Here is a 57,671-nt window from a genome sequence, read left to right on the forward strand (position 1 = left end):
GCAGTCGCGATGGGTTCGTCCGTAGTAAGCGAGAGAACATCCGGGCCGTTTACCACTGAGGTAGACGGCCGGCTAATCAAATGCGAGTCGTTGGCCGAAGCGCTAGCGCTCAAGGTCGCAGAGCTAACCGCCACGGCGGGAAATCTTGGGCCCTGCGAAAACCTGCAACCTCAAGAATTGATCGCGGTTGCGCGGAAGTACGGCTACGACGCCATCGCGGACGAAATCGAAAAGCTGTAGCGCCGCCGGTCCCAGCGGCGCGGCGGCGCAGCGTCGCCAAGCGGTAGCGCAGGCGCTCAGCATCTAAAAGCCGAAAAAGTTGCTCTGATCGCCAACGTCCGCCAGCCGCTAGTAGTCGACGCGGCAAACAAAGTCGCCGGCAATGGCGAAGCCGCTGCCTAATCGCGAGCAGCGAATCGGACGCAAGATCACCGGAGGGATATTGAGAAACCCATCCGCAAACTCAACCGCGTAGAGCGCCGCCTCAGTCGCTTTCGGATAGAGCAGCGACATGCCGCCGGTGCTGATGTCGATCGAGTAGGCGAGCGACGGCGCGCCAGTCACGCAAAATTTCTCGTTGAGCGTCACGACGTTGAGCGGAACCGCCACGGCGTATCGCTGCGACTGGCGCAACTCGTGCGACGGCAGTTCGACGCTTTTCGTGCAGTTGCGCAACTGCTCAATGTCTTCGTCGCTGAGGTGCGACGGCGAGACGTCGGCGCGTGGCGTAACGGACTTGTAAATCGTGTTGAAGTCGGATCGGCGCACCCCGCCGTGAAATTCAGATCCGTCGCGCCGCTGCGGGCTAGCCAGCAGCACCGAACCGCAACGCAGGCATTGCCAAGGCGCTGCCGCCAGGTGACGCGACGGCTTGACCAGCGAAACAGGGGCTCCGCACGAACAGCGCTCAATTGTCAGATTGCGCGAATGTACTGGATGGTCTGACAAGTGCGAATACGGCATCCGAAATCCCTACGTGAACACGTAACGGTAACACAATACGTGCGAAACCATAGTTCATAGACTTGGTGGCTGAATCGTCTGTTTTGCAGTTGTCCGCAAGCGAATAAGGACAATTATGCGTTCCAGCCCGCACATCCGGTCCCTGCCCGGGTGTGCGGCTAGCCTCGGCGACGTACTCGCATGCCGGCAGGTCGGACTCGAACATCGCACCGCAAACCGGCGCCGTGAGAGTCACCAGGCATCAGTTTCGCGGCCTCGCGCACAAGCATAAAAAAACGACGCCCCCAGCGCGTTTGCACTGGGGACGTCGTTCTCATACGTCCGCTTGAAAGAAGCTACGAAACCTATCGACGCCGGGCCTACCGACGCCGGCGGCGTTGCGCCAGCCCGACCAGCAGGGCGGAACCAGCCAACGTCGCACACGCTGGCTCCGGCACCGATGCGACCGCTCCGCCGACGCGCTCGATATACCCGTAAGCCCCCGTGAGGTCGAAGCCGTGGCCGTTGCCGCCGTCACCGACGGCGAGATCGATCGTGCCGCCCGCGTTCAGGTGAATCGGAGCGGCGGGAACGAACGTGGGGCCAGCGCCGAGGACTTCGCCCACGCGAATCGCGTTCACCGCTCCACTGTAACTGTCGGCGCCGTTGATCATCACGTGAACGTCGGTCGAAGGGGCGACAATCGAGTTGTTGCCCGTAAAACTGATGTTGAACGTGTAGTCGCCGGCAGTGGGCGCCGTAAATCGCAACGCTCCGTAGACGCCGCCCGCGCCAGGATGGATGGTCAACGAATTAGCCGGCCGACCGCCGCCGTAGGCGTCTTCGGCAAAATTGTCACGGAGATTGAATTCGAGGTTGGCGCCCGGGCCCTCGTCGATCCACTGGACGAAGACTAGGTCGTCGAGCCGTCTGGTGAAAACTGATTTACGCATGGGGACGAACGCCGCGCTGAGCGACGCCTTCGACCCATAGGTCCAGGGCCCGGCGGTGCTAGGGTTTTTGATGCGGTCGACGCCGTCGACCCAGTTGTAAATGACAGCGTACGCCGACTGCGAACCGAGAGCCGCACAGGCGACGAGCGCGAGTAGGAAGCAGCGAATCATGATAATCCCTCGAAATCAGGAATTTGATTGAATGGATGAGGGGCAAATAAAAGGCTTAACTCAGCCAACCAGACCGCGACGGCGCGTCCGCACGGCGACGAGCGACGCGCACGCCATAACGGCGAGCACGGCGCAGCCCGGCTCGGGCACGGCCGCTGCGGCTCCGAAGGACGCCGCTGGACCGAACGTACGCTGCCAGAGGAGGAAGTCTTTGCCGTCGACGACGCCGTCGCTGTTGCCGTCGGCGTTTGGCGCCGGAGGAATGGACGCGGCATGGAACTGCGACTTCCAGACCGTCAGGTCGTCCTTGTCAACGTCTCCATCGCCGTCGTAGTCGCCCTTCGGTTGCGAGGCGCTGGCAATGAAGCCAGCGATGCCGGTGAGATCGGACGCATAGCCGTTGTTGCCCGCACCGACCGCGATATCGATGGTGCCGCCGGCAGCGAGCTGAATCGGCGCCGGCGTGACAAAGTGCTGCCCGACGCCCAACGTCTCGCCGACGCGTGTGCTGTAAACCAAGCCGCTGAACTGCGTGACGCCATTGACGAGGATCACGGCATCGCTGGTCGTCCCGGCGCTGCTGTTCCCCGTGAAGTTAACGTCGAAGGTGTAAAAGTCGGCGGTGGGCGCCGTGAACCGGAGGACGGCATACTCGGCGCTGCTGCCGGGATGCAGCGTCGCCGAGCGCGGGGCCCGCGCCCCGCCGTACGGATCGTAGACCCAGTTGTTCGTCATGTTGAATTCAAGATTGGCGGCCGACAGGTCGTTAATCCACTGAACCTGAACGTATTGGCCGTCGTAAGTCGTCACGGTCGATGTTTCGGCCGCCTCGAACGGCTGCCCGAGCGCAAAGAACGTGCCGTAGCTCCACGGTCCGTTTTGGCTGGGGTTGCTATCGCCGACTCCGGCAACCCAGTCGTAGACGATCGCTTGAGCATTGCGACTGGCCAGCGCGACGGCCAACGCAACCACGAAACAGGTGATGCGAGACATCTAGGGCTCCTCGATAAGGATCTGTGAGGAATACGCCTGGACGCCGCGCCGCGTAAACCGCGGCGCGGCGTTCATCGCCAGACGCATGGACGAAAAGGCCTAACGAACTAATACGAACCAACGCAGGCGTCGGTGACGCCGCTTTGGCGAAACGCCTGAAGTACGGGATTAACCCCCTTGTTCCTTCGTCAGGAAATAAAGTCCCGCGCTCCGTTTTTCTCCGAGTTTCGCGTTCAGCCCTTGATCCATGAGCTTCGCGCCCGACTCGGTCCAGGCGTCGCCGCCGCTGAGCGGCTCAATCCGGTACTGTGCGGCTGGGTCGAGGCCTTGCAACTTCAGCGACTTTTCCGGCTCCTCGTTGTCTTGACGGCGGAAGGCCTGAACGACCGCTTCACCCTTTTCCGGGTTGTTGAATTGCCAAGCAATCCATTCGTTCGTGGCGAGGCTGTGCGGCGTCAGAGGGTAAAAGTCGCTGGAGTAGAGCGGGGAGATCTTCTTGAATTCGCCGACCAAACGACGCAACGAGTCGTAGTCGAGCGCCTTGTCGCGGAGGTCCCAGCAAGCGGTGAAACTCGGCGCGATGTGGCTGCGGAAGTCGTAGCCGCTAACGCCTTCGCCGGTGTTCAGGCCGATGGCGCTCTTACCGACTAGCGTTCCCGTGCCGTGATAGGGAATCCACAGCGAAATACCGTAGGTGTGCGCTTGTTGGCCGGTCGGTTCGAACAGGAAGTCGCTACGTAGCAACGGCACGCTGCGCCGCATCGACTCGAGATCCATCCGCCGACCGCCACTCGCGCAGTTGTCGATGCGGACGTTCGGATGGGCGGCAAGAATCCCGTCCCAGTAGGCGAGGTAGCCTTCAATGTAGTGATTTTCGGCAATGCCTTGCCGATCTTCGGCCTCGCCATTCCGCCAGAACATCAGCGGATCGACGTTAAAATCTTGCCGATACAGATCGATGCCTTGGCTCTCGATCAGATCGTTGACGTGCTTTGTGAGCCACTCGCGAGCTTCTTTGTTGCCTAAGTCCAGGAGGCGCCACCGCTCGTCGTAGGCTTGATTGCCTGGATTCGGCGGCGGAGTGAGCAGCCACTGCGGGCGTTCGTTGTAAAGCCACGAGTTCGGCGCGACGCGTTCCGGCTCGAACCAGACGATAGACTTCACGCCCTTCTCATGGCCGTGATCGGTGATGGCGCGCAGACCGTTCGGGAAGCGATTCTTGTCCACTTCCCAGGTGCCGGTCGTGACCCACGTGCCGTCATTCGGGTACCAGCCCGCATCCATCCACCAGTAGTCGAGCGGAAACTTCTCTTCGAGGTAACGGTCGATGAATTGCTTTTGGTTTTCTTCATTGGCGTTGAGCATCTCGTTGAACTGATGCGAACTGCACGCCACCATTTGCGCGGGCGGAAGCTTGCCTTCCGGACGCGGCAGATTGTGGGCGACCACCCAACGGCGCCAAATGTTCTGGCCGCGAATCCAATCGCCGTCGTAGGCTTGGACGACGATCAGCGGAGTGCGGGCCGATTCGTTCGGGTGCAACTTGAAATGGGCCGCCTCTTGGCCGCCGCGGACGATGAGCTCTCCGGCTTCGTTCCGCTGCATACTGAGATTCCATTGGCCGGGCCAGCCCATGACCACGATGAGCCCTTGCTTGCCCCAGTTGACGTTGAAGTAGGGCCAATCGCCGTTAGTACCGCGTCCGCCGGCGGACGCGAACTTCTTGTCTGTGCCCACGTCGAGCGCGGTTTGATACGGCTCGAAGTCGTTGGGAACGGCCGTCGAACCCTTTTGATGATGCAGCGTCGCCTTCGCATCAAGCGGAATCGCCTGAGTCAGATCGATCGCCTGAATCTCCGAGAGGATCGGGCTATCTTCCTTGCCGACGTTCGTGAAGCGGACGGTCCATTCAACGCTCGGATAGTCTTTGTAATCAACGGCGACGACTTGCGTCTCGAGCCCCGTTTTTGCATCGTTCCATTTCAGCGTCCGGCGAACGGCATAGTCGCCAAGCTTCTCGCTGCTCACGGTCGGCTTCGAGCGGCCGAGCACCGTGGCCGAACTTTCATCGCCCAACTTGAAGCTGAACGGCAGCTTCGCGACGTCGCCGCCGAAGTGCTCGTCGGCCCAACGCGTCGAGGACGCAAGTTCGCCCTCGGCCAAAAAAGAAGAGGCTGTGTCCGCGTGCGCAACGCTCGACATCCAGCCAACGGCCAACAACATCACTAGAGCAGACGATTTCATGATTGCAGTTCTCTGGGCGAACAGGGAGCTAACGGCAAATGAGTTAGCGGCACAAGATACGGCGTTCTCAAACTGGCGACGTCCGGGCTTCCGCGACCGCGACGGCTTCGCCTCTCTGGAAGCAACGGCCGGTGCACCGCCAAGGAAGTCTCGACTCTCGACGGGACGAGAGCTTGCAGCGACGAACGATTCGTGTGGGAAAAGAGAAAGAAACTAGCAGCCGCGAAACCAAAGCCGCGGCAGCGACAAGTCAGCCTACAGCACAAATTATATTACAATTAAATACGCAGCGGAAGGGGGCGTTTTCGAGAAAACTAACGGATCGCTTGGCCTCAATAAAGCGAACGTCGATTGACGCCGGGCGGCACGATAATTATCTTACAATTCAGTTAATTGTAATACAATTACTGGCTCGGCACGCTGTCCGGGGAAAACCCGCAGCTCGGCCTCTACTCGCACGGATTACCGATGAGCCTAATCACCGCCGCTCGCGACGCTTCGCCCGTCACCCGAAACGTTACTTCTCCGCTCCCGCATTCTTCCCGCATTCATCTCGACCTTCTGCAGTTCGATTTCCTGCGGGCGACCGAACTCGCGGCGTTGTGTTGCGCGAAGTGGATCGGGCGTGGAGAGAAAAACGCCGCCGACGCGGCCGCCGTCGACGCCATCCGATCCGTGTTCGACGGCATGGAGATGCGCGGCGAGATCATCATCGGCGAAGGAATTAAGGACGACGCCCCCGGATTGTTCCAGGGCGAGAAAGTCGGCAAGTGGGGACACGAGACGCCGCGCGTGGACATTGCGATCGATCCGCTCGACGGGACGACGAACCTCAGCAAAGGACTCCCTAACGCCATTAGTTGCATCGCCGCCGCTATTCGACATGACGAAAACACCCCGGCTCTGCAGCTAGTCCCATCATTCTACATGCGGAAACTGGCCTATCCGGCCGCGATGGAAGCCGCCTGCCGAAACGACCCATCGCTGCGGCCGGACATCGACGCACCCTTCTGCGACGTGATCGCACAGACTGCGCGAGCGCTCAAGAAAAAGCCGCATGAAGTCGTTGTGATGTGCTTAGATCGTCCCCGCAATCAAGCAATTATTGAAGGAGCGCGCGAAGCAGGCGCGACGCTGCGTCTTATCGTCGACGGCGACATCTTGGCGGCCCTGGCCCCCGCCATCGCCTCTTCGGGCATCGACCTGTACGCCGGCATCGGCGGCGGCCCCGAAGCGGTGCTCGCTGCCGTCGGGCTACGCTGCCTAGGAGGCGAAATGTTGGGCCGGATGTGGACTCGCGATCCCGCTGAGCTTGCCGAATTGCAAGCAGACGGTTGGGGAGAGCGTCTCAACCGCATCTATCGCTCTGCGGATTTGGCGCGGGGACACGACATGCTGTTCGTAGCCAGTGGAATCAGCGACTCCAGCCTGCTGCGAGGCATTTGCCGCGATGGCGCCAATGCGACGACGCACTCAATCCTCATGCGTTCGCAAGCGCCTGCCATCCGTCACATCCAATCGGCCCATCGCGAAACGCCGCCAACGGCGCCGCTAGAACTTTCCCCTGCCGATCAGCGACGCTACGATCGCCCCGCAGTCGCGGCCGTTAACGGCCGAAAGTTGTCAATAAAAGAATCGCCCGCGACTCGCGCTGCCTTCTCTGGAGTCGTGCTTGTCGGCGCCCCAGGCTCCGGCAAAGGAACAATCGGCAAGATTCTCAATCGAATCGACGGGTTTGCCCATATTTCGAGCGGCGACGTCATTCGCCAGTCGATGACGGAAAAGTTGCTCGACGTCGATGGGCAGGCCACGTTGGCGCAGGGAGGGTTTATTTGCGATGCCCAACTCTGGCGATTGTTCGATTCGCACCTGGCGAGCTTGCTGCACAATGACAAAACCTTCGGCTACTCGAAGCAGCTCGTGCTAGACGGCGTGCCGCGCACGCGCAGCCAGGTCGACGAACTAGCCAAACGCGTCGACGTGCGAGCCGTCCTCTACTTTGAATGCAACAACTTGGACGTGCTTCGCGAACGCCTATCGCACCGTTCGCTGGTGGAAGGACGCATCGACGACGGCGTTCAAGAAGTGATGCAAAACCGCTTCCGGCTCTTCGAAGAGGAAACAGCTCCGCTGCTCGAAGCCTACCCGGCGAGCATGGTACATCGCATTGACGCAACGCTGAGACCGGCGCATGTGCTGGCCGACGTGCTCGCTCAGATCAACCGGCTGGGGTAGGGCAGGGCAGGTCGCGATAGCGCCTTCGTCTTCTAGCCCCGGGCTCCGCCCGGGGGTCGGGTAGCACTACGCGCGACAATATCTACCGATTTGGAAACCCACCCCCGGGCGGAGCCCGGGGCTACAGCGAGGCTTACTTCGCGCCTGCCGTCTGGAGCTTGACCGCGAAGAGCGAGCTCGAAGCGCCGATGAACAAAGTCTGCTTATCGGACATGCCGAAGGACAGATTACCGACAGCTTCAGGCGTCAAAATCTTGCCCAGCATTTTGCCCGCCGGATTGAAGATCTGGACGCCATCGCCCGCCCCGACGTAGACGTTGCCGTCGACATCGCAACGGAAACCATCCGGCACCCACGGATTGATATCGGCGAACAGCCGCGGATTCGAGAGCGTGCGGCCGTCAGCCTGCACGTCGAACGCCATCAACCGGTGCGGGCGAAACGCACCGTGCGTCATGCCGGTATCGCCGATGTATAGGATTCGCTCGTCTGGCGAGAAACAGATGCCGTTCGGCTTGTCGAAGTCTTCGCTGGCGATCGTGACTTCCAGCGTATCGGGCGCCACCCGGTAGACGCGGTTGCGGTGTTGTTCCGGCGGTTGGCAGTGGCCGAATTCAGCGACCAACCAGCCGTAGTCGGGATCAGTGAACCAAATGGACCCATCGCTCTTCACCACCACGTCATTGGGCGACGTTAGCTTCTTCCCGTCGTAGGAATCGGCGAGTACCGTCTGCGACCCGTCATGCTCAAACCGCACGACCGAGCGTGCGCGGGTAAGGCAGGAGATGACTCGCCCCTCTGCATCAACCGCATTGCCGTTGGCCGTCTGTGCCGGTTGGCGATAGACGGTCAGGCCTTCGCGCTCCGTCCACTTCATCACGCGATCATTCAGGAAATCGCTGACGACCAAAAATTGTCCTTGCTCGACCCAGCAGACGCCTTCAGAGAACTTGAAATCGTTCGACAGCAACTCCAGCTGCGGGTTGGAACCGAGAATGCGACGGAACTCGTCGCTATAGATTTCGAACGGCGCTGAAGTCGCGGAGGCGGCGAGAGTCGATGCAGACATAATCGGTGCTTCTTGCTGATTAGACTTGTGAAGGACTGCGACGGTGAAAGACGGCGACAAGCAGCGGAGTCGCTGCCCTGGCCAAGCTAGAGCCACGACTACGCTCGTCGAAAACACGCTGCCGGTTAGCAGCAACCTCAGAAATCCCTAAAGAATCCGCCGGCCGTCCAGCCGCCGTCGACAGCCATAATTTGGCCAGTGATGTAGCCGCTTTCCGGAGCGCAGAAGAAGAGAACGCCGTGCGCCATCTCTTCGCACGTTCCGGGCCGGCCGAGGGGGACGTGGCTAAGCAGCCGCTCGGCACGCTCGCGTTCGCTGGCGTTCTCGCCGTAGTACAGCCCCTTCGTCCCCTCGGTCAACGTCGAACCGGGCGCCACGCAATTCACAAGAATATTGTGCGGGCCCAACTCGATCGCGGTCCCTTTGGTCATGTGCACTAGCCCGCCCTTCGCGGCGATAAACGCGCACTGCAGGCGAACCGGCACGATGCCCAGGGACGATGCGATGTTGACGATGCGCCCGCCAGTTCCCTGGCCGATCATCACGTTGCTCACCGCCTGCGTCACCAAGTAGGTGCCGGTGAGGTCGACGTCGACGATTCGCTGCCATTCCTCGAGCGGGAACTTGTCGATGTTGACCCGATGCTTGGCCGTATTGACGCCGGCGTTGTTGATCAGGATGTCGATGCCGCCAAGCTGTTTGACGACGTCGGCGACGCCGTGATCGATGGATTCCTTCTTCGTGATATCCATCGTCACGGCGATCGCGCCGTCAACTTTAGCGGCCGTTTGCTTGGCAAGTTCGCCGTTGACGTCAGTGAAAGCGACTCGCGCGCCGTTGGCCGCAAGGGTCTTCGCAATCGCTTCTCCAATACCTTGCGCGGCGCCCGTCACGAGGGCGCGTTTGCCTTCCAATGCCACTTTCATGTCGTCATGCTTTCCCGGATGAGATAAATTGGCCTCCGCACATCGTGCGGAGGCCTGCGAACCTGACAAGTAATGCTCTTCTTAACCGCGATCATCGGCCGCAAGCGCGGCGAGAATCTTGCGGGGCGGCGAATACGGCTGCCGACCGTGCGAAACAAGCTTATTGTCGCAGATGAGCAAGTCGCCGGCCTTCCAATCGAACATGGTCATCGTCTTGTCGATCGTTTGGCGAATCGTTTCGAGGTCGCTCACCATGATCTCCGATCCATCGGCGTGCGTCGAGTGATAGAAGAACCGTTTTGACAACTCAGGACGCCGACGGTTGGCCTCATCGATCTGCTCGGGAGTCGTGCCGAGGAAATCGCCCTTCCACGGGGCGTATTCCTTATGCAGCAGGTGAGCCTGGTTGAACCAGATCTTCTCGCCGGTGACGCGGTGCGACTTGGTCGTGGGCGAAGGCTTTTGATAGACGCGAACGCCGCCGTCGTCGGTCCATTCGATGCGCCAGCCCCGCTTCTCGGCGAACGCCTCGGCTTCCTTTTTATCGGAAGTTCCGAACATCGTGGGCCAAGTCACTTCGTGGCCCGCTTCCTTCGTGAACGGCAGTTGGCGAGTGAGAATAAGCCCCTTCGACTCAAAGCGTTCGATCAGGTCCTTAGGCAGCCGTTCCAGCACGACCCGCATATCGCAGATCGGCGTTTGACCAGCGCCGCCTGGTTCGATTTCGCAGAAGAACGCGACCTTGTCCGGCGTCGGGTCGGGGAAGCTGGCGGAAGGCTCAAGGTAGCTCATCTCTTGATGGAGCCCGATCGTCATCTGGGCCGGGGCGTCGGTCGACGAGACAATCTTGCCGCTCACCGCGCTGCGAGGCGTGGTGCCGCCGGCGTAGTCGAGCAGCGTGTGCGACACGACCTTCATCACCGCTTCGAAGTCTTCAGCCCCAGTGAGGGACTTGAATCCGCGGAACAGGATGGCTCCGTGCTTTTGGAGCTTCGTTTCAAACTCTTGCCGATTCGCAGCGATCCAATGCAGCAGTTCCTCGCGCGATACGTTCGCCTTCTCCGGCTTGGCTTCGATCACCAACGGAAGAGGGGTGCCGCTGAACGTTTTGAAGGTCGCCAGTTCACTAACTGGCACTGGCTTCTCACTGATCATGATTGCCTCGGTTAATTGAAAATGTCGTCGCACAGAGCTGCGTCGGAATGCCGCGAGAGAAGATGTTTCCGCGCGTAACGCAGAGTGCGAATAGGCCGCCGAATGCCGCCGTCGAATCTAATTGTATTACAATTAAAAATGGGTGCAAGCGGAGAATCCGGGACTTTTTTAAGACTTTTTAACGAAACGGCTTCGGAAGCGAGCTGGCTGCTGGCGACTCTCAGGTCCGCTCCCGCATGGCTAGTTTTTTGCGGAAGCGCTCGCGCGCCTCGTGAGAAAATTGATCGATAGCGACGGCGCCAATCAGTGCCGCTCCTTTGACGACTTCGGCGTATTCCGGGTTAATGCCCAACGCGACGATCCCGCTGTTGATGACGCCCAGGAGCGCCACCGCCAGCATCACGCCGGGAATATTTCCCTCGCCGCCCGTAAACGCCACGCCGCCGAGAATGACGGCCGTGATCACATCCAACTCCATTCCCTCGCCGAATGCGGGGCTAGCGGAGCCGAATCGGCTTGCGGCCAAGACGCCGGCGATGCCGACAATCAGCCCATTCGCCAGGAACACGCCGAGCGTCACGCGACGAACGCGAATTCCGACGGCTTCACAGGCGGCGCGGTTCCCGCCGAGCGCGAGCGTGTATCGGCCAATCGTCGTGCGGGACAGAACCAGGTGAGCCACAACCGCTAACAGCAACAGCAACCAAATAGGCGACGGCACGCCCAGCGGGCGGAGTTGTCCGAGCGTTGCGAACTCCTTCGGCACGCTCCGAACCGAGTAGCCGCCAGTCAGCAACAAGACGGCGCCCCGAATGATCGACATGCTGCCAAGCGTAATGATCAGCGGCGAGAGTTTAATGCGCCACGTCAGCACGCCGTTGATCCAGCCGACGGCGCCGCCGAGCGCGACGCCCGCCATCATCGCCGGCACAGGGCCAATTGTTCGCGCCAGCATCGCGGAAGTGACGCCCACGAGCGCGAATAGCGAGCCGATTGATAAATCAATGCCGCCGCTGATGACCAGGTAGGCCGTGCCGATGGCCGCAATGCCGACGAACGACATTTGCATCGCAACGACAATCAGGTTGTCGCAACTCAGGTACTGCGGCCGGAGAAAGCCGAGAATCCCCAGCGCGATGAGCAGCGCCGCGGCCAAGCCGAGATTACGGACATGGGGCCGCAGCGCGTCCCGCCAGTTGAAGCGCGACGCCGCGTCCGTCGCGAGCGAAGCGTCGACCGCAGGCGCGGCGTTCGAGTTGGCGCCGGGATTCGCGTTCATCAGTTGGCCGCTCCCGTCAGCAGTCCGGTCATGGCGGCCACAACGACGTCACGCCGCGCTTCACGCGTCAGCTCATTCAGGACGAGGCGGCCCTGGCGGAGTGCGACGATGCGATCGGCGACGCTGAACACGTCGTCCAAGTTGTGGCTGATCAACAGCGCCGCCACGCCGCGATCGGCAACGCCGCGAATCAACTTCAGCGTCGCATCGGTTTGGCGCGCCCCCAGCGCCGCCGTCGGCTCGTCGAACATCACGAGTTTGGGCGAGGAAGCCATCGCGCGGGCGATGGCAATCGCCTGGCGCTGCCCGCCGGAAAGCTGCCGCACCGGCGCCATCAAATCGGTGACCGTGGCGCCGACTTCGGCGAGCCTTAGCGCCGCGATTTGCCGCGCGCGTCGCTGGTCGATGAACTTGAGCGGTCCCCACCGACGGACGAGCGGTTCCTGCCCGAGCGTAATATTCGCCGCGGCGCCAAGATTGTCGCAGAGCAGCAAGTGCTGATGGACCGTTTCGACGCCCAACGATCGCGCCCGACGCGGGGTCAAATCGTCAACGCGCTCGTCGCCGAACCAAAGTTTGCCTTGGTCAGGCTGCTGAAAACCGGCGAAGATCCTCACCAGCGTGCTCTTCCCGGCGCCGTTGTCGCCCACGAGCGCTACGACTTCCCCGGCATACAGGTCGAGCGTGACGCCATCTAATGCCTTCACGCCGCCAAAAAACTTGCTGACGGCCTGACAGCGAACGAGCGGCGTTGAGGGAGTCGATTGCATGCTTTGAGATGAGGACGCCGCGCTGAGGATACCGGTTACGCCTGCGGAGATTCCAGCGGCACGTCGCTGTAGGTGAGGATCGTCGTGTCAGCGAAGTATTGTTGATTCTCGGCCGCCTGCGGATCCGCGCACATCCGTCGAACATCGGCGATGTTCGCCGAGGTCGCAAGCCGACCGATTTGAGTGCGCGTCGGTTTGATCGCCTCGCCGCGCAACGCGCTCAAAATGTCGCGCATCGCGGCCGTCGCGCTGTAAGGAAAGAGGTAGCTCCACGTCGCCTGGTAGATTCCTCCTTCGGCGATCTTCTCCAGCACCATGTCGGTGCCGTCGCAGCTGGCCACCAGAAACTCATCAGGATTACTTTTGCCCGCTTCCGACGCCGCAGTGTAGCAACCGAACCCTGGGTCGTCCGCGTGCGCGAGAATCGCGCACAGATTGGGATGGGCTTGCAGCATGTTCGCCGCGCCGCTCGCCCCCAACTCGATCGAGTGCCCGTGAACTTCGGCGACGATCTTGGCGGCGGGGCAGCCTTCGACCAACCCGTCCTTCATCCCTTGAGCGCGCAACTCAAGCAGCGGATCGGCCGAGTTGCCCAGCACGCCGACTTCGCCCTGACCGCCGCGTTTTTCGTTAATCCACTTCGCGGCGAGCAACCCAACTTGCCGGCCGCTCTCGTGCTGATCGAGCACGATATTCTGCGTCGCCCCCGTCGCGGGCGACGCGCCATGGCTGACCATGACGATCCCCGCCGCGACGCCGCGCGCGACGATCTCGTCCAACCCGACGGAGGGCGGCGCTAAGAAGAAGATGGCGTCGTACCCTTGGCTGATGAACGACTCCATATCTTGGAGTTGCTTCATCGGGTCGTTCTCGCCGTCGACGACGACAAACTCGACGCCCGGAGCCGACCGCTCCGCTTCGCGCCGCATTTCGGCATACAAATCGTTGAGAATCTCAACGCGATGCGGGCTGGCCACGCCGATTCGCTTGCCGGCGAGCGAACCGCTTGCTGGGTTCTCGGCCGTCGGCTGCGAGCAGCCATGAGATGATGCGATGAGCAGTCCGCCGGAAGCGACGGCAGTCCATCTCAAGAATTCTCGCCGGGGCAGGGGGGCGTGCAACAGCCGCTGGTCAGTCGTGTCTTGCCTGGACTGGAATGCCATCGGCCGCCTCCTCCGCAGTTGCTACACAGCGAGCGCTTCCCGTTGATTGGCCGCGAAGCGCGCTAGTTTTTCTTGGAACCCGCGCCGTTCCAGCACGTCGCGATTCACGACGTTCGCCGGAATCTTGCCTTGCGATGCGGCGATGATGCCTTGCGACATCACCTCCATTGTCTGCCGCGCGGCCTGCCGCGTCGACGGCAGCCAGTGCGGCGTGAGAATCACATTATCGAGCGCGTTAAGCGGATGCTCAACCGGCAGCGGTTCGTGCTCGAAGACGTCGAGGCCGGCGCCAGCGATCTTCCCCTCTTGCAGCAGCGACACGAGCTCCGGCTCGTCGACGAGTTCGCCACGGGCCACGTTGACGAAGTACGCCGTCGGCTTCATCGCGCGAAGATGCTGCCGCTTGATCATCCCGCGTTTGTCGTCCGTCAGCCGCGCGTGGAGGCTCACGAAGTCCGAAGCAGCGAAAAGCTCTTCCAAACTATCAACCAGCGTGACGCCGTATTGGGCGGCCTCGGCGGGGTCGGCGCTCGGCGAGTAGGCGATTGTGTGCATGCGGAACGGCTGCACCAGATTCAGCAATTCGTAGCCGCTCTTCCCCAACCCGACGATGCCGAGCGTTTTGCCGGGGAGATCGTCGCCCATCATCACCGGCTGCAAATCCCAGCGTCCGTCGCGTACCATCCGTTGATGCTGCGGCAATTTCTTCGCCAGGGCGAGCATCAACAAAAACGCCGAGGATGCCGTCGCGTGAGTGAGCGTGTCGGGCGCATTGAACACTGCCACGTCGGCGGCCGTGCACGCCGACATGCTGATTTTGTCGCAACCGGCTCCTGCCCGGCCGATCACGACCAAATTGTCGCTGCCTTGCGCGAACGCCGACTCTTTCACCCACGGCCGGAAGATGACGATGCCGTTGGCCGCGCGCACATGCTCGGGCTTAATCGCCATCGAGTAAATGTTCGACCAGTACTCGGTGTCGCCGCGTTGCTCCTGCTGATCGCGGAGAAAGTCTTGCGAAATCCAGGGAGCGGATTCGTACAGGTCGAGCGCAATATCGCCGCTGTTGACGGTGACTCCGCCATCGACGTCGAGATAGTCGCCTGTGTAAAGAACGCGAAATTCGTGCATATCGCTGCTTACCACCGTTTGAGTGAGTCTATGGTCGTCGCTTCCCAGACCGCATCCGGCCGCGACATGAAATCGTCGCGGAGCTGCGTCCCCAGGCCTGGCTTGCCGTCGAGGAACAAGTGGCCTTCGACGACCTTGATTTTGTCAGTCACGACTTCGTTGTACCAACCGTCGATGTAGCCGCGCACGGTTTCCATCGTCATTGCGTTGGGAATGTGCAGCATGAGGTGGGCCGCAGTCCAGAGCCCGACCGGGCCGATCGTGTCGTGCGACGTCACAGGCAGGAAGTAGGTATCGGCCAGGCTGCAGATCTTCCGCCCCTCGGTGAATCCGCCGCACCACGAGAAGTCGGGCATGATAATATCGGCGGCGTGCTTCTCGACCCACGGACGCATGTGGTAACGAGTGAAGACGCGCTCGCTCTGGCAAATCGGGATGCTCGTTTCCGTCTTCAGCCGAACATAGGCGTCGACATTGTCAGGCGGCATGATCTCTTCCAGCCACATGATGTCGAGCGGTTCGAGCGCCTTCGCAATCCGCGTCGCGGCTGGCAGATCCCAGCGGGCGTGGCCTTCGATGGCGATCTCCATCCGGTCGCCGACGGCGCGGCGGATGTCTTCGACGATCGCACAGCCGCGACGGATTTCTTCGTTGGTAATCGAGTGACCTAACGTGCCGGCCGCCGTCTTGCCGCCCCACATCACGACCGGTTCTTTCGGCCGCGTCGGGCCGGCTAGCGTGGGCCCGAACTGATCGAACGGCCAGATCTTCATCGCCCGCACGCCTTGCGCGAGGAGCGACTCGGCAACCTGACCCGCGCGGCCTTCCATGATGTCGTCGAGGTCGCGGTTAGTGCCCGTGCTGACGCAGGTGTTGTACACCTGAATTCGATCGCGATTCCTGCCGCCGAGGAGGTTGTAGATCGGCTGGCCAAGGTGCTGCCCAGCCAAGTCCCACAGGGCAAAGTCGATAGCTGAGAGAGCCCGCATTTCCGCGCCGGCGTAGCCGCAGAAGTTGGCGAGCGAGAAACAGTTGTTCCAGTGATTCTCGATGTCGAGCGCGTCGCGACCCAATAGCAGCGGCGCGTAGATATCGTGAATGACGGCCGAAAGGGCGCGCGGCGTGTAATAAGTCTCGCCGAGGCCGACAAGCCCGTCGTCGGTGTGAATACGAACCCAAAGGTTATTGGGCATCGCCTGCCGGGCGACCTTGTTCTCCGCTTGCCACGAGTCGGCCGACTGCGCATCGAAACGAAGCGTTTCGATTTTTACGATCTTCATCAGTAACTGCTTCCTCGTGCTATCGCCAGATTGCCGCCTGTCGCCCCAACGCTACTTGCGGGAACCGCTCTCCAAAGCTGGAAGTGTAAGCGTACTCTGGAGCGCTACTTAGAGTGCAACGCGATTGTCTTTCGATTGAAGAAGTCGTAGTCCGGCGCAACTTCGATTCCGAGTTCGGTCTGCTCGTTGTACTTCGCCGGAACCTTCTTGCTCGGGTGAGTAATCTTCACGCGATAGAGGCCGCAAAACATGCCGAAGGGAATGTCTTTGCTCAACATCTCTTTAGGCACCGTCGGCCCGCATGCGCCGGAGGCGCCGACTTGAGAGACTCCCTTTGGCAAGACGTCGCCCATGAACGCTTCAGGCTCAAGCACGACCTCGGCGCCCTCAAGCGCGCGACCGTCCAGAGTGACGTCGAAATTAATCGGCACGACCTTCGGCCCTCGCGCTGACCAGGTCGCGATACGCGATTCAATCTCCGCCGCGTCAATCTTACCGTCGCCGTTAGCGTCGTATTTGCCGAACTCTGCAACAAGCGAAGGAACTGCGACGGCTTCTTCCTTTGAGATGCCGGCGTCTCCGTTTTTGTCGGCCGCCTGCATAGCGCCAGCGGCCGCGGCAGAAGCGTCGACGGTTGGGAAACTAATCTTCGCCGGCCCCGAATGGCATCCTACGCAGAGGGCGAATAAACCTAGCCATTTCCCGGAGCGGATCTTTTCGAGCACGGACATTCCAATCTTCCTGCGAATCAATCTTCTGTGACCAAACTGCTAGATGCTCCGTCGACTACGGGCAGGGGCGCGTGCCGACGCCTGTTCCGCTGGCCGCTCCGCTCGTCAGATCGCCGAGCGACACTACCTCGCCGTCGTCTCTGTTGCCTAGACGGCGGTGAGTTTCCGGCGAAATGTCGTAGCTGACGAATTGCACCGACCCGTCGCACATGGCGAAGATGGCGCCGCCGGCATGGGCGCTGCCAAATTTGTGATTATTGGCCACGCCTTGAGATTGATCTTGGATCGGCGTCAGGATTGTGTTCGAGGTAGGATCGTAGTGGGTCGTTCGCACCGTGTCGTCTTGCACGCCGGAGAACATCGACCAATCGTTTCCGGGATCTGTTTCGTTCTCGTAGCCCATCGGATCGACGAATTTTTCGCCAGCGGCGTAAGTATTCGAGGTGCCGTCGGGAACTTGAGCGATAGTCACTTCGCTGCGCGGGAAAACGATCCCCGTGATGCGTTCGGTATTCGGCCAGTTGGTGAACGTCCTCCCGGCGACGATATTGCCGGGAACTTGATCGTTATTCGCGACAAGACAACCGCATTCAGGATTTGACGACTTGCAATAATTTGTATCGCCAAAATTGCCAGCGTAATCAGATTTCGCCATTGGCATATTGGGCGTGTAATTGACGTTGGCGGGCCCGCAGCACGTGGCGGTCACTTGGGTTCTGCCGCGCGACGGGCACATGAATTCCGGCACGTTGGTTTGAACAACCTGCGTGTTCGTTACTTTTTTGGCGCTGTTCGAAGTCCCGTCTTTGACCGGCATCCCTCTGCCGATGTCATGCAGCGTGCCAAGTTCCATGTAAGGCAGGACGCTGAACGCCCACCCGCCTGGCTGCTTGGCGCCGAAACCTTCGTCTGGGTCGCCCACGTAGTTGAATCCCCACCCCCCGGACGGGAAAAACTTCTGCGAATCATGGTGGTTCTGGAACGCCAAACCGATCTGCTTCAAGCGATTGGTGCACTGAGTCCGGCGAGCCGCTTCGCGGGCGGCTTGAACGGCCGGCAGGAGAAGCGCCACGAGCACGCCGATAATGGCAATGACGACCAATAACTCCACGAGGGTAAAACCCGCGCGCTTTCCTAGCTTCTTCATCTCAATGCTCCGTAGAGTAAGCTCCGAACCGCCCGTTGAAGCCGACTAAAGTCCACCATTTTTTGACAAGGATTTCCACGAACTCTCCACACGGCGCGCGGCAGGTTGCCACTCCGGCAACCTGCCGCTGCCCCGTCGCTTACGCACGTCGCCGACGCTCCCAAGCCAGCATCGAAACGGCGCTGACCAACAGCAGAGCCGAAGTCGGCTCTGGTACCGCAGATGCGGCGGCTACCCCGGCTCCGCCGCCCATGGCGCGTTGCCAGAACAGGAAGTCGGCCCCGTCGATGACGCCGTCGCCGGTGCCGTCGGCGTTCGGCGCCGCGGGCAGGGCTTGGCCGTACTGCGTCTTCCAAACGGCCAGGTCGTCGCCGTTGACGCTGCCGTCGCCGTTGTAGTCGCCAGGCACGCTCGCGCCAGGGGTGAAGTACTTCTGGCTGAGGTAGGCGCCGACGTCGGCATACTCTTGGGCCGTGAGCTTCTTCGAAAAGATGATCAGCTCCGCAATGTTACCGCCGAATGTTTCGCCTTCGCCGCAGCAAGCTTGCGAGTGACCGCCGATGCCGAACGGCTCGGGAGTCGACGCATTCCGCCCGTTGATGATGTTATTCGGCACGCCGTCCTGCCGCTGCGTTCCCATCTCCGTCAGCGTTTGATTGGGCGTCATCGACTCAGCGTCGAAGAACTGCAGCGTGTCAACGTCCGAAGAGCCTGGATTGTCGGTGATGACCATCGAGGTCACGTGCCAGACTTGCTCGGTCGGCTTAGTAAGGCTTTGGTAGAGAACCGGACCGTCGTAGCTAACAAACGTGTTGTAGCCGTTGTTCGGCGAGTTATTGATGCCGAACATGTACACGGAACTCGACGTGCCGCGCTTGCCGTACACGACCTGCGTTCCCAGGATCGGGCCGCCTCCCGAATTGAGCGAGGTCGTGACGGCCGGCTTGTACACAAGAAAGGTCGTCAAGCTGCTGCCGTCGCCAATGTCCAGCGGATCGAACGCCGAGGGATTAGCCTGCGTTTTGAGGTTGTTTGTCTGGTAGAGACGATCAGTGGAGCCGCTGCCGTCGACCGCAGGGTTGCCGTATTGGCTCGGCGGTCCATCGCGATCGAAGCGGACGGTCGGCGTCATCTTGCCGGCGATGTCCACGAGTTCGAAGTGCGGGTTCTCTTCGACGGGATCGCCAATGCCAGGACCGTTCGGGTTGGTCGTCGTGCGCGGCGCCATGATCGTGCCGTAGCTCGACTTGTCGGTCCAACTCGTGACCGGATCGCCGGTCAAGTAGCCGGCGGTCGAGAGCGTGCTCGCATCCAGCCAGAGTCGCAACGCCGGATCCGTCGTGTTGAGCACGGCAGGCGGAGTCGGCTGAGCGAAGGCAGTCACCGTGAACAGCAGGGCCAACCCCTGGCCGAGTAGGATGCTGCTTAAATACCTGCGACGAGTCATGAGTTGTCTTCCTTCCTCTTAAGAATAGAGCGATTGAAAGCGCTTAGCCCGTTACGTTGGCGCCGCGGGAAGCCTCCCCAAGACTTCCCGTCGGCGGCGAACGGAATCGCGAGTTTCTGACTTACTGCCCTGGTCCAGCCGCCCTCGCGACGGCGCCGAATCAATCAATCGAAGCGTCAAAAAGTTGCGTGAAAAGTTCTACCTTGCATCATCGTTAGAGAAGTTCCTCCGATCCACACTCCCGCGACTATCTGCCTGCCGTGAAACGGCGCCGGATGAGCGCCACGCCGCCCATACCAGTTAACACCGCCAGTGCCGAAGCGGGTTCCGGCACCGCGAGATATTTGTCAGACAAATAAGCGTAAACCTGATCTTTCTCCGCCGGGGTCAACACGCGAGCGTAGATGATGATCTCCGCAATGTTGCCCGCGAACGTTTCGCCTTCGCCGCAGCAATTCTGCGCGTGGCCGCCAATCCCGAACGGTTCGAGCGAGCCGGCCGGTTCTTCGTTAATGCCATCGTTCCGATCAGCAATGACGCCGCCGTTCGTCGCCACCGGCAGGTTCGTCAGCGGGGCCGACGCATCTTCCGTGGAGTTCGAGCGGAACGTGACCGGATCAAACGGAGCCTGCTCGGTCAGGGCGTATTCCAAGACGTTCCACTTGCCCGCCGGGATCGTCGCTTGAGTTTGGTAGCCCACGTACGCGTCGTAGCTAACATGGTTGAGGCGCCCCACCGGATTGATGCCGACCTCCATCAGCGATGCATCGTTCCCGCGCAGAGCCCACACAGCTTGAGCCCCTAAAGCGCCGCTTGTCGTGATATTCGGTTTGAACACTGTGAAGCTTGTCATCGACGTGCCGTCAACGATTGCCAACGGATCGCTGCCGGGCGTCAGGTTGCTGGTCTGAAATAGACGATCAGTGTTGCCCGACCGGTCGACGCCCGGGTCGCCCGACGGCAGCGCGCCGTTGCGTTCGAACTTCACCGTCGGGAAGGTCCGGCCGTTCACCGTGACTGTTTGCAAATGCGGGTGTTCCTCGACTGGGGTGACGCCATCCCACCGGACCGTGCGAGGAGCGAACGTCGTCCCGTAGCTCGATGAATCGACCCACTGCGTGATCGGCGCATCCTCGGCAACTTGCAGCGAATCGGCCTTGAGCCAGAGTCGCAAATCACCGGCTGGAAGCTGAGCCTGTGCTTCGGCAGTGCCAAAAAGAGCCGCAATGGCGACTGCCGACAAAAATCTTTTCATGAGACAAACTCCAGAAGCGTGACAAGAGATGAAAAAGATTGCCTGGGTGACCTACTCTGATCCGGCTGGTCGACAGGTCGGCCAGCGGCCCGCCCGCACTCCACCCCGCTGCCCCCAGCAAGCGCACTGCTGCTTTGGGGAGAAGCGAAAAATCAGGCCGCTAACCCGACCCGACGAACATGAAGACTGAAAAGGAACGAAGTTGAAAAGAGACGCAATCTGCAACCGCCCAATTATCTTACAAATCGCTGTTTTGTAATATAATTACTCAGTCGATTTAGGTCAATGCGCCGCTTGTGTTTATTTATTCAGAAATCACCCGCACACGACCGCCTGAAACACCCTTCCTCCACTGCGCAAATTCCTCATGGAAGTGCCCGTTTGCGATTCGCTTTCGACAAGCCAACTCGGCTAGCAGACGCTAGGATTTGACGCGGTAATCGAGTTCCGCCAGCATCTTGCCGATGTCCTTCCGGTAGTTCTCCTGCAACGGCAAGATCGGCGGCTGCGGGTCGCCCACCGGCGGGCCAATCATGTTGAGCACCGCCTTCATCACGCTGAACCAATGGGCGCCTTCGCCCTTGGACAGATAGCTGCTGAACTGAATCCGCATCAGCGGACCAAGCTTCTTCCAGATCGCGCGCGCTGCCGGCAGATCGCCGTCGATCGCAATCGCCGTGTAGAGCTGCTGAGCCGCACGCGGCACCATGCTCGGGATGCCCGAAATCCAACCGTGCGCCCCGTGGCACAGACCTTCGAAGGCAACTGTGTCGAGGCCGGCGTAGACGAACAGGTCGCCGCCGGTCGCCTGCAACAGTTGGCAGATGCGATCGGGCTCTGGGTTCGACATCTTCACGCCGCCAATCGCCTTCTCTTCAAACAGCTTGACGATATGATCGGTCGTGAAGTCAACGCAGGTCAGCGGTACGTTGTGATACAGCACCACCGGAATGGAAACCGCTTCGGCGATCCGCCGATAGTGCGTCATGGCCTGCGAAGGCGTTGGCGCCATGTAGTACGGCGGCACGATCAGCAGGGAGTCGGCGCCGGCGCGCTCGGCGTGCTTCGACAGTTCGATCGTATGTTGAGTCGAGTAAGCATGCGTCCCGGCGACGACTGGCACGCGGCCATTGTTCGCCTCGAGCGCCGCCTCAAGGACGCGCTTGCGATCTTCCACTTCCATCACGGGAAACTCGCCCGAACTCCCCAGCGGGGAGATCGCATTCGCCCCTTCGCTGATAATCCAGTCGACGTGGGCCGGCAGTAGCGCGAGATCGAGTTCGCCGCGAGAATTGAACGGTGTGATCGTCGACGCGCAGACGCCGCGAAACAGTGGCTTGGGCATATTCACGCACTCATCGTATGAGGTGATTTTTGTGGCTCGGCGGCGAAAGGCGCCGCGTGCACATGGTTCGAAAAGCAACGAGAACGATTACGTCCGAGACGAGAGACAGGGGCTTGCGACCCCTTTCTATTTGTATGACAATTATGAGTGTCCGGCAAGCGCTTCGCAAGACGATGCGTGCAAAAATCTTTTGCTTGCACGCATCGCTATGAGGAATCGTAGCGCCTGACGGCGGCTCATCTCTTTCTTCTCTGTAAGCATCAGCAATGTTTCAATTCCTTCACTTCCGCGCGGAGCGCCTCCTCGCGATCGTCTTGTGCCTCGCGTCTGCTTCGAGCGCCGCCGAATGGCCCGAATTTCGCGGCCCGACCGGCCAGGGCGTGGCCGACCACGCCCAGCCGCCCGTCGAATGGGCGCCTGACAAAAACGTCACGTGGCGCACAGCAATTCCTGGCAGCGGTTGGTCGTCGCCAATCGTTGCGGGAGGCCGCATTTATGTAACGACTGCCGTTCAAGAGCAGGGGGGCGGCAGCGGGCCCGACGTCAATAACAACGAACCGGTCGGCAGCAACTCGACTGCCAGCGCGTTGAGCCTGCGACTGCTCGCGCTCGATGCGCAATCGGGGCAGATCGTGTGGGACCGCGAGATCTTCCACTACGACGCCGGCAGTTACCCGTCAGGGCATGCGAAGAACACCTTCGCGAGCCCCACCCCGCTCGCCGTGGGCGATCGCATCTACGCCCATTTCGGGCCGCTGGGAACGGCTGCCGTCGACCTTAACGGCGAGATCATTTGGCAGAACAAAACCATTTCGTACGACGCCCGCCACGGCGGGGCAGGCTCGCCAGTCGTCGTTGGCGATACGCTCGTCTTCAATTGCGATGGAGTGGAAAATCCCTTCATCGTCGGGCTCGACAAGACGACGGGCAAGGAACTCTGGCGGACGCCGCGTCAACCGATGGAGCCCGAGCGTTTTGCCTTTTCGACGCCGCTAATGGTTCCTTCATCAAGCACCGCCAGCGGCGTCCAGCTTGTCAGCCCAGCGAGCCATATGATTGGCAGCTACGATCCAGCCGATGGCCGCGAATTGTGGCACGTCTTTTTTGATCGGCGTTGGTCGACGGCGTCGCGTCCAGTTTACGCCGAGGGGATGGTACTCGCCTGCAACGGGGGCGAAGCGCCGCCGGAGCTGCTCGCCATCCGCCCAGACGGCGAGGGAAACGTCTCGGAAACGCACGTCGTCTGGCGGCACGACAATTTCGCGCCGCTGACGTCGTCGGTCGTTGTCGCGGACGGCCACGTTTACATGGTTAGCGACGCAGGAATCGCGGCCTGCACCGATGCGACGACGGGCAAAGTCGTGTGGAAAAAACGGCTTGGCGGTAACTTTTCTGCGTCGCCGATTTATGCCGACGGACGCATCTACTTTCCGAGCGACAACGGCACATGCTACGTGATCGCCGCCAAGCCACGGTATGAACTGCTGGCGAAGAATAGCCTCGAAGAGCCGACCTTGGCCTCGTTCGCCGTCACCGGCGACGCGCTCATCATTCGCACGAGTGACGCCGTCTACCGCATTGAGGAAACTCCTTAGTCCGTGTTAGCGTGCACCTGAATTTTGTTCTTTGACTTTCCCCGTCGTAAGGTTCGCCTGATATGCCCGAAACGGTTTCACGAGATCTTCGCACCTTGGCCGCTGCCCCTCCCAAGCAGCAGTTGATCGAATCGCTGGAACGCGCGAGCCGCCCTCCGCTCACGCTCACGGGGCCGTCCGGCGAGACGGTGCTCGTTCTGCCGCATGGGGGAAGAGTACTCGGACTTTACTCCAGCGCCAGCTCAAAGAACTTCTTGTGGACGAGCGCCGCGATCTCCAGTCCTGAACTCGCGCGCGAACACTTTGGCTCCGATCGCTGGTGCAACAGTGGCGGCGACCGCACCTGGTTGGGCCCTGAAATCGATTTCTTCTACCCGCATTATCCCGACACAAGCCGGCAGTATTTTCAGCCGCGGCAGCTCGATCCGGGCCGTTGGGTCGCGTCGCGCACGCCGACGCGAATGATCGTGGAGAACTCGCTGGCGGTTCATTCGTTCCGACGCGGTTGGACGCAGTCGATTCGCATCCGCAAAACGGTCAGCATGATCTCCAACCCGCTCGCCGACTGCGAAGTTGGTTTGACGGGCGAACTGGAGTTCGCGGGATACCAACTGCATACGTCGCTCGAATTGTTGGACCCGCTGGCCGACAACGTTGAAATCGGAATTTGGAATTTGCTGCAGCTTCCCGGCGGCGGCGAGATGGTCGTCCCGACTTACGGGCCGACGACTCCGGTCGTCTACTTCGGCGACATCCCGCAGGGCGACGTGCGAACGGAACCCCGCTGCGTCCGCTACCGGATGTCGGCCCCCAACGAACAGAAGATCGGCGTCGACGCGATCGCCACCACCGGCCGCGCCGGTTACGTGCGCGAGGATGACGAAGATCGCTCAGTCGCGTCGCTCGTCGTGCGCAACTTCCATAACAACCTGATCGGCCCATACGTCGATGTGCCGCTACACACCCCTGAGCGCGGCGGCCACGCCTTCCAGGCGTGCAATATCGACGCGGACTACCTCGGGCACTTCGCGGAGCTCGAATACCACGCCCCGGCGATCGGCGGCCCCACGGGGCAATCTCGCAGCGACGACGTGAGCCAAGTCTTCGCTTACCGCGGACCGCGGGAGATCATTGCGCAAGCTGCGCAAACGCTACTTGGCGTGACGATCTAGAACGCATCCTGCATTCGCCGGCCCGCCTCTAGCCCCGGGCTCCCAAGCTTATCAATAGCGACCCGCGGGAGGCTCGGAAGAAATAAAACCTTGAGGTCCCCTCCCCTCGAGGGGGAGGGTTAGGGAGAGGTGACGGCAGCGGGTACCAGGGGGCTACCCCCTCCCCAGCCCTCCCCTCAAGGGGGAGGGAGCCAGAGCATTTAAGGAGGCGCAGCCAGCTCCCGAATAAGCATGAGCCCCCCAGCGCTACGGCGAAGAGGCGATGCCCGCTTTAGCCGAGCAGCCACGCCAGCGGATTCTCAATGACGTCGCACAGCGATGTAAGGAATGCCGCCGCCGGCGCCCCGTCGACCACGCGGTGATCGAACGTCAGGCTGAGGTTGACGACGTCGGCGACCACGAGTTGCCGCTGCTTCGCGACCGGCTGTTCGGAGATCCGGCCGATGCCGAGGATCGCCGTTTGCGGCGGATTGAGAATCGGCGTGAACGCCTCCACTCGATAGCCGCCGAGGCTGCTCACCGTGAAGGCCCCGCCGCGCATCTGGTCGGCGGCGAGCCGTTGCGTGCGAGCAAGTTCAATGAGATTGGCGAAGCTGGCGGATAGCTCTCGCAGCGACAACCGCGGAACGTCGCGGATCACCGGGGTCATCAGGCCATTAGGCGTCGCCACCGCCACAGCGATGTTCACGCCCTCGGCTTTCACGAGTCGCTCGTTGACCCATTGATCCAACAGCGCCGGATGCTTTTCGAGCGCGGCCGCGCACAGCTTCACGAACAGTTCCGTGTAGCTCGGCGGATTGACTCCCCGCTCGACGCTCGTCCGTTTGCATTCGTCGCGGAAGCGAACGAGTTCGGAAGCATCGGCGCGAGCCGTCAACGTCACCGGCGCCGTCTCGTGCGAGGCGGCCATCATCCGCTGCGCGATCACACGGCGGATCTGAGTGATCGGCTCGCCGATCGCAGCGCCGCCAGCCGACGCGGCCGAAACCTTCGCCGCTGGCTTGCTCGAAGCATTGGCGGCAATCGCGCGCACGTCTTGTTCCCGAATGCGGCCGTTGCGGCCAGAACCGACGGCGTCAGCAGGATCCACATTAAGTTCGCTAGCGACGCGCTTCGCTCGCGGCGTCACGGCGACATCGCCGCTAACCACTGCTCTCGCTACCGGCGTCGCCGCTGGCTGCGCCGACGGCTGAGCAGCCAATCGCATTAGTTCAGCAGCCGATAGCGGCGACGGATCGTCGCGATCGCACTTCTGCAGATCGATTCCCAACTCTCTCGCCAGCCGCCGCACAGAGGGGCTAGCAACCGGGGCGGTAGAGGCGCTCGTCTTCTCCGGAACAGCCGCCTGCGGAGGCTGGGCTGCCGGAGCCGCAGCGGCGTGCGAACCATTGCCGTTTGGAGCAGGGGCGCCGTTGGTTTTCTTCTCGGCGGCTTTCGCGCCATTGCCGTTCGTCGCAGCGGGAGCCGCCTGAGCCTGTTGAGCTGCCGGGGCCTTGGGCGCGGCCGCCTTCCCGCCGCGCGGCTCAAGGTGCGCCAGCACTTGGCCAACCTTGACGATATCGCCGGATTGCGGACCGTCGGGGCCAATTCGCAGGACGCCGGCGTCGAATGACTCGACCACTTGCGTCGCCTTGTCGCCCTCCAACTCGTAGAGGCCGTCCCCCTCGCGCACCATCTCGCCTTCTTCCTTCAGCCAACGGCAGAAGGAGCCCTCTTCCATCGACCAGCCAAGGCGCGGAACGGTGACTTCAATCGAACTAGCCATCTTACGGTACGCTTTCACTCAGAGAAGAGACGCGACGCCGTGAGGCTTGCGCCCCTCGAACAATCATTACAACTCGGTAGACGGCGGATGTTTGCTCAGCTTCACTCCGCCATCAACTCTTCAATTGCTGCAACGATGTCGTCCACCTGCGGAATATTATTGTTCTCAAGCACCGGCGAGTACGGAGTCGGCGCTTGTTTGCCGTTCAGACGCTTGATCGGTGCGTCGAGGTCGTCGAAGCCGCGGCCGGACACCTGAGCGGCAATCTCGGCGCCAAGGCCGTACGGCCCAAACGACTCGTCAACGACAAGCAGCCGGCCAGTCTTCGCCACGGAAGCGAGAATCGAATCGATGTCGAGCGGTGCGACCGTGCGCGGATCGATCAGTTCAACCGAAACTCCCTTCGCGGCCAACTGCTCCGCCGCCGCCGCAGCCTTGTGCACCATCTGAGCCAGCGAGACGACGGTTACGTCCGTCCCTTCGCGAACGATCGCGGCTTGGCCGAACGGGATGCGATATTCTTGCTCGGGAACGGCGCACTTAATCGTCAACAACTCGCGATGTTCGAGGAACAGCACCGGGTCGTCGCCAGCCAACGCCTCCGCGAACAACCCCTTGGCGTCGTACGCATTCGACGGCACAACGACCTTCAGGCCGGGAAAGTGCCCGTAGGTTGTATAGTAGCTGCCGGAATGGTGCGTCGCGGCCGAGTGACCGGCGCCGATGCAGCCGCGCATAACGACCGGCATCTTGATGCGGCCGTTCGACATGTATTGCACTTTGGCAATCTGATTGATGATCTCGCCGGCGGCATCGAGGATGAAATCCGCGAACATAAAGTCGATCACCGGGCGGCTACCCGACATCGCCGCGCCGCAAGCAAGGCCGATAAATCCGCGTTCGGAAATCGGCGTGTCGCAAATCCGCTCGCCGCCGAAGAGCTTATAGAGCCCGTCGGTCGTCTTAAAGCTGCCGCCGCGCTCGCCGACGCCTTCGCCCATGACGAACATGAGATCATGACGCTGCAACGCGAAACGAAGCGCATCGACCGTCGCCTCGACGAACGACTTTTCACTCGTCGCGTCGGCAGGGGAGGGGAGGGGCAGCAAAGACTCGCGCGGCTCCGCAAACACGTGCGTCGCGGAGTCCTCAGCCTCAGGATAGTCGGCCTCGATCGCATTGGCGTGCGCTTGCGCGACTTCGTCGGCGATCTCGTCCTCGATTTCATCGAGCCACGCGCCGGTCACGCCCTCTTCGTCGCCAAATGCCTCGAGAATCGCCTCGCGGCAACGCGCGATCGGACATTTCGACTTCCAATCGTCGACCTCTTCGCGCGTCCGGTAGGTAAAGTCGGTCATCCCCTCGGAGTGAGCACGCGTGCGATACGTTTTGCATTCGATCAGCGTCGGGCCCTCGCCGCGGCGGGCGCGCGTGACCGCGATTTGCGCGGCGCTGTAAACCGCGAGCAAATCGTTGCCGTCGACCTCGATCGCCGGAATGCCATACGCAGCGCCGCGATTCGCGACATGCGGGTTGCCGGCCGAGTAGCTGAAGGGGACTTCCGTGGCGTACTGGTTGTTCTCGCAGACGAACAACACCGGCAACTTGTAGATGCTGGCGAGATTGAGGCCTTCGTGAAACGCTCCGTTGTTGACGGCGCCGTCGCCGAAGAACGCGGCGGAGACCGAGCTCTCCTTGGTCAGCTTGAAGGTATACCCTGCGCCGGCCGCCTGCAGGATGCACGGAGCGACGATGCCGCTCGTCCCCATCATGCCGATCTCTGGCGAAAACAAATGCATGCTCCCGCCACGGCCGCGCGAACAGCCGGTCACGCGGCCGTACAGTTCGGCAATGAGATCTTCCGCCGGCATCCCCTTGGCCATCGCATGGCCATGGCCGCGATGAGTGCTGAACACCATGTCGCGGGAACTAAAGTGCGCGAGCACGCCCACCGCGACCGCCTCTTGCCCCACATAGGTGTGGCAGGCGCCGTGAACGTCGCCGCGTTGATGCGATTTAGCCAACTGCAATTCGGTCTTGCGAATCAGCAGCATGCGTCGATAGAGGTCGATCCAAGTCGCTTTATCGACGTTCGGTGCGGTAACCGTTGCCATGGAGTCTTCTCGCAATCCATGACGCAAATGATGCGTCGTTGTTCCGTGTGTCCAGACTGTTCGCTCGCTGAGTCGTCGGCGTTGGCGAAGACTCAGCAAGTCTCAAACTCAATCAGTTCAGCGGCTCATCGATGACGGGATTCGTCAGCTTGCCAATGCCGTCGATCTCAATCGTGATCGAGTCGCCAGCCTTCAGGAAAATCGGCGGCTTGCGGGCGGCGCCGATGCCGTGCGGCGTTCCCGTCAGAATCACGGTGCCCGGCAACAGCGTGGTGCTGCCGCTCAGGAACTCAATCAAGCGGCGGACGTTGAAGATCATGTCCTCAGTGTTCCAGTCTTGCAGCGTTTCGCCGTTGAGCACGGTGCGAATGCCCAGACTGTTCGGGTTCTTGATTTCGTCCGTCGTCACCAGGCACGGGCCGAGCGGTGCGAACGTGTCGAACGTCTTGCCGCGGCACCACTGGCTTCCGCCCCACTTGCCTTGCCAATCGCGTGCACTGACGTCGTTGGCGCAGGTGTAGCCAAGCACGAAATCAAGTGCGTTCTGCTGCGTGGCGTTCTTGCACTTCTTGCCGATGACGACCGCGAGTTCGCACTCGTAGTCGACCTCGTCCGAACGGAGCTGACGGGGCAGCTCGATCGGATCGCCCGGATTCTGCACGGTCGCCGGCGACTTCATGAAGACGACCGGAAATTCCGGCGGCTTCAGGCCGCCCTCTTCAGCGTGCCGAACGTAGTTCAACCCGATGCAGTAGACGACTGGCGGCTCGATCGGCGCGAGTAGCTTCTTAACCGTCGCGTCGCGACCAGTGTCGCGCAGGCCGGAAAGTAGCTCGCCTTCCAGCAACGTGACGCGATCGTTGTCGCCGAGGCGCCCATACTGCACCGACCCGGCGGAATCTTGGAAACGGATGATTTTCATATTTGATAAGCGCCGCCAACGAAGCGTTAACTGCTGGCCGACGTGAAAGAAATGTGAATGAAAAGCAGACTAGAACACGAACGGTTGACCGCTCTCGGAAGCAGCTTCTTGCAGGCTATCGATCACGTCGGCCGGAAGCGCGATCCCCTTCGACTCGGCTTGGCGACGATTGCGCCATTCCATCTCGCCAGGCAACATTAGCGAAGCGACGCCCTCGGCGGTCGGCTCGGCATGAATCTCGCTAATTAACGCGGCAATTCGCTCGTAAAAGGTCGAAGGCGTCATGATGGCGCTGACGTCGATCGCAAGGAACGCGGCGCCATGGTTCGTCGGCGCCGACATATCGCCGAACAACCAACTGCCGACTTGCTTGGTAACCGCGGCCCCCGACAACACGCCGGCGAGGATCTCGATCAGTAACCCAATCCCATAGCCCTTGTGGCCGCCCACCGGAGAGAGCGAAGCGCGATCGGGATAGAGAGTGCCATCTTGGGTCGGCTGACCGGCGTCGTCGACGAGCCAACCCGGGGGGATCGGCTCGCCGCGCTTGCAGCGTGCGAACACCTTTCCGCCGGCGACGGTGGCGATCGACATGTCGAGCAAGATCGGATCGCCTGCGGCCGTGGGACACGAGAACGCAATCGGATTGCTCCCCAGCACAGGCCCGCGCGAGCCGGGCGCCGCGACGCTGGGAACGTCGTTCGCCATCGCCAGGCCAATCATGCCGGCCTTCGCCGCCAGCCAAGCGTAGTAGCCCGCGGCGCCGAAGTGGCAGCTATTCGTGACCGTGACGAACCCCACGCCCGCTTGCCGCGCTTTGCGAATCGCCACCTCCGTCGCGAACGTGGAGGTGACCTGCCCCAGGGTCGATTGCCCGTCGACGAGCGCCCAGGCGGCGCCTTCGTCGGCAATCTTCGGAGAGAGGTTATTGCGCAACCCGCCGCCGCGCAGCCGCCGCGCGTAGCCGCGGAGGAGTTTGGTCCCGTGCGTGTAGACGCCCCATGTGTCGGTCGTCACTAGCGCCTTCGCGGTTGTCCGGGCGTCGTCTTCGCCGACGCCCAGACTCGTCAACACGCGAATGCAGAAATCCTCTAATTCGCCGATCGAAATAGTCTGATCGGCAACTGCGCTTGCCATAAGAATTCGACTTGCTTATGCGGCGGCGCAGGAAATCGCCGCCTAGGGGAGAAAAGCGGAGGCTAGCTGACGGCCATCGCAGCGAATCGCGCCGGGCCGGTGACCCCGTTGACGATATTCGGCAGCGGTTGGCCTTCGTTGCAGAGAGCCACGATCGCGGCGGCGTCGCTTCTCAGCTTCAACACGGCTTCGTCGCTCGCCGAGGCGATATGGCTGTGCAGAATAACGTTCTTCAGCGCCAGCGCCGGGTGATCAGGGGCCGGCGGCTCCGGATCAAAGACGTCGAGCGCTGCGAAACCAAGCTTGCCGCTCTTCAGGGCCTCGTACATTGCCGACGTATCGACGATGTTGCCGCGAGCCACATTCACGAGAATGGCGCCCGGCTTCATCGCGTCGAGCGTGTCGAAATTGATCAGATGACGAGTGGCCGGAATCGCGGGGCAGTGCAGCGTCACCAGGTCGCTGTTCACCAGCAGGTTTTCCAGGCTCGTCAGTTCGCAGCCGGCCTCTTCGACGTCCGCAGCCTTTGCGGCCGGGTCGCTCACCAGCAAACGGCACTTGAAGTTCGACAGTCGTGAGGCGACTTCGCGACCAATCCGGCCGAAGCCGACGACGCCGACGGTCATCGACTTGAGGCAACGCATGTCGGTGACGGGAACGGGGAGCCCCCATTTGCCGCCGCTAACAAAGTTGGCATTTTCGACGACACGCCGCGTGGCCGACAACACGAGGGCCAGCGTGTGGTCTGCAACCTCGTCGATGCAGTAGTCCGGCACGTTGCAAACCGGGATACCGCGCCGCTTGGCCGCCTCCAAGTCGACATTATCGACACCGATGCCGTATCGGACGATAACGCGGGCCTTCTCCATGCGGTCGATCGCTTCCGCGTCGAGCTTGGCGAATTGGGTAAGAACGAAGTCGGCCGTCGGCAATTTAGCGAGCAATTCAGCACGCTCGCCCGCCTTCACTCCCTCGACCGCGATGCCAAGTGGGGTTAGCCGGCGTTGCTCGACTTCCAAAGTCGGGAATGTATAATCCGTGACAATCAAGCGAGACATAAGGTAACCGCTGCGTCAGTATATAAGGTATTGTAGAAGAGAGATGGCACCCCCGCGGACGCCAATTGTAAGATAATTATAATCGCGTCGCCGCGTTCGTACATAGCTTCTGCAAACAATTTCTACATCTCTTGGCCGCGATGCTTGCGGCGCTGATGCCAGGTTCATTCGAGGCGAGGAAGACGCGCGTGGCCAAACTGAGCAAAAGTGAAATCGTCGCCGCGAAGCTACGCAACTACATCATCAATAAGGGCTTGAAGCCTGGCGATCGCCTGCCCACCGAAGGCGAACTGGCGGAACAATTTGCCGTCAGCCGCGTCAGCGTCCGCGAAGCGACCAAAGCCCTCGGCTTCTTGGGCATCGTCGACGCCGCCCCCCGCCGCGGACTCTCCGTCGGCAAGGTGAGCATGAAGCGCCTCAGCCGCTATCTCAGCTTTCACTTCGCCTTGGCGGACTACCCGCTCGAAGAACTTATCGACACCCGCATCGTCGTCGAGACCGGCGGCCTCCGGCAGGTGGCCGAACGCATGGCCAAGGATCCATCGATTTACGAAGAACTCAATGCGATCAACGAGAAACTCCGCCGCGCCACCAAGAAAACCGAGTGGCTGCAGGGCGAGGTGCAATTCCACTGCTTGCTCGTCGCCTCCAGCGGCGTGCGGGCGCTAGCCGCCTTCAACGACCTGGTCCAAGTCTTCTTCCAGAAGTTCCGGGCCGACTTCTCGAAGTCCCGCTGGAAGAACGGCATCCGCGGCCATCAGGAAATCATCGACACGCTCCGCGAAGGCGATTACCAAACGGCCAGCTCGATGCTGTCCGCCCACATCAACGTCCATCGCGACCGCGATCGAATTCTCAAGGCCAAAGCCAAGGAAGAGGACGACGTCGCGAATAGCGGCGCCGCCGATCGCTAGTCGCCCGTCGTCCCGGCGATCGCCCAATCCACTCCGTAGTCAAAATTCACTCCGCAACCAACTGCCTCGCCGGCCGAAGCCGGCGAGGCAGTTTGCGTTGCGTCGTCAAGCCGCCGCCGCCCCTTGCTGGGCTACTCTTAGTGCCCAGCCGGCGGGTGTTCCCAAGAACTGCCAATTTCTTCGAGCGATCGTCCCTTGGTTTCAGGCATGATCCACAAGCCGAACATGAACGACAGGATGCAAATCACGCTAAACAGGTAAAACGCCGCGGACACGGAGCCGACCTGCACCGTCGTCTTCGCGGTCCCCGCTTCGCTCTTCAAATTGGCAGTGCCGTCGAGCAACAAGCGGCCGCTCTCGACTTCCGAGACGACGAAAGTCCCGTCATTTTGCGGCGAGGTGGCGCCGAAAATCGTGATCTGATCTTTGGCCTGGAAGCCGGCGTCGATGAAGCGACCTTCGGAATCGACAATCGCGTCGGGAGTTCCGTCGACGAACGACAGCTGCGTTCCCTCAACCTTCGCCTTCCGCGCGGTGAGAAACTCCCGCTGCGAGAACCCGGTGATCATGGGGAACAACGTGGCCCCGGCGAAAATGAAGACCCAGAGCACCGTCGTCGTCAGGGCGACGGCTTTCGCGCGGAGGCGCGTCGGAAACAATTCCGACATCATCAACCACGGAATGCCGCCGAGCGCCAGGCCGTGCGGAATCGTCACTAGGCCGAGGATGATGAGGACCGGCCAACCCGTCACGTCCATGTAGAACATGTACCCAGTGGCGGCGGTGATCACCGCCATCATCAACGACGCGATCATCCAGAGGGGCCGGCGGCCGACGCGATCCATGAGCATGATCGAGGCGACCGTCATGATGGCCATGGCGCCGTAAACAGCGACGAAGTTGCCAATCGCACTCTCGCGATCGAAACCTGCCAGTTGGAGCAGCCGCGGAATATACCCGCCGATGACGCTCCACCCCGTCCAGTTGTTGAAGAAGGTGAGCAGAATGCCGATCAACACGGCAGTGCGAATGCCCGGCTTGAGGAGCTCGCTCCACGAACCGACTTCCTCGTTGATCGAGGCGCGAATCTGCTCGATTTCCCGCTTCGCGAATTCAGGGCCGTCGATCGAAGCCAGGGCTCGTTCCGCTTCTTCGAAGCGGCCTCTGCCGGCCAGCCAGCGCGGGCTGTAAGGGAGGCCTGCCAAGAAGCCGACGTAGAATACGACGAACACCATCTCCGAGAAGAACATCCACCGCCACGGCTGGTGCCAAACATTCTCGGCCACCGCCGCTTCGGTGACGCCGTAGTTCACTCGCAAAAAGTAGACGATGCCGAACGCCACGAGCGGGGCTACGGCGTGCCCGATGACAATCGCAAGTTGATACATCAACCCCATGGCGCCGCGGCGGGCCGGCGGGGCGATTTCCGCGATGTACATCGGCGAGGCGACGGAGCAGAGCCCGACGCCGATGCCGCCCACAAAGCGGAAGAAATTAAAGTACGCCATCGTCGATGCGTCTGACCCGTCGCCAAACGCATCTGGCACGGCAGTAAACACGGCCCCGAGCGCCAGCAGCACGCAAGCCACGAACATCGTGCGCTTACGGCTGATCGCGTCGCACAGCCACGCCCCTAAGCCCGGGCCGAGGATGCACCCCAGCACAGCGCTGGCGGTCGCGAAACCGAATTGCGCGTCGGTCAGATGGAACTGATCGCGTAGATAAACATTCGCGGCGCCGATCATGCCGAGGTCGGTGCCGAACAAAAAGCCGCCGATCGACGCCACGAATGCGAGTCGATAGGGGGAGATGAGACGAGGGGGAGCGTCGTTTGCCATTGTCAGTGGGTCCGTTACTGCGTCGTCCGACGCGAATCCTAAGGAAAGAATCAACTAGGGCAGTGTTGCCGCGGGTCGTTCGCCGCTTCCGGCTTCAGCGTCCGCGCGCAAGTACGAAAAAAGATCAGCCAGATCATCTGGCGAGAGCGTATCGATCAGATTGGCGGGCATCGCGGAGGTCGTCGAAACAGATTCCGATTCGATGGCGCCCCGTTCCAACTTCACCGCGCTCGCCGGGTCGCGCATGTCGGTCGTCACCGAAATCGTGGTTGCCGTCATGTTCGTCGGCCGGCCGGTGATCGTCCGACCGTCGACGACGAACGTCGTCTGGCGATAGAGATCGGGAATTTCGTCGTCGGGTTGGGTGATCGCGCGAGCCAAATCGCGCACCGAGTAACGCCGTCCGACGTTGGTCAAATCGGGCCCGACCGACGCCCCCTCGCCACGCATCGCGTGACAATCGGCGCAACCGATCGCTACGAATAGTTGCCGGCCGCGAACACTCGCGGCCTCAGCATCCTGCCCAGCTTTGTCTGAGGCTTCGATAGCGGCGACGACTTCATCGGTCGTCCAACGCTTCGTGAATTTCCGCTCTTGCCGCTCGCTCGCCGCCTCTTCAGCAACTTTCGGCGGAGCCAATCGCTCGGCAAAAACCTTGCGATCTTCGCTGCCAAACCCGCCGACAAATCGGCTCCTGGCGGCCACCAAGTAGGGGTAGAACGCACGCTTCCCGAAGGAATTCGCGGCGGCGTCGAACCAATCGAGCAGCTTGGCCCGTCCCTCCGGAGTCCAACCAGCGCTCGCCGCACTGAGCTGCACGGCGGCCTGGATAGCCTGCACGGAATTCGGCTCGTCCGCCAACTTCTGCAGCAACGGTTCGATGACCGCGGGCGATTCGAGGCGAACGAGCAGCTTGGCTAATTCGCCGTTCACCTGTGGCCGCGGCGACGGAAACCATCCCGCAACCGCAGTCGCAATACGTGCCCGCTGGGCGTCGTCGAGGTTGGTGAACCGCGTCACGCCGAGCGAAATGGTTCGCAGCACTTCCAGTTGTTCTTCGGTGGAAAGCGTGGAGAACGGCAGTTCCAGCAGGGAATCGGCCCACTTGGCGGGATACGCCGGCTGGCTGCGGCGGGCGAGCGCGGTGAGCGCCGCGCATCGCGCGAGCACGTTCGGCTCGGCGTAAGCGCGAGTTTGCCAGTCGGTTGCTTTGGTGCGTTCCAAGGCCGTCATCGCCGCGTAGCGAACGAACCGGTCGGGGCTCGCGAGCGCGGGCCAAATCGATTCAATGGCGGTCTCGGCAAGATCGCCGTGCAGTTCTTCCAGTTTTTGCCGCTGCGATCGCTGCTCTGTTGCCGTGGCAGAATCAACGGCCGTTGTGGCGCGTTCTTCACTTGTCGGCTGTTGTTTTTCGGCGCCGTCGCCATCCCACACCAGCCGATAAAGCCCCGACTGAATCTGCCGCCCGCCGACGGTGAAATAGAGCGATCCATCCTGCGGCCGCACGACAAGATCGGTGACGCCGCCGACGTCCCACGCAATCGGTGCGCATTCGCCGCGGTAGCTTGAACCGTTCGGCTCCAGCGGAGCGACGTAAATGGCGCCGCGGCTCCAATCGGCGATGAAGATCGCATCGCGATACGGCTCGGGGAAATTGGTCCCCGTTCCCGCAACAATGCCGGCCGGCGAGCCCGGCGGCATCACGGCCACGGGCGGCAGCGTATCTTGATAGTAAGTCGGCCAAATGCCGTCGCCGCCGCGCCAGCCGTAGTCGGCCCCGCTCGTCACATGCAGCAGCGAAGGGGGGCGATACCACGGCGTGCCGATGTCGACGTCGAGGTCGGAGTCGCTGGTGAACAGCTCGCCATCGGCGTTGAAGGCCAGATCATAAATGTTGCGATAGCCGACGCTGACTAGCTCACAATTCTCGCCGTCAAGATCGCATTTCACAATCCAACCGCCTGGCGCCGGGATGCCGTTCGCTTGCGCCGCCGGGTCGTCCAGGCGCGGTAGCAGCTGATCTTCGCCCCAACCCGCGGGGACGCGCGACCCCTTAAATCGCGGCGAGCGGGTGTAGTTGCCCGCTGAAAGATAGAGCGATTTGCCGTCTGGCGACGCCGCCACGGCATGCGGCCCGTGCTCGCCGGCCCCCTCGATGCGAAGCAACAGCCTCGCATCGTCATACTGGTCGTCGCCGTTGCTATCGCTAACGCGATACAACCCGCTCGGCAGCGCCGCCGCCTGTGAGTTCACCATCACGTACAAGTCATCGCCAACGACGGCCAACCCCTGGGCCGCTCCAGCGCCAACGCGGATCGGTTCTACCGAGGTTTGCTCAGGTTTGCCGCCGAGCGGAGAGGGAGTAATTCGGTAAAGCAGCCCGTACTGGTCGCTCGCGATGAGCCGGCCTTTCGAATCGACCGCCAGGCTAACCCACGATCCTTCCTTCGCCAGGGAAGGGGAGTAGACCAGTTCCACGCGAAACCCGGGGCTCGCCTGCGGTCCCTCAGCCTGCCCGCTCTTCGCCGTGGGCGTCGCCCTCAGCGCGAACAACACCCCGGCGCCGACGGCAGCGAGCAGAGTCGCAATTAACACTCGTGCGAGCATCGCTGGTCGGGCATGAAGTGAGAAGGGGAAGACGATTGGTCACGAGAATCGTGTCAAAAATATTAAAAATGCGTCATGCTGCAGATCGTGTGGCTCGCGGAAACTCTTAAATATATTCCTTGCCGAATTGCACACCCGCGGCTCGCACCGGGGCTCGGAATTGCTCGCCAAACGGCATCCAAGAAGTCGTTCCGCCATCGACGACCAACGTTTGTCCGACGATAAATCTCGCGTCGTCAGACGCCAAGAATGCGGCCACGGCGGCGATATCGTCCGGGGTTCCGACGAAGCCTGCCGGGATGCCGCGCCCCACGGCCACCAAGTCGGCCTTGCCGCACGCCCGTTCGTGGCTTGGCACAGGAACGCAGCCCGGCGCGATGGCGTTGACGCGGACGCCCAGCGGAGCCAATTCGATCGACATCCCCCGCGTCATCGCAACGATCGCCCCCTTGGTGCCGGCGTAAATCGAGTGTTCCTGGAAGCCCTCAAACGCGTGGATCGACGACAGGTTGATCACTGCGCCATGGTTCTGTTTCAACGAGTCGAGCAACGACTGCGTGAGAAAATAGCCGCCGCGGACGTTCACGTCGTACATCCGGTCCCACTGCTCGGGAGTCGCCTCGGCAACGGGCGAATTGAAGGTGATGCCCGCGTTGTTGATCAGCACGTCGACTCCCCCGAGGTAGCCGAGCGCCCAGTTAGCGCACTCGCGAATCTGGCTGATTTCCCCCAGGTCCGCCTTGGCGAAATCGGCTTCGCCCCCGAGATCGCGGATCGCGGCCACGGTCTGCCGAGCGCCTTCGTCCGACGCATCGTAGTAGTGGACGGCGACCTTGGCGCCTTCGCGCGCACAACGAATCGCGATCCCTTGCCCGATGCCGGTGCCGGCGCCGGTGACGAGGATTCGCTTGCCCGCGAGTCTGTTCGAACTGCTCATGCCAAACGTGTTCCTGGCACGCCTTGAGCGTGCAATTCAATCGATCGATCAACAAGCCAAGCGGCGTGAGGGCTTCGGCGCCCGCGTTCGCCTATCGCTTGCTAGTACGGCAATCCTGCCAACGAATGAGTCACAGTGAAGAGTCGAATTCGATGCGGCGGAACCGATTGCCAAGCGGAAAATTACCCGGCACTGTTCCACCCGCGATCTAATCATCATATAATTGCGCGCAGGCTAGCCCTTGGCAAGAGCCTAGATTTTCCGACGCCATTTTTGTCTCATCGCTAGTTGCAGACGCATTTTTGCGGCGCGTCTCGGCAGCGCTACGACCTTACTGAGCGACGCCCATCGCTCGCCTTTTCGCGTTCCCTAGTCTCCATTCACTAACGGCAGATCGACGGCCCCGTCTCATCGGTTCCGCGATCTTCAGGCTAATCCCTTCGTGAGCGCAGTTCCAACTATCTCCGGCGTCGCAGGCGAGTCGTGCGCCCGAATTGCGGCCGAAGATGCGAATTGGCAGCCGCCGGAAACCTGCCTGCCGTCGTGGGGCGTCGCCGACTTGCCCGAGCCGACGCGGCTCGCTTGGTCCCAGTGGCGCAGCCTCATCGGCCCCGGCATCGTCATGATGGGCGTGCAGATCGGCGGCGGCGAATGGCTGTTCGGCCCCGAGATCACCGCCCGCTACGGCGGCGCGCTGATGTGGCTCGCCACGATCGCGATCGTGCTGCAGGTCTTCTACAACCTCGAAGTCGGCCGGTATGCACTCTACTGCGGCGAACCTATCTTCACCGGATTCCTGCGCACGAAGCCAGGCCCGCGGTTTTGGATCGCCTTCTTCCTGCTGCTGAGCATGGGGGCGATGGTGCCGGGCCTCGCGTTCCACGCCGCGTCGGTACTCACGGCGCTGTGGCTGAATGCTTCGCCGACCGAGGCCCACCGCGCGCATGTGGTGGGCGTCGCCTTCGCCTGCACCGCGTTGGCGTTCGTCCCGGTGCTGTTCGGCAAGAAGATCTACAACACGCTCCAAGCGATCATGACGCTCAAGGTCGTCTGCGTGCTTTCGTTCTGCGGGATCGTGAGCCTGCTGTTCGTCGACTGGCAGGCATGGATTGCCATTTTTTCGGGGTTTTTGCGGTTCGGCACAATCCCGTCGACGGACGCCGCCACGGGCGAATCGACGGTCAACGTCGCTCAGTATCTGGCGTCGAACGGCCGTTTCCCCGCCATTGGGCTTGGCGAAATGGCCGCCATCGGGGCGTTCATTGGCTACGCCGGCGGCGGCGGGCTGGGGAATTCGCTGTACGGAAACTTCGTCCGCGACAAAGGCTGGGGAAATGGCGCCAACGTCGGCGCCATCCCGAGCGCGTTTGGCGGGAAGAACATTTCCCTGGGGCACTTCGGCAAAGTCTTTACCGTTACTGCCGAAAACCTTCGCCGCTGGCGCGGGTGGTGGAAAGTGATCCTCGTCGACCAGGCGGCGATCTGGGCGCCTGGTTGTTTCGTCGGCATGGCGCTCCCCGCGCTGCTCTCGCTGCAGTTTGCCTCGCCGCATCCCGCGGCGGAAGCGGCCGCTAAACCGGTGCCTGCCGCCACCGCCGTTGACCAGGCAGAGCCCGCGGCCGCCAACAACGTCGCAACGCCGGCTGCCGTTCCCAATCCCGCTCAAAACTTTCAATGGGCCGCGGCAATGACGACGGCCGAAGGCATGCGCCGCGACGTCCGGTTGAGTGCTGGAGCCGGCCAATTCCTCTGGACGGCGACGTTGATCGCGGGACTGCTCGTGCTGCTGCCCAGCCAGATGTCCGTGGTCGATGAGGTTTGCCGGCGCTGGACCGACGTTATCTGGTCGGCCAGCCCCCGCGTCCGTGAACAAATGCACGGCGGCGAGGTCAAACGCATCTACTACACCCTCGCCGCCTGCTATTTCGTCTGGTGCCTGGGAACGCTTTATCTGTTCGGCGCCTACGGCACGCCCCGCCTGATGACTTTGGTCATCGGCAACCTCGGCAATCTGGCGCTGGCCGTCACGTCGTTCCACATGCTGTGGATCAACACGCGGTGGTTGCCTCCAGCGATACGCCCCGGCATGGTCGCCCGAGTCGGGCTGTTCTGCTGCGGATGTTTTTACTTGGCAGTCGCGGCACTCGTTTTTTACCAGACAGTGTTGGCGAAGTGACTCGAATCAATTGTTACCCAGGGCTAGGTAAGCCCGCACCATGTTCGGAATCGATATGAGCGAAACGTCGCGCAAAGTCGCCCTGTTCGGCGAGTTGCTGATGCGGCTGGAAACAGAGCGGCAACTGCGATTCGTGCAGGCGAATTCCTTCGAAGTCGGCTACACCGGCGGCGAAGCGAACGCCGGCGTCGTCCTGTCGCGGTTCGGGGTCGAAGCCCACCTCGTGAGCGCCGTGCCCGACAACGAGCTTGGCCTCGCCTGCACGAACCACATGCGCCGCTACGGGCTCGACGTGAGTGGCGTCCAAAAGCGCGGCTCTCGGCTCGGGCTATTTTTCTTGGAAACTGGCGCAGGCCATCGGTCCACGCAGGTGGTTTACGACCGCGCGGGCAGTTCGTTTGCGACGCTCAAGCCGGGGGATATCCCCTGGCGCGAGGTGCTCGCCGGCAAAGACTGGTTTCACTTCACCGGCACCGCTCCCGCACTTTCCGCGAACTTGGCGGCGCTAACGCTCGAAGGCTGCCGCGTCGCCAATGAGTTAGGCATTACCGTCAGCTGCGACATCAACTACCGCAGCGCGCTGTGGTCGATCGAAAAAGCTCGCGAAGTGATGAGCCAGATCGTCAAGCACGTCGACGTGCTGGTGGCCAACGAAGAACACGCCCGCCTCATTCTGGGCGCCCCCGAAGCGGCTACCGAATTCACCGACGTCTTCGACGCTCGGCGATACGATCCGATCGTGCGTTACCTCCGCTCCGAGTACCAACTCAAGGCGACGGCCCTGACCATTCGCGCGGGCGACACCGCCGACGAAACGACAATTGCCGCCGTCCTCGACGACGGACAACAGGCCGTCGGTTCCAGAAAGTACACGATCCGCCCGCTCGACCGCATTGGCGGCGGCGACGCGTTCACCGGCGCTCTCATTTACGGCCTGCTGCGGTCGCGCCCGGCGCAAGAAGTCGTCGACCTGGCCGTCGCCGCCAGCAACCTGAAGCACACCGTACGCGGCGATTTTGGCCACTTTTCGTTGTCCGAAGCCGAATCGCTAGCCCGCAGCGGCCCAGACGGTCGCGTCCGCCGCTAAGCAAACGCCGCCGCCTCTTCCAGAGTCTTCCACTTGTCAGTCCCAAGAGAAGAAGCCATGAAACTACCAATATTGTTAGCCTGCTTGCTGCAGCTTTGCCTCGCTGCCGGCGCGATCGGCGACGACGCCCCATTCGTTCGCGAAGGCGAGCGAGGAACGGCCCGCGCCTGGTTTGAAGAACGGTTCGGCGCCGACGTTTCGAAGCTGCCGTTCAGCTTCACTGTCGGCGGCGAAAAGTCGACCGATGTGCTGCAACGCGCGAAGGTCGACTCGCAAACCGAACAAGTCGGCGATACCCAAACGAAGCGCACCATCACCTGGACCGACGAGAAGACGCATCTGGAAACGAAGGTCGTCGCCGTTCAGTACGCCGACTTCCCGAATGTGGAGTGGACGGTTCATTTCAAGAACACCGGCGAGGGCGACTCGCCCATCATTGCCGACGTCGAAGCGGTCGACGTTAACCAAGCCGTCCCAGCCGAGGCGTCGACAATCCTGCACCACCTGAAAGGTTCGCGGGCGGCACCGAACGATTTTGAGCCCTACGAAATGGGCCTGACGATGCGAACGGCCGCCACCTTCCGCTCAGCTGGCGGCCGCGGCACGAACGGCAGCTGGCCCTTCTTCAACGTCAACTGGGGCGACCAAGGCCTTATTGTTGTCCTCGGGTGGCCGGGGCAGTGGAACCTCTCCCTCGAACGCGACGGGGCAGGGGGACTGGCCATTCGCGGCGGGCAAGAGAGCACCCACTTCAAACTCCATCCCGGCGAAACGGCCCGCACGCCGCTCGCGGTGTTGCAGTGGTACGAAGGCGACTGGGTCCGCGGGCAAAACGTTTGGCGCCGCTGGATGGTCGCTCACAACGTTCCGCAGGTCGACGGCAAGCCGCCGAAGCCGCAGCTTGTCGCCTGCAGCTCGCATCAATTTGGCGAAATGATCAACGCCAATGAAGAGAATCAGAAGCAGTTCATCGACCGCTACTTGGAAGAAAAATTCCCGCTCGCCTACTGGTGGATGGACGCCGGCTGGTACGAAAACGACGGCGTGTGGACCACCACCGGCACCTGGGAAGTCGACAAGAAACGATTCCCGAACGGCCTCCGCGCCGTCACCGACCACGCTCACGAAAAGGGCGTGAAGGCGATCGTCTGGTTCGAACCCGAGCGCGTCGCTCCCAACTCGTGGCTCTACAAAGAGCGCCCGCAGTGGCTCCTGGCTCCGCCGAAGAACCCGGGCGATCAACTTTACGATGAAAATTGGCGCCTCCTCAACCTCGGCAACGACGAGGCCCGCGAGTGGCTCATCAACCACGTCAACGGGCTAATCAAGTCGGAAGGCATCGACCTCTACCGCCAAGACTTCAACATGGATCCGGTCCTCTACTGGCAAAACGGCGAACCGGAAGATCGCCAAGGCATGGCAGAGAACCATTATGTTTCAGGCTACCTAGCGTATTGGGACGCGATTTTGGCCGCCAATCCTGGCATTCGGATCGACACCTGTGCGAGCGGCGGCCGGCGGCTTGACCTTGAAACACTTCGCCGCAGCGTCCCGCTGGTGCGCAGCGACTGCTTGTTCGAGCCGACTTCGCAGCAGGCCCACACCTACGGCCTGTCGCTCTGGCTGCCGTACCATGGCACCGGCACGCTCGTTGGCAAGAGCGCCATCGGGCAAAATACCACCGAAGGAGTCAACGACTACGACTTCCGCAGCCACATGGCTTCCAGCGTCACGGCGTGCTGGGACATGCGCGACAAGTCGCTGAACTACGACGAGCTGCGAAAGCTCACCAGCGAGCTCGCCACGGTCGCGCCGTTCTACCAAGCCGACTACTACCCCGTCACGCCCCACACCCTCGCGACGTCGGCTTGGATTGCTTGGCAATTCAACCGCCCCGAAACGGGCGAAGCCGTCGTGCAGGCCTTCCGTCGGCAAGATAGCGTGGAGCCTGAACAACAGCTCAAGCTGCAAGGTTTGGATCCGAACGCCGGGTACCGCATTCAGGCCCTCGGAACCGACCAAACGTGGACGGCAAAAGGCAGCGACCTGATGGAGCACGGTCTGCAGGCGAAACTGCCGGAGAAGCGAAGCGCCGCGGTGTACCTGCTGACGAAGTAAGCGTCGGCGGCCGTCACCCAGAACTAGCGGCGAGCGGGGAAGAACTGATTGTCGCCAGTCGCCGATCATCAAAGATGCCGGCGACTGGCGACTTTCTAATATTCCTACCTCTGCCTGAGTGGAAGCGTCGGCCTCGACAGCTTTTAGAATTCGACGCGTAGCGAATGCAGCACGCGCGAGTTCCGCTTCGTGACGTCCCAATCGGCCTCGGAGTCGACTAGGCGAATCTCCGGCATGCGACGAAGGAGCGTTTCAAACACGATCGCCCCTTCCGCCCGCGACAGCGGGGCCCCGATGCAAAAGTGCACGCCGTAGCCAAACGCGATGTGCCGATTCTTCGTCCGGCGGATATCGAACACGTCGGGATCGGTGAAGTGCTCCGCATCGCGATTCGCCGAATTCAGCATCTGGAATAGCATCTGGCCGCCCGACAGCTCCTGGCCGCCAAGCACGGTGTCGTGCTTGATGACGCGCGGTTGGCGGGCCACGGGGCTTTCGTAACGCAGAATTTCTTCAATCGCCGCCGGCAACAACGCGCGATCTTGCTGGATCATCTGCCACTGGCTCCGATCGTGGAGCAGCAAATAGAGGCCGTTGCCAATGAGCGAAGTCGTCGTTTCGTGGCCTGCCACCAGCAGCGTGATGCAGGTGTTGATCAGTTCGTCTTGGGTAAGCCGCTCGCCCTCCGATTCTACGGCGACGAGTTGGCTGACGAGATCCTGCCCCGGCTCAACGCGGCGCCGGGCGATTAGCCGCGTCAGGTATTCCCGGGCTTCCACGAGCGCTTCCTGGGCTTGAGTCAGCACCTCAAACGCCGGCTTGTTGACTCCCTGGAAAGCGAGCAGCAGGTTGGACCACTTCTGGAAGTAATGCCGATCGCTCTGCGGCGCTCCCATAATTTCCGCGAGCACCGTCACCGGCACGGCGAACGCGAGTTGCTGGATCGCCTCCATCCCCCCTTCGCCGGCGACCTTGTCCAGCAAATCATCGACGATCTGCTGGATTCGCGGCCGCATCAGATCGATCATCCGCGGCGTAAAGGCCTTCTGGATGAGCGAGCGGAGCCGGGTATGGTCGGGCGGATCGGAATGAAGCAGCCCCTTCGTGCGGTAGTGATTTTGAAACCCGGTGAGTTTCGCCTTCGCTTCAGGCGGCAGGTAATCGACCGCCCGCCCCAATCGGCCTTCGTTCGAGTAGGTGCCCGTTTCCTTCATGGTGACGACGATGTCGTCGTACTTGGTGATTACCCACCCGCCGATCGCGTCGTTGTAGTGGACCGGGGCATTCTCGCGGAGCCACTTGAGTTCCGGGTACGGGTCGCGCAAAAACTCGGCGCTAACCAGGGCTTCAGGGCATAGGGTTGCACTATCGCGGTGCATGCGAGGACTCCTGAGAATATTGGCAATCGGCCAGATGCAGAATAGATGGCGTGAGACAGCCCAGAAAATTCGTGCTGGGCGCTTGGCAGCGACGCCTTAATTGTCATACAATTAACACGGCCGTCAAGTCGGATTTGCAGTCGACGGCTGTCGAGAATTTAACGGACCGCGTCCGATTCGAGGTCCGCTCATCGCGCCAATTGTTGGCGAAGTCTCGCGATCGATATTATATTACAAATCTAGAGTCATCGGACTCTGCTTTTCCGGAACATTGACGATCGGTCTCCTCATGCCCACTGCGACACCGCTGGCCGAACGGCCCTGCGCGAACAACGCGCGACCGAGACGCACGCTCCTTTCCCACGCTTGGCGCCTCGCGACGGCGTGGTTGCTGATCGTCGCCGTCGGTCACGCGCCTCAAGCGTGCGCCGAAGTGGCGCCGACTCCCGTCGAGTTGGAAATGACGTCCGTGTGGGTGCGCGAGAACCTGCTGTCCGCCACGCGCTTGCCTCCCTTCTCGTTCAAGTATGGCGTCGCAAACTCCTCGACGTTCCTCCGCACGTGGGCCCGCACCGTCCAGTCAACCCCCGGCGTGCTCTCGACCCAACACGTCGTCACTTGGACCGACCCCGCACAGCTGTTGCGTATTCGCTGCGAAATCGTTGAATACCACGACCACCCCGCCGTCGAGTGGACCGTCTATTTCAAAAACATCGGCGCCGCCGATACGGCCATCTGCCAGGACATCCTCGGCTTCGATTTCCAGCTGGCACGAACCAATCGGTTCGAGTACATGCTGCACGGCATCTACGGCGACTTCATGACGGCGGATAGCTATCGTCCCTACACCCTCACGATGGATCCGGGGTTCACGAAGACGTTCGCGCCGTACGCCTTCTCCGGCAAGTCCTCAGATGGGCCGGACGGGTGGCCGTATTTCAATCTCCAATTACCCGGCGGCGGCATGATGATGGCCATCGGCTGGCCGGGGCAGTGGGCCTGTTCCTTCACGCGCAACGGAACCAACGGACTCAGCATCAAGGCCGGGCAACAATTGACCCGCATGTATCTCAAGCCGGGCGAAGAGGTTCGCACTCCGCTCACCGCGCTGCTCTTTTGGCGAGGCGAAGACGTCGTCCGCTCTCAAAACCTCTGGCGCCATTGGTACGTCGATCACGTCCTGCCGCATTTCGACGGCCAGCCTCAGCAAGCGGTCCGGCAGATCCAAGTCAGCGGCTACCAAGCCAATAACCTCTACGCCTTCCTGGTGAAAGGAATCGTCCCCGATATCTGCTGGCGAGACGCCGGTTGGTATCCGGTAAGCCAAGGGCCCTACACGGGCGATCTCCAGTGGCTCAACACGGGAACGTGGGAGATTAACAGGACGCTCTATCCGCGGGGCTTTCGCGCGTTCTCCGACTACGCGCGCTCCAGCGGTTCGTCGTTCTTGCTCTGGTTCGAGCCGGAGCGCGTCGGATCGCCCAACTCCTTCCTCGGTCAACGCCCCCAGTGGCTGCTGCCCGCCACGTCGACGACGGTCGGCGATATTCTCAACCTCGGCAACCCCGAGGCGCTCGACTGGTTGATCAATCACATCGACGACATGATCAACACCGAAGGGCTCGACTGGTACCGCGAAGACATGAACGGCAACGGCCCGTTGCCGGCGTGGCGCAATGCAGATTCTTCGACTCGCCAGGGCATCACCGAGAATTTCTACGTCCAGGGCCATTTGGCGTTCTGGGACGAATTGAAAGCCCGGCATCCCGCGCTGCGCATCGATTCGTGCGCCTCGGGCGGGCGGCGAAATGATCTGGAAACAATGCGGCGCGCCGTCCCATTGGTGCGCAGCGACTTCCAGTTTCCTGACATGGCGGGGGTCGTCGAAGGCAACCAATGCCACATCTACGGCCTCTCGCGCTGGCTCCCCTTCCACGGCACCGGCTCTTACCTGTACGACCCGTACTCGTTTCGGAGCTTTTACGGAGCCTGTTTCGGAATGGGCGGTTTGACCGAAGAAAACACTGCCGCCCAACAGCAGGCCTACGCCGAGATCAAGCAGATCGGCAATTACATGCTCTTCGGCGACTACTACCCGCTGACGCCTTATTCGTTGGACAACAACGTCTGGATGGCTTGGCAGTTCAACACGCCGTCATCGAACCAAGGCTGCGTGCAAGTCTTCCGGCGTCAGAACGCTACGAGTTCGTCGATCACCCTGCAGTTGAACGATCTGGATCCCAATCAGCTCTACCAGGTCAAGAATTTCGACTCGCCGACGCTGCTTTCCAAAACCGGAGCGGAATTGATGAACCCTGGATTGACCGTAACGCTGCCCGCGAAGGGCTCGGCGGTCTTCCAGTATCAACCGCAAGCTGCAGCAGCGATCGTGGCCGAGGACGAGGACGAACCTACCCCGCCGGCGGCGCTCGAGCGTACCGCACCGAGCAAGCGTTTCCGCGGACCGATTCTTCGCACCTCGCCCAACCCGGCCGGCGGCATCGCCCAGCGACCGCCGACGTCGACCAAGAAGCGCACCCTGCCGGTTCGTCCCGAGGTGGAAGAGCGACTCAAAGGTTCCAAAACGCTCAAACGCGCCACGGCGACCCACGCCCAAGACGGCTAGAACGAGCAAACTTGCCCTGGCGACTGCAGCCAAAATGATTCAATAGCGACATTGATTGGCGGAACATGATGAAGCACCTCGCGTCCTTGGCGTTTGCGTTGGCAATGAGCGGCACGCTGGCTCATGCGCAACTCCCTACTGGCGACCTGCGGCTCTGGCTGAAGGCCGATTCGCTCAATCTGGCCGAGGACGGAAAAGTCACGCAATGGGTCGATTCGTCTCCGTACGGCACAGTCTTCGCGCCGCGCACGACCGCCGAACCGAACGGTCCTTACGCCGGCGGCCCCATCGAAGAGTACCCGCATCTGCAGACGGTGACCGTTAACGGAAAATCGTTCCCGACGGTCAAGTTTGAGCGTAGCGGCACTGCGGTCGGCAACCCTGCCGTCGATCGTTCCGGCAGCGCCGACCGGCTCTTTCAGGTGACCAACCGCACCCCGGGATCCGATCCGCTGGCGATCGGCGACGGCACGAGCGTCACCTCGTTCACCGTGATGAAGCCCAACGTCACCACCGCCGGCACGTTGGGAGTGCAGGCCGTCTGGGCGAAGCGCGGAAACGACGCCTCATTGCTTGAACTCGGGATCAGTACCAACGGCCGCTACAACTACGTCACGTACGATTCAGTTACCGAATACCGGGCGACCAATGCCGCGACGGCAAACAAGTGGCAGATCGTGGGCCAGAACATCGTCGAAGCGGGCGCCAACGATCCGGTGAAGTTTTTCGTCAACGACACCGAGAACCCCACTTCTCCGTTCGCGCTCAATCCTGTCTCGTCGAACGGCGGCGTCATCTCCGACCGCAACGACGGCATCAACAACGATCCGGTGGGAGTCGTCGAGCCGTTCGGCATCGGCGGGCACGGCCAAGACTGCTGCGGCGAAGGCGAGACATTCTCCGGCAATATCGCTGAAATCATCATCTACGGACGCACGCTGTCCGTTGCCGAGACGACCCAGGTTTACTCGTACCTCACCGCAAAATACCTCGGCGGCGTGACGCCCCTGGCCGGCGATTACAATGGAGACGGCATCGTCGACGCCGGCGACTACGTCGTGTGGCGCGACAATCTCGGGCAGTTCATGGGGCTAACCAACGAAAACCCATTAGCCGCCACTGAGGGCTTCGTCGACGAAGAAGACTACGACTATTGGGTCGCCAACTACGGCATGACCGCTGCGGGGCTGGCGAACAGCCTCAGCGTTCCCGAACCGGCCACGAGCGGACTCGCCGCATTGATGGGCGTTGCCGCGGTTGCCGGACGCCGTGCTCGCGTGCGGAGGCATCGCGAATCAACAAATCATCGGGCCAAGAGCGTCTGACTGACGCTGAAGTCACCGATCTCGCGAAGCCACCGAACAGCACCTGACCAGAATCGACGTGAGCATGCGACTACTTTTGACGATCACCCTCGGCTTCGCACTCGTCGCCGCTTCGGCGGCCGACGCAGCCCAGTTCTCGCTCCGGTACATCGGGCTGAGCAGTCCCGGGCAACATGCCTGGCAGGTGCTGCTGCAACCCGACCAAGCAAGCGCAGCGGCCGTTGAAATTGGGATGCAGTTCACCGGCGGATCGATCCTCAGCCTGCAACCGAACCTCGACGTCTTCGACGACGCCAATCCCGGGCAGAATCCGTTCACTGGCACGGTGACCATTGGCGCCTCCGTGCAAAACAGCGGCGCCGCGGCGTTTGCCGCGCTCGGCGGCGTCATTCCCGCGGTGCAGCAGACGCTCGTGATGACCGTCATGACGAACGGCCCGGGAACGCTCAGTTTGGGCGGCCAGAATCACAACGGCTTCTTCACCGGCGCCCGCGTCTGGCAGGGGGCGACTCCCGTCAACGGCCTCACGGCTTCCCTGCAAGTCACGGGAACCGAGGCCGACTTCAATCAGAACGGCGTCGTCGATGGCGCCGACTTCCTCATCTGGCAACGCGGCTCCGGCCTCGCGAGCGGCGCCACCCGCGCCCTCGGCGACGCTAATGCCGACGGCGCCGTGAACCAGTTCGATCTCAACATCTGGCGCGGCCAATACGGGGCCACGACGAGCCCGCCCGTCGCTGCCGTTCCCGAACCGGCAACGCTCGGCGGCGCACTGCTGGCGGCAGCGTCGTTCCTGCCGCTAGCCAGAAAACGTCGTCGCTAAAGAAATGAAAGCCACCGGCTCCGCCGGTGGACGAAGTGCTAGTTCGCTATGCTCTTGCTTCGTCCACCGGCGAAGCCGGTGGCTTTCAAACTCACTGCAGGTCAGCGTTACTTCCGCCGTACGCTAGCCACGTGCGTCATGAACTGCTTCGTCCGCTCGGAAATCGCGTCGAAATTCCCTTCACGCATGAGCTTCTTGTCGACGAGCAAACTGCCGACCGCCACGGCGAACGCGCCAGCGCTGAAGAAATCCCCCACCGTTTCAAACGAAACGCTGCCTGACGGCAACAGCGGCACGTTCGGCAGCGGCCCGGCCAAATCACGCAGGTAGGTGGCCCCGCCAATCGAAGCGGGAAACACCTTCACGATGTCGGCGCCGGCTTTCACCGCAGTGCGAATTTCGGTCGGCGTGTAGGCGCCCGGGATGGCGGCAATGCCTTGCTTGCGGCAAACATTGATCACGTCGATTTCAATCGAGGGCGAGATCAAGAACTCCGCCCCGGCGGTAATCGCCGCTTCCGCTTCGTCGCTTTCGAGGACCGTTCCCGCCCCCAGCAAAATCTCCTCGCGGCTGTATCGGCCGGCCAATTCTTGGATGAGTTCAATCGCTCCCGGGGTCGTTAGCGTAATCTCGATGGTACGCAAACCGCCGGCGATGAGCGCGCTGACGGTATCGAGAACGGTTTCGGCCTCATTGGCGCGCACGACGGCGACGACGCCCTCCTGATGCAATTCGTCGATAACTTGCTGCTTCGGCCGGTGGGCGAGTGATTGGCGTTTCATTGAACCTGATGAGCGGGCGAAAGTGGTTTGTGACGAGGAGTGATCAATCTTCCGACAAGCATTATCAACCGCCGCCAATTATAATACAATATGACGATCGACGTGACGCTGAGTTCCTGCCCCCCCCAGCGACTTTTCACCGCGGATGCCACACTCCCTCATACTCGTCGCCGGATACGCTGGCAGCGGCAAGACCCGCGTCGGCAACGATATTGCGCGGCAGTTGCCCGCCTGCTACCTCGATAAAGATACCCTCGGCACGCCCTTCGTGGAGCGCCTATTGGTGGCGCTGCAGCAGCCGCCCGGCGACCGCGACAGCCCGATTTACCGCGCCGAAATTCGGCCGCTCGAATACGAAGCGCTCGTCGCAACCGGACTCGAAGCGGCTGCCCTCGGCTCCGACGTCGTGCTGTCGGCGCCATTTCTCGTTCAACTCGTCGACCCGCAGTGGGTGGGCGACCTGCAGCGGCAAGCCCGCGACGCAAAAATCAAACTGCAAGTCGTGTGGGTCGCCAGCGACCATGCCACGCTGCGGCGCCGCATGTCGCAGCGCGGGTCGGTTCGCGACCACGCCAAACTCGCCGACTGGGAAGCCTACGCCGCCAACGTCGACGTGTCGCTGGACCAGCAGTTTGCAGTTGAGAGCTGGCGGTTCGACAACTCCGAGCAGGCTGACTACTCCGCGGAACTAACGCGGCTGCTCGCGCACTTGCGCAGCCGTTAAACAATTTTTCTTTTCACCGATCACTCGTCACTGTTCTTGTTTGGGAGAAACAATGAGTTACTCGCGAAGTGAACTTTTACAGGCGCTTTGTCGCCGAGCGTTACTGCTGCTCGCCGGCGCGCTGCTCGCGTGCCAAGCAGCGACCGCTCTAGCCGTCGCACCGACGGCGGAAGAACTCGCCGCCGAATCGTCCTGGGTGAAGGAACAACTCCTGCAAACGACGAAGGCCCCGCCGTTCTCGTTCAAGTACGGCTCCGACAAGCCCGCGGCGTTCTACAAGTCTTGGGACCGCCAAGCCAGCGAAAAGAAGCTCGACGACAATCGCACGGAGCACGTCATTACTTGGACGCACAAGGCAAGTGAACTTCAAGTCCGCTGCGTCGCCGTAACCTACAGCGATTTCCCCGTCGTCGAATGGACGGTCTACTTCAAGAACCTCGGCAAGAAGGCGACGCCGCTGTTGCAGGGCATTCAGGGCCTCGACCTGACGCTGAAGGAATCCAGCAAGTACGTCCTGCACGGCATCAAGGGCGACTTCTGCACGGCCGATAGCTTCGAACCATTCCGTCTGGAACTCACCGAAGACTTCTCCAAGAAGTTCGCGCCGTACCCTTACTCCGGCAAATCGTCGGATGGGCCCGATGGCTGGCCGTATCACAACCTGCAAACCGAAGATGGCGGGATGATCATCGCCGTCGGCTGGCCCGGCCAGTGGGAAAGCAGCTTCACGCGGCTGGGTAAAAAAGGGCTGCGAGTCACCGCCGGCCAACAGCTGACGCACCTCGTCTTGGAACCAGGCGAAGAGATTCGCACGCCCCTCATCGCGCTTTTGTTCTACCAGGGCGACGACGTCGTCCGCGCCCAGAACTTGTGGCGCCGTTGGTACTTGGCCCACGTCATCCCGCAGGTCGATGGCAAGCCGCAGGGACCGCTCAAGCAGATTCAGGTCGGCGGCAACGATTCGAGCTATGCCCAAAGCTTCCTCGATGCGGGCGTGCAGATCGATCTCTGCTGGCGCGACGCCGGCGGCGCGAACACCTGGTACCCCAGCGATAAGGGCCCCTACGCCCCCAAGGAAGGCGAGCCGAACAACCAATGGCTCAACACCGGCACGTGGGACATTGATCGCACCAAGTATCCCGATGGCTTCAAGCCGTTTAGCGACTGGTGCCACGAGCACGGCATCCAGTTCCTGCTCTGGTTCGAACCGGAGCGCGTCGGCTCGCGCGAAACCTTCCTCGGGCAACATCCCGAATGGCTGTTGCCGGCCACCGACATGACCGTCGGCGACATCTTCAACCTCGGCAACCCCGAAGCCTTGGCTTGGCTCATCGATCACATCGATGGGATGATCAAGTCCGAAGGGCTCGATTGGTACCGTGAAGACATGAACGGCAACGGCCCGCTCACCGCATGGCGCGCCGCCGACGCTGAGAACCGGCAGGGGATCACCGAGAACTTCTACGTTCAAGGTCACCTGAAGTTCTGGGACGAGATCGTGCGTCGCAACCCCGGGCTCTCGATCGATTCCTGCGCCTCGGGCGGCCGCCGCAACGACCTGGAAACGATGCGTCGTTCGGTCCCACTTCTCCGCAGCGACTTCCAGTTCCCTGGCTCGCAGCAAAACGTGTTCGACGGCAACCAATGCCAAACCTACGGCCTGTCGAGCTGGTTGCCGTTCCAAGGGACCGGCTGCTACCTGTACGAGCCGTACGAACTGCGCAGCTTCTACCTGCCGCTGTTCGGCATGGGCGGGCTCGCCCCGGAAAACCACGAAGCGCAAGTGACGGCGTACAAGGAATGCGAGCAAGTCGCCCCGTCGATGCTGCTCGGCGACTACTACCCGCTAACGCCGTACAGCCTCGCCCCCGACGTCTGGATCGGCTGGCAGTTCAATCGTCCGGAAGTCGGACAAGGGGCCGTCCAGGTCTTCCGCCGCCAAGATGCAAAAGAGTCGTCCGTTCGCCTCAAGCTGCAGGGCCTCGACCCCGCGGCCGAATATGAGGTGACCGATCTCGACAAAGGAACGAGCGTTCACTCCGGCAAGTCGCTCATGGACGAAGGCCTGCAAGTGGAACTCGAACCGCGCAGTGCGGCGATCTTCCTCTACAAGCCGAAGGCAGAGCATGGGGGTTAGTCGCTAGCCCCGGGCTCCGCGTTGATATGAATGTTGTGGCTCCCTCCCCCTTGAGGGGAGGGTTGGGGAGGGGGTGGAACGTTGGTACACGCTTCGCTCACCCCTCCCTAGCCCTCCCCATCAAGGGGAGGGGACCACATGATTTCGCGTTCTACGAGTCTCCACGCCGCGATCAGACTTCGTCTAGCGGCGTGGAGGCGTCTCCAAACTTCTCCGGACGCCCGCCCATCTTGTCCATCATCGACAAGTACAGGCGGCACATCTGCCGTTGCTCGGCGCCCCGGTAGTCAAGCACGCGGCCCGTGTTGATCTTGCCGCCGCCCCGGCCCACGAGAATGACGGGAAGCTCGTCGTTGTTGTGGTTGCCCGTCATCATGCTCGAACAGAACATGAGCATCGAGTTGTCGAGCGCCGTCCGTTCGCCTTCCTGAATGCCGTCGAGCTTGCCCGCGATGTAGGCGACCTGCTCCAGGAAGAACTGATTCACCTTGAGCCAATCGGGCGTGTCGGTGTGCGACAGCAAATGGTGGATCATGTAGTCGACGCTCAAGTGCGGGAACCGCAGCGACGAGTGATCGTTGTTTAGCTTGAGCGTACAAACCCGCGTCGTGTCGGTCTGGAAGCCGAGCACCATGATGTCGCACATCAACCGCACGTGATCGGCGAGGTTCTGCGGAATTCCCTCCGCCGGCCGCGGGATGTTGGGCGTCTGCAACGTGGGACGCCAGCCCTGCAGTTCGCCCTGTTTGCCGGCCCGCTCGATCCGCATTTCGACGTCGCGCACCGAGTCAAAATACTCGTCGAGCTTCTGCCGGTCGCTGGAGCTAACGACCCGTCGCACGTCGTGCGCATCTTCCATCACCGCGTCGAGAACGCTGACGTCGCCGCGGTTAACCTCGTCCTTGAATAGCCGGTCGAACGCAAGCGAAGGATACAGTTCCAACGGCGTCGGCGTGGTCGGCGACGACCACGAAATGTGCGAGCTGTAGAGCATCGAGTAGTTCTGATGCACCGAGGGATTCGGCGGCTCGCAGCCGAGCACCAAGCTTGAAACCTTCGTCGACCGCCCATAGGTTTGGGCGAGGTATTGATCGACGCTAATTCCCGACCGCACCTCGCCGCCCGAAGCGAGCGGCGCCCCCGACAGCAGGTTGCCGGTCTGCGAGCTGTGGATGTTGCCCTTGCGAGCTTCTTCGTTGTACAGCCCCTGGATGAACAGCAGCTTCTCGCGATGAGCGTGCAGCGGCGCGAGCACGCCGCCGAGCTCCATCTCCGCGCCGGCCCCCTTGGCCCACCACTCCTTCGAGTGAAAGCCGTTGCCGGAGAACATCACGCCCAGCCGCACGGGAGGCTCGGCCGCCGCGGCGCCAGCGCTTTCCTGCGCCCACGCAGAGACCGATTCCAGCCACGGCAACGCCATGCTCACGCCGATGCCGCGCAACATCGTGCGGCGAGAAATTGGTCGACTACGCATTGTCCGCCTCCGTTTTTTATTGGAGTTTCAATGTGTTGTTAGAACGTCGTGGGCTCAAAAAGTCGTCGGCGCCGTCACGTTCGCGCCGCTTCTGATCTCGCGAAATTGCTTACTGTCGACGATCAGTTCGATCGCCACGCCGACTTTGAAATCGTTCGCCTTCAATTCTTCCGTCATCCGCGTCAGCAGCGGATCGTCCGACAGCTGAACCTCGCGCCCGAGAGCGTAGCCGAGCAACTTGCGGCAGAAATGCCGCACGAACTCGTCGCGCCGATTAGTGCTCAAATAGGCCCGCAAGCTGTCGGCTCCGTTCACCGGCGTCCCGTCGGGCAGCGTCGCCGCGGCGTCGATCGGATGCCCGGCGGCATCCGCGTCGCGACGCCGACCGATCGCATCGTACTGCTCGAGCGCAAACCCAAACGGATCGATCCGGGCGTGGCAATTCATGCAGGCCGGATCGCGGGCGTGCCGCTCCGTGAGCTGCCGTTCAGTCATCCCTTCAGGGATCTCATCGTCGAGCGGCGGGACGTCCTTGGGGGGCGGCGGCAAGGCCTCGTCCAGCACGACGCTCGTCAGCCAGTTGCCCCGCAGCACCGGGCTCGTTCGCGATGCGCCCGATTGCTTGGCAAGCACAGCGCCCAGCCCCAGCACGCCGCCGCGGCCATAGGCCCGCACGCCGTCGACGCGCCGCCAAGCCTCGCCTTCGACGCCCGGAATGCCGTAATGCGCCGCCAGTTCGGCGTTGAGGAACGTATGATCGCTGTCGAGCAATTCCACCATCGACCGATTGTTCTGGAATAGGTCGGTGAAGAGCTGAATCGCTTCCTCATACATCGGCTCCCGCACCTCAGCAAAGGTCGGGAAGAGCCGCTCGTTTTTCTCGTCCAACTTGTCGAACCCGTGAATGTTCAGCCACTGGCAGCCGAACTCCGTCGCCAGCTGCCTTACACGGGCGTCCGCGAGCATGCGTCGCGTTTGCCCCAGCAGTTCCTCGCGCTGGCTCAAGCTGTTCGTGCGAGCCGCCTCGTGCAATTGGGCGTCGGGCGGGCCTGACCACAGGAAGTAGCTTAGCCGGTTGGCCAACTGCGCGTCGCTGATCGTCCCTGATAGACCCTCCGCCGGCGCCGCTTCGACGCGGTAGAGGAAATTCGGCGAGATCAATACTCGCGCGATCAGCAGCCGCAGCGCCTCTTCGTGAGCCAGCTCCTCGGCCCGCAGATCGGCATACAGCGTCCGCAATTGCGCGACCTCGGCCTCGCTCAACGGCCGCCGGTACGCCGACGCCGCCCAGTCGACGATAGCGTCGAGTTGCAACGGCTCGCCTCCCCGTTGCTGCGCATGAAAGTCCTCGATCCGCTGATTCAACGTCCCGCGCATCGACTCAATATGCTTCACGCGCTCCGGTTCCACTTGGGTGGCGTACTCCAGCATTTGCTCGAAGGCGATCATTGTTTCTTCTGGTTCGTGGCTGACAAACGCCAGTTCCACCCACAAGCGATTCAGCTCTTCCTTCTCCGCGTCGTTCAGCATCAGCCGCACGAGCGGCGAGTCCTCCCGGTAGTGCAGGACCATCGAGATCACTTCGTCGACGGGGACGACTTGCAAATAACAAAGCGCCACCGGGAATAGCTCGCGGAACTCCCCGCACATCGCCTCCAGCTCTTGCCGCGATTGGCTCTCGGGAAGCGTGACGAACGGAATCTCCGGAAACGCCGCGGTGTCCGGCGGGCGCGTCGTCGTCGCCTGGAACTGCACCGTTGAGTTCGCACTCGCCTCGGCCAACTCCGCATCGACGGCAAACTCCGAACCCGCGGCCACCGTCTTCGGCAGCTGAATCTCGATGATTTGCCCCGTCTTGCCGCCGAGGCTTTCCTGCCCGATCTGGCCGCCTTCGGGCGTCTTCCCGAACAACGACACATCAACGCCGAGCGCCGCATCGTAGGCCGCGGCTTGCCCGCCCGGCGTCGCGGCGGCCTGCGACAGCAGCCCCGTCAGCAACGACTCTTCCTCGTTGTTCAGCACGGCCCGCAGCCGCTCGTTGGGGCTATCGCCAGCCGCTGGCGCCGAAGCTGAGAGCAGTTGCTGCAGTTCCGCCGCCAGCTGCTTTCGCTCCGCCGCATCGGCGGAAAGTTCCCAGCGGGCTAGCGCCGAATCGGCGGGAATCGGCGACAACGATCGATCGGCGGTCGACTCAAACGCAAATTGCCACACGTTCGCGTTACCGTAGAGATCCGCCCGCGGGTTCTCCTTCAGCACGTCGGCCTGAATCTCGTCGGTGAGATTCCAACGCTGCTCGCCGCTTTCGATGGTGAAATGGACCTCGGTCGAATCGCACGTGAACTCTCCGTCGCGCGGTCCCACGGCCAGCACGATCGCGTCCCCCTTCCGCAGCCGCAAACCAGCTGGGTAGCTCAAATCGGCAAGCTGGTCTCCGTTGGAAATCCCGGAACTGAGAATCTGCTTCGTCTTGCCGCGGCGAAGCTCCAGCGTCCAGTCGATGCCGTTGCCGCAGCCGGGGTGGGTGTCTTGCACCGACGCCGAAACCTTCGCCTCGCCGTCGACTGGGCTTCGCCAAACGACAAGCACGCGCTTCGTCGGCGCGGGATGCACGACGACGCTGTGCGGCGGATAGGTCGCCGGCGTGTGGGCCGTTTCATCAGACGAGTTCGCCAACACCGAAACGCCGTCGGGGGTCACCCAGCCTTTGACGAAGCCATACGTGCTG

42 protein-coding genes (1 of these 42 cut by a window edge) are annotated in these 57,671 nt (G+C 61.8%); 13 read left to right on the forward strand and 29 right to left on the reverse strand.

Going from position 1 to position 57,671, the window contains the following annotated elements; all coding sequences use genetic code 11:
- Positions 1–9 precede the first annotated feature (9 nt).
- Positions 10–240, forward strand: a complete 231-nt coding sequence (locus PLANPX_RS14455; protein WP_152099416.1) for a hypothetical protein — start codon at positions 10–12, stop codon at positions 238–240.
- A gap of 108 nt (positions 241–348) precedes the next feature.
- On the opposite strand, the gene PLANPX_RS14460 is transcribed toward PLANPX_RS14455, so the two are convergent.
- The 4 genes from PLANPX_RS14460 to PLANPX_RS14475 form a co-directional block, all read right to left on the reverse strand.
- Positions 349–768, reverse strand: coding sequence for a hypothetical protein (locus PLANPX_RS14460; RefSeq protein WP_152099417.1), 420 nt, complete (start codon positions 766–768; stop codon positions 349–351).
- 554 nt (positions 769–1,322) lie between these two features.
- Positions 1,323–2,066, reverse strand: a complete 744-nt coding sequence (locus PLANPX_RS14465) for a hypothetical protein (protein ID WP_152099418.1) — start codon at positions 2,064–2,066, stop codon at positions 1,323–1,325.
- Between the two features lie 60 nt (positions 2,067–2,126).
- Positions 2,127–3,059, reverse strand: coding sequence for a hypothetical protein (locus PLANPX_RS14470; protein ID WP_152099419.1), 933 nt, complete (start codon positions 3,057–3,059; stop codon positions 2,127–2,129).
- A 168-nt stretch (positions 3,060–3,227) separates the two neighbouring features.
- Positions 3,228–5,303 carry an alpha-galactosidase gene (locus tag PLANPX_RS14475; protein WP_152099420.1) on the reverse strand — a complete coding sequence of 692 codons (2,076 nt, stop codon included), beginning with the start codon at positions 5,301–5,303 and terminating at the stop codon, positions 3,228–3,230.
- Positions 5,304–5,771: 468 nt separating this feature from the next.
- On the opposite strand from PLANPX_RS14475, the gene PLANPX_RS27395 reads away from it, so the two are divergent.
- Entirely contained in the window at positions 5,772–7,538 is a 1,767-nt protein-coding gene (locus tag PLANPX_RS27395) for a nucleoside monophosphate kinase (protein ID WP_172992071.1), read from the forward strand.
- Positions 7,539–7,671: 133 nt separating this feature from the next.
- Here the strand turns inward: PLANPX_RS27395 and PLANPX_RS14485 are convergent, their stop codons facing one another.
- The 13 genes from PLANPX_RS14485 to PLANPX_RS14545 all read right to left on the reverse strand — a co-directional run bounded on the left by PLANPX_RS14485 (position 7,672) and on the right by PLANPX_RS14545 (position 22,236).
- On the reverse strand, positions 7,672–8,607 hold the full coding sequence (locus PLANPX_RS14485) for an SMP-30/gluconolactonase/LRE family protein (protein WP_152099421.1): 936 nt from the start codon (positions 8,605–8,607) through the stop codon (positions 7,672–7,674).
- Between the two features lie 137 nt (positions 8,608–8,744).
- Positions 8,745–9,533, reverse strand: coding sequence for an SDR family NAD(P)-dependent oxidoreductase (locus PLANPX_RS14490; RefSeq protein WP_152099422.1), 789 nt, complete (start codon positions 9,531–9,533; stop codon positions 8,745–8,747).
- A gap of 81 nt (positions 9,534–9,614) precedes the next feature.
- A complete protein-coding gene (locus PLANPX_RS14495) occupies positions 9,615–10,670 on the reverse strand; it encodes a TauD/TfdA family dioxygenase (RefSeq protein WP_172992072.1) in 1,056 nt (351 codons plus the stop codon).
- A gap of 238 nt (positions 10,671–10,908) precedes the next feature.
- Positions 10,909–11,967, reverse strand: a complete 1,059-nt coding sequence (locus tag PLANPX_RS14500) for an ABC transporter permease (protein ID WP_152099424.1) — start codon at positions 11,965–11,967, stop codon at positions 10,909–10,911.
- Positions 11,967–12,737: an ATP-binding cassette domain-containing protein gene (locus PLANPX_RS14505; RefSeq protein WP_152099425.1), complete on the reverse strand. Its 771-nt coding sequence runs from the start codon at positions 12,735–12,737 to the stop codon at positions 11,967–11,969. Before PLANPX_RS14505 ends, PLANPX_RS14500 begins: the two co-directional genes overlap by 1 nt.
- A gap of 35 nt (positions 12,738–12,772) precedes the next feature.
- Positions 12,773–13,900, reverse strand: coding sequence for a sugar ABC transporter substrate-binding protein (locus PLANPX_RS14510; protein ID WP_152099426.1), 1,128 nt, complete (start codon positions 13,898–13,900; stop codon positions 12,773–12,775).
- A gap of 21 nt (positions 13,901–13,921) precedes the next feature.
- Positions 13,922–15,031: an NAD(P)-dependent oxidoreductase gene (locus PLANPX_RS14515; RefSeq protein WP_152099427.1), complete on the reverse strand. Its 1,110-nt coding sequence runs from the start codon at positions 15,029–15,031 to the stop codon at positions 13,922–13,924.
- An 8-nt stretch (positions 15,032–15,039) separates the two neighbouring features.
- Entirely contained in the window at positions 15,040–16,311 is a 1,272-nt protein-coding gene (locus PLANPX_RS14520; RefSeq protein WP_152099428.1) for a mandelate racemase/muconate lactonizing enzyme family protein, read from the reverse strand.
- A 104-nt stretch (positions 16,312–16,415) separates the two neighbouring features.
- Positions 16,416–17,042 (reverse strand): hypothetical protein, encoded by a 627-nt coding sequence (locus PLANPX_RS14525; RefSeq protein WP_152099429.1) that lies wholly within the window; start codon positions 17,040–17,042, stop codon positions 16,416–16,418.
- Between the two features lie 55 nt (positions 17,043–17,097).
- The gene (locus tag PLANPX_RS14530) at positions 17,098–18,189 is read right to left on the reverse strand and encodes a DUF1559 domain-containing protein (RefSeq protein ID WP_152099430.1); all 1,092 of its coding nucleotides are present in this window, start codon (positions 18,187–18,189) and stop codon (positions 17,098–17,100) included.
- 139 nt (positions 18,190–18,328) lie between these two features.
- Positions 18,329–19,636, reverse strand: coding sequence for a dockerin type I repeat-containing protein (locus tag PLANPX_RS14535; RefSeq protein WP_152099431.1), 1,308 nt, complete (start codon positions 19,634–19,636; stop codon positions 18,329–18,331).
- A 247-nt stretch (positions 19,637–19,883) separates the two neighbouring features.
- Positions 19,884–20,891, reverse strand: coding sequence for a PEP-CTERM sorting domain-containing protein (locus PLANPX_RS14540; RefSeq protein WP_152099432.1), 1,008 nt, complete (start codon positions 20,889–20,891; stop codon positions 19,884–19,886).
- Between the two features lie 421 nt (positions 20,892–21,312).
- Complete coding sequence (locus PLANPX_RS14545) at positions 21,313–22,236, reverse strand: dihydrodipicolinate synthase family protein (RefSeq protein ID WP_152099433.1); 924 nt, start codon at positions 22,234–22,236, stop codon at positions 21,313–21,315.
- 266 nt (positions 22,237–22,502) lie between these two features.
- Between PLANPX_RS14545 and PLANPX_RS14550 the strand changes: the two genes are divergently transcribed.
- On the forward strand, positions 22,503–23,831 hold the full coding sequence (locus tag PLANPX_RS14550; protein ID WP_152099434.1) for a PQQ-binding-like beta-propeller repeat protein: 1,329 nt from the start codon (positions 22,503–22,505) through the stop codon (positions 23,829–23,831).
- A gap of 95 nt (positions 23,832–23,926) precedes the next feature.
- The gene (locus PLANPX_RS14555) at positions 23,927–25,003 is read left to right on the forward strand and encodes a DUF6786 family protein (RefSeq protein ID WP_152099435.1); all 1,077 of its coding nucleotides are present in this window, start codon (positions 23,927–23,929) and stop codon (positions 25,001–25,003) included.
- A gap of 271 nt (positions 25,004–25,274) precedes the next feature.
- Here the strand turns inward: PLANPX_RS14555 and PLANPX_RS14560 are convergent, their stop codons facing one another.
- The 5 genes from PLANPX_RS14560 to PLANPX_RS14580 form a co-directional block, all read right to left on the reverse strand.
- Complete coding sequence (locus PLANPX_RS14560) at positions 25,275–26,768, reverse strand: dihydrolipoamide acetyltransferase family protein (protein ID WP_152099436.1); 1,494 nt, start codon at positions 26,766–26,768, stop codon at positions 25,275–25,277.
- Between the two features lie 101 nt (positions 26,769–26,869).
- Entirely contained in the window at positions 26,870–28,882 is a 2,013-nt protein-coding gene (locus tag PLANPX_RS14565; RefSeq protein ID WP_152099437.1) for an alpha-ketoacid dehydrogenase subunit alpha/beta, read from the reverse strand.
- Between the two features lie 112 nt (positions 28,883–28,994).
- Entirely contained in the window at positions 28,995–29,804 is an 810-nt protein-coding gene (locus PLANPX_RS14570) for a fumarylacetoacetate hydrolase family protein (RefSeq protein ID WP_152099438.1), read from the reverse strand.
- Between the two features lie 69 nt (positions 29,805–29,873).
- Positions 29,874–30,941 carry an Ldh family oxidoreductase gene (locus PLANPX_RS14575; RefSeq protein ID WP_152099439.1) on the reverse strand — a complete coding sequence of 356 codons (1,068 nt, stop codon included), beginning with the start codon at positions 30,939–30,941 and terminating at the stop codon, positions 29,874–29,876.
- Between the two features lie 62 nt (positions 30,942–31,003).
- The gene (locus PLANPX_RS14580) at positions 31,004–31,999 is read right to left on the reverse strand and encodes a C-terminal binding protein (protein WP_152099440.1); all 996 of its coding nucleotides are present in this window, start codon (positions 31,997–31,999) and stop codon (positions 31,004–31,006) included.
- A 188-nt stretch (positions 32,000–32,187) separates the two neighbouring features.
- On the opposite strand from PLANPX_RS14580, the gene PLANPX_RS14585 reads away from it, so the two are divergent.
- Positions 32,188–32,913, forward strand: coding sequence for a FadR/GntR family transcriptional regulator (locus tag PLANPX_RS14585; RefSeq protein WP_198421732.1), 726 nt, complete (start codon positions 32,188–32,190; stop codon positions 32,911–32,913).
- A gap of 137 nt (positions 32,914–33,050) precedes the next feature.
- Here the strand turns inward: PLANPX_RS14585 and PLANPX_RS14590 are convergent, their stop codons facing one another.
- The 3 genes from PLANPX_RS14590 to PLANPX_RS14600 form a co-directional block, all read right to left on the reverse strand.
- On the reverse strand, positions 33,051–34,751 hold the full coding sequence (locus tag PLANPX_RS14590) for an MFS transporter (RefSeq protein WP_152099442.1): 1,701 nt from the start codon (positions 34,749–34,751) through the stop codon (positions 33,051–33,053).
- A 54-nt stretch (positions 34,752–34,805) separates the two neighbouring features.
- Positions 34,806–37,346, reverse strand: coding sequence for a c-type cytochrome (locus tag PLANPX_RS14595; RefSeq protein ID WP_172992073.1), 2,541 nt, complete (start codon positions 37,344–37,346; stop codon positions 34,806–34,808).
- 118 nt (positions 37,347–37,464) lie between these two features.
- Positions 37,465–38,295 (reverse strand): SDR family NAD(P)-dependent oxidoreductase, encoded by an 831-nt coding sequence (locus tag PLANPX_RS14600; protein ID WP_152099444.1) that lies wholly within the window; start codon positions 38,293–38,295, stop codon positions 37,465–37,467.
- Positions 38,296–38,737: 442 nt separating this feature from the next.
- Between PLANPX_RS14600 and PLANPX_RS14605 the strand changes: the two genes are divergently transcribed.
- From PLANPX_RS14605 to PLANPX_RS14615, 3 genes are read left to right on the forward strand one after another with little or no spacing between them, the layout of a single operon-like run.
- Positions 38,738–40,471, forward strand: coding sequence for an Nramp family divalent metal transporter (locus PLANPX_RS14605; protein ID WP_152099445.1), 1,734 nt, complete (start codon positions 38,738–38,740; stop codon positions 40,469–40,471).
- A 40-nt stretch (positions 40,472–40,511) separates the two neighbouring features.
- Positions 40,512–41,558 carry a sugar kinase gene (locus tag PLANPX_RS14610; protein ID WP_152099446.1) on the forward strand — a complete coding sequence of 349 codons (1,047 nt, stop codon included), beginning with the start codon at positions 40,512–40,514 and terminating at the stop codon, positions 41,556–41,558.
- A gap of 57 nt (positions 41,559–41,615) precedes the next feature.
- A complete protein-coding gene (locus tag PLANPX_RS14615; protein WP_152099447.1) occupies positions 41,616–43,676 on the forward strand; it encodes an alpha-galactosidase in 2,061 nt (686 codons plus the stop codon).
- A 143-nt stretch (positions 43,677–43,819) separates the two neighbouring features.
- Here the strand turns inward: PLANPX_RS14615 and PLANPX_RS14620 are convergent, their stop codons facing one another.
- Positions 43,820–45,055 (reverse strand): cytochrome P450, encoded by a 1,236-nt coding sequence (locus PLANPX_RS14620; RefSeq protein ID WP_152099448.1) that lies wholly within the window; start codon positions 45,053–45,055, stop codon positions 43,820–43,822.
- Positions 45,056–45,344: 289 nt separating this feature from the next.
- Here PLANPX_RS14620 and PLANPX_RS14625 point away from each other — a divergent pair, with 289 nt between their 5' ends.
- The 3 genes from PLANPX_RS14625 to PLANPX_RS14635 all read left to right on the forward strand — a co-directional run bounded on the left by PLANPX_RS14625 (position 45,345) and on the right by PLANPX_RS14635 (position 49,829).
- The gene (locus tag PLANPX_RS14625; protein ID WP_152099449.1) at positions 45,345–47,681 is read left to right on the forward strand and encodes an alpha-galactosidase; all 2,337 of its coding nucleotides are present in this window, start codon (positions 45,345–45,347) and stop codon (positions 47,679–47,681) included.
- 65 nt (positions 47,682–47,746) lie between these two features.
- Positions 47,747–49,006, forward strand: a complete 1,260-nt coding sequence (locus PLANPX_RS14630) for a hypothetical protein (RefSeq protein ID WP_152099450.1) — start codon at positions 47,747–47,749, stop codon at positions 49,004–49,006.
- Positions 49,007–49,070: 64 nt separating this feature from the next.
- Positions 49,071–49,829 (forward strand): dockerin type I domain-containing protein, encoded by a 759-nt coding sequence (locus PLANPX_RS14635; protein WP_152099451.1) that lies wholly within the window; start codon positions 49,071–49,073, stop codon positions 49,827–49,829.
- A gap of 107 nt (positions 49,830–49,936) precedes the next feature.
- Here the strand turns inward: PLANPX_RS14635 and PLANPX_RS14640 are convergent, their stop codons facing one another.
- Positions 49,937–50,611 (reverse strand): bifunctional 4-hydroxy-2-oxoglutarate aldolase/2-dehydro-3-deoxy-phosphogluconate aldolase, encoded by a 675-nt coding sequence (locus PLANPX_RS14640; protein ID WP_152099452.1) that lies wholly within the window; start codon positions 50,609–50,611, stop codon positions 49,937–49,939.
- Positions 50,612–50,756: 145 nt separating this feature from the next.
- On the opposite strand from PLANPX_RS14640, the gene PLANPX_RS14645 reads away from it, so the two are divergent.
- Complete coding sequence (locus PLANPX_RS14645) at positions 50,757–51,335, forward strand: AAA family ATPase (RefSeq protein WP_152099453.1); 579 nt, start codon at positions 50,757–50,759, stop codon at positions 51,333–51,335.
- A 52-nt stretch (positions 51,336–51,387) separates the two neighbouring features.
- Positions 51,388–53,472 (forward strand): alpha-galactosidase, encoded by a 2,085-nt coding sequence (locus PLANPX_RS14650; protein ID WP_152099454.1) that lies wholly within the window; start codon positions 51,388–51,390, stop codon positions 53,470–53,472.
- Between the two features lie 172 nt (positions 53,473–53,644).
- On the opposite strand, the gene PLANPX_RS14655 is transcribed toward PLANPX_RS14650, so the two are convergent.
- On the reverse strand, positions 53,645–54,946 hold the full coding sequence (locus PLANPX_RS14655; RefSeq protein WP_152099455.1) for a DUF1552 domain-containing protein: 1,302 nt from the start codon (positions 54,944–54,946) through the stop codon (positions 53,645–53,647).
- A gap of 54 nt (positions 54,947–55,000) precedes the next feature.
- Positions 55,001–57,671, reverse strand: the 3' portion of a protein-coding gene (locus tag PLANPX_RS14660) for a DUF1592 domain-containing protein (RefSeq protein WP_152099456.1). 1,499 nt of this gene lie beyond the right edge of the window; the window shows 2,671 of its 4,170 coding nt (coding positions 1,500–4,170); its start codon lies off the right edge, out of view; its stop codon occupies positions 55,001–55,003.

It is taken from the genome of Lacipirellula parvula, from assembly GCF_009177095.1.
GTDB classification, from domain to species: Bacteria; Planctomycetota; Planctomycetia; order Pirellulales; family Lacipirellulaceae; genus Lacipirellula; species Lacipirellula parvula.

What these genes read in the sequence shown, in the direction of transcription:
- PLANPX_RS14625 (WP_152099449.1), top strand. Translation starts at nt 45,345, where the DNA reads ATGCCCACTGCGACACCGCTGGCCGAACGGCCCTGCGCGAACAACGCG.
- PLANPX_RS14600 (WP_152099444.1), bottom strand. Translation starts at nt 38,295, where the DNA reads ATGAGCAGTTCGAACAGACTCGCGGGCAAGCGAATCCTCGTCACCGGC.
- PLANPX_RS14520 (WP_152099428.1), bottom strand. Translation starts at nt 16,311, where the DNA reads ATGAAGATCGTAAAAATCGAAACGCTTCGTTTCGATGCGCAGTCGGCC.
- PLANPX_RS14510 (WP_152099426.1), bottom strand. Translation starts at nt 13,900, where the DNA reads ATGGCATTCCAGTCCAGGCAAGACACGACTGACCAGCGGCTGTTGCAC.
- PLANPX_RS14490 (WP_152099422.1), bottom strand. Translation starts at nt 9,533, where the DNA reads ATGAAAGTGGCATTGGAAGGCAAACGCGCCCTCGTGACGGGCGCCGCG.
- PLANPX_RS14620 (WP_152099448.1), bottom strand. Translation starts at nt 45,055, where the DNA reads ATGCACCGCGATAGTGCAACCCTATGCCCTGAAGCCCTGGTTAGCGCC.
- PLANPX_RS14645 (WP_152099453.1), top strand. Translation starts at nt 50,757, where the DNA reads ATGCCACACTCCCTCATACTCGTCGCCGGATACGCTGGCAGCGGCAAG.
- PLANPX_RS14630 (WP_152099450.1), top strand. Translation starts at nt 47,747, where the DNA reads ATGATGAAGCACCTCGCGTCCTTGGCGTTTGCGTTGGCAATGAGCGGC.
- PLANPX_RS14475 (WP_152099420.1), bottom strand. Translation starts at nt 5,303, where the DNA reads ATGAAATCGTCTGCTCTAGTGATGTTGTTGGCCGTTGGCTGGATGTCG.
- PLANPX_RS14655 (WP_152099455.1), bottom strand. Translation starts at nt 54,946, where the DNA reads ATGCGTAGTCGACCAATTTCTCGCCGCACGATGTTGCGCGGCATCGGC.
- PLANPX_RS14500 (WP_152099424.1), bottom strand. Translation starts at nt 11,967, where the DNA reads ATGAACGCGAATCCCGGCGCCAACTCGAACGCCGCGCCTGCGGTCGAC.
- PLANPX_RS14640 (WP_152099452.1), bottom strand. Translation starts at nt 50,611, where the DNA reads ATGAAACGCCAATCACTCGCCCACCGGCCGAAGCAGCAAGTTATCGAC.
- PLANPX_RS14530 (WP_152099430.1), bottom strand. Translation starts at nt 18,189, where the DNA reads ATGAAGAAGCTAGGAAAGCGCGCGGGTTTTACCCTCGTGGAGTTATTG.
- PLANPX_RS14470 (WP_152099419.1), bottom strand. Translation starts at nt 3,059, where the DNA reads ATGTCTCGCATCACCTGTTTCGTGGTTGCGTTGGCCGTCGCGCTGGCC.
- PLANPX_RS14575 (WP_152099439.1), bottom strand. Translation starts at nt 30,941, where the DNA reads ATGGCAAGCGCAGTTGCCGATCAGACTATTTCGATCGGCGAATTAGAG.
- PLANPX_RS14540 (WP_152099432.1), bottom strand. Translation starts at nt 20,891, where the DNA reads ATGAAAAGATTTTTGTCGGCAGTCGCCATTGCGGCTCTTTTTGGCACT.
- PLANPX_RS14550 (WP_152099434.1), top strand. Translation starts at nt 22,503, where the DNA reads ATGTTTCAATTCCTTCACTTCCGCGCGGAGCGCCTCCTCGCGATCGTC.
- PLANPX_RS14485 (WP_152099421.1), bottom strand. Translation starts at nt 8,607, where the DNA reads ATGTCTGCATCGACTCTCGCCGCCTCCGCGACTTCAGCGCCGTTCGAA.
- PLANPX_RS14610 (WP_152099446.1), top strand. Translation starts at nt 40,512, where the DNA reads ATGTTCGGAATCGATATGAGCGAAACGTCGCGCAAAGTCGCCCTGTTC.
- PLANPX_RS14455 (WP_152099416.1), top strand. Translation starts at nt 10, where the DNA reads ATGGGTTCGTCCGTAGTAAGCGAGAGAACATCCGGGCCGTTTACCACT.
- PLANPX_RS14570 (WP_152099438.1), bottom strand. Translation starts at nt 29,804, where the DNA reads ATGAAAATCATCCGTTTCCAAGATTCCGCCGGGTCGGTGCAGTATGGG.
- PLANPX_RS14465 (WP_152099418.1), bottom strand. Translation starts at nt 2,066, where the DNA reads ATGATTCGCTGCTTCCTACTCGCGCTCGTCGCCTGTGCGGCTCTCGGT.
- PLANPX_RS14650 (WP_152099454.1), top strand. Translation starts at nt 51,388, where the DNA reads ATGAGTTACTCGCGAAGTGAACTTTTACAGGCGCTTTGTCGCCGAGCG.
- PLANPX_RS14590 (WP_152099442.1), bottom strand. Translation starts at nt 34,751, where the DNA reads ATGGCAAACGACGCTCCCCCTCGTCTCATCTCCCCCTATCGACTCGCA.
- PLANPX_RS14535 (WP_152099431.1), bottom strand. Translation starts at nt 19,636, where the DNA reads ATGACTCGTCGCAGGTATTTAAGCAGCATCCTACTCGGCCAGGGGTTG.
- PLANPX_RS14565 (WP_152099437.1), bottom strand. Translation starts at nt 28,882, where the DNA reads ATGGCAACGGTTACCGCACCGAACGTCGATAAAGCGACTTGGATCGAC.
- PLANPX_RS14580 (WP_152099440.1), bottom strand. Translation starts at nt 31,999, where the DNA reads ATGTCTCGCTTGATTGTCACGGATTATACATTCCCGACTTTGGAAGTC.
- PLANPX_RS14635 (WP_152099451.1), top strand. Translation starts at nt 49,071, where the DNA reads ATGCGACTACTTTTGACGATCACCCTCGGCTTCGCACTCGTCGCCGCT.
- PLANPX_RS14515 (WP_152099427.1), bottom strand. Translation starts at nt 15,031, where the DNA reads ATGCACGAATTTCGCGTTCTTTACACAGGCGACTATCTCGACGTCGAT.
- PLANPX_RS14545 (WP_152099433.1), bottom strand. Translation starts at nt 22,236, where the DNA reads ATGCCCAAGCCACTGTTTCGCGGCGTCTGCGCGTCGACGATCACACCG.
- PLANPX_RS27395 (WP_172992071.1), top strand. Translation starts at nt 5,772, where the DNA reads ATGAGCCTAATCACCGCCGCTCGCGACGCTTCGCCCGTCACCCGAAAC.
- PLANPX_RS14615 (WP_152099447.1), top strand. Translation starts at nt 41,616, where the DNA reads ATGAAACTACCAATATTGTTAGCCTGCTTGCTGCAGCTTTGCCTCGCT.
- PLANPX_RS14560 (WP_152099436.1), bottom strand. Translation starts at nt 26,768, where the DNA reads ATGGCTAGTTCGATTGAAGTCACCGTTCCGCGCCTTGGCTGGTCGATG.
- PLANPX_RS14505 (WP_152099425.1), bottom strand. Translation starts at nt 12,737, where the DNA reads ATGCAATCGACTCCCTCAACGCCGCTCGTTCGCTGTCAGGCCGTCAGC.
- PLANPX_RS14525 (WP_152099429.1), bottom strand. Translation starts at nt 17,042, where the DNA reads ATGTCCGTGCTCGAAAAGATCCGCTCCGGGAAATGGCTAGGTTTATTC.